The sequence below is a fragment of the Thalassotalea psychrophila genome (genome assembly GCF_031583595.1).
Taxonomy (GTDB): domain Bacteria; phylum Pseudomonadota; class Gammaproteobacteria; order Enterobacterales; family Alteromonadaceae; genus Thalassotalea_A; species Thalassotalea_A psychrophila.
Genome location: NZ_CP134145.1, coordinates 115,343 through 173,013 on the forward strand (window position 1 = coordinate 115,343; position 57,671 = coordinate 173,013).

A 57,671-nucleotide genomic window follows, 5' to 3' on the forward strand; every position below is an offset into this window, starting at 1 on the left:
TGCGCATTATTTTTCATTCTATTTACACTGGATTTATTGATTGTATCCAATTTTGAACGAACATTCAAAAATAATTCTTGAATGTTTATTCAAGAAAGGTTATCTTGAACGCATATTCAATAAAGAGATACCGTAATGACTGATAATTTACTTACGCCTTATGCCCTAAATAATACAATTAATTTAAATAACCGTATATTAATGGCACCATTAACACGATGTATGGCCGACGATGAATTAGTGCCAACTCAAGCAATGGCAAAATATTATGCCCGTAGAGCTGAAGCGGGGTTGATCATTTCTGAAGCTGTGATTATTCGTCCTGACGGTCAAGGTTACCCTAATACTCCAGGATTATTTAGTCAGCCACAAATCGAAGGGTGGAAAAGAGTTACTTCGGCAGTGCACAGCAGTGGCGGCAAAATATTTGCACAGCTTTGGCATACTGGCCGTGTTGCTCATCCTTATTTTTATGGCGATGATAATGCCGAAGTAATGGCACCATCAGCCATTGCTGTTGAAGGTAGCGTACCAAGAATGCGAGAATTGACTTATAAAACACCAAAAGCAGTAACTCTTGATGATATCCATTTATTAGTATCTGATTATGCCCAAGCAGCTGAAAATGCGATTGCTGCTGGCTTTGATGGGGTCGAGATTCACGGTGCTAATGGCTATCTTATTGATCAGTTTTTGCATCATGACAGCAACCGCCGTACCGATGATTATGGTGGTAGTAATGAAAACATGGGGCGTTTTGCTTTGCAGGTAGTTGATGCCATTATTGATCAAATTGGTAACGATAGAACTGCTTTAAGAGTTTCTCCTGGGGCTTATTTTAATATCGCTGGTGATAGTCGAGATCGTGACGTGTTTGATTATTTATTACCAGAGTTAGAAAAACGTAATTTGGCATTTCTACATATTGGCATATTTGACGATAGTATGGAGTTTGATTATTTAGGTGGTCGTGCTTCAAGCTATGTGAGAGCAAATTACAATAAAACTTTAGTGGGTGTCGGTAGTTACAGCGCAGAAACCGCAAGTAGTGCAATAGATAGTAACAAGTTTGATCTTATCGCAATTGGCAGACCTTTTATTGCCAACCCTGATTATGTCGCTAAAATTCGAAATAATCAGCCATTAGTAAGCTATTCTGATGAAATGCTAACAAGCTTAGTCTAACATTTAAGTAATAAGCAAGAGGTTGAATAACTAGTTGCCTCTTGTTTTATTTTTATCTTAACTTTGATTTGGATGTAAATCAGTTTTATATCTGCGATACAAACGATAACTTAGTAAACAAGCCACAACACTTAACACCGCACTTGCGCCTATTTGCCAGTAAGACATCATTTGAATACCACTTCCGGCCAAGGCGAATATCGCCATTTGTGGAAAAAAGCCTAAATACGATGCGCTGATAAACTTCTTCGCATCGATAGCACCAACCCCTGAGCATAGATTTAACAAAAAGTTATTACCGGCTGGGAGAAGGCGAATAATAAAGGTTTTTTGAAAGGTGTCTTGTTGCAAAAAATTGTTAAAGATATCAACTTTGTCACTAAAGCGTTTTAACACTAAAGGCCGGGCAATAAATCGCGCCGTATAAAAGGTAATAGCGCATCCAAGTGCGGCGGCGAATGTAGCAATGAGAGTACCTTGCCATACACCAAACGCATAACCAGCAGCAAAGGCGGCCACTTGTCTTGGCAGCCCTAAACTCGACAGGAGCAGTCAAAAGTGGTGTTGAAAATTCACTAAATGAATTATCTAACTCTTTCTTTTTTAATGAATAAACAATAATATAAAAACAGACAAGGATTGTTGGTCATCTGAGTATTCACTCCAATTACGACGCAATTTTTCGAAAATAGAATCTAATAACAATAAACAGAGAAATACATCATGGCAAAATATAATGAATATAAAGTAATCCAAGTCGCAGAAGGTGGTTGTGGAACACTATTGTTGGGTTCAAGTGGGATGCCGCTCAAAAAACTTGAGTCTACATTAAATAAAGAGGCTGCTGACGGCTGGGAATTGGTATTTCAAGTATTAGAGAATAAAAGGTTTTTGTTATTTTGGTCAAGGGAATCCGTTATTGTGACTTTTGGTCGATAAAAGTGTTAAAAAACTTAATCCTCAAAGCCATTAGAGGCTACCAGTCTAATGGCGGCTCTAAAAGATACTTTAATACAGAGTGTAATTTTGAGCCAACTTGTTCTGAATATACACACCAAGCAATAAGTAGCTACGGAACAATTAAAGGGATAAAGCTGGGCTTGAGTAGAATCAAGAAATGCTCTGACCCTGATTGTATTGAGCGTATAAAGGACCCGTTAATTTAATTATGAATATTTCTGAACTTGAAAAAGAAGAAGATAACCTCAGAAAAGAGGTTACTGCCCTATCACCAGAACAAAGACGCAAATATTATGAAATTGAAGGCAGCAAACTTAAAGACCCCGATACATATGCTGCCTTAAACTGGTTTTTCATTGCTGGTCTTCATCACTTTTATCTAAAAAAACATGTAAAAGGCAGCATAGTAATTATCTTATCTATCTATGCTATTTTCACACTTTTTGATTACGGATGGATATTGCTACTGGTTTTATCATTGATAGAGTTACCTCAGTTGTTTTTCAGTCAGAGAATCGTTAAAAAATACAATAACAAAGTTATAAAACAAACGTTAATTGATGTTATTAAAGAAAATTCAGTTAGGCAAAATTAACTACCTCAAACCATATAAGTAAGGAAGCTTTTTGTGAGAACCAACTACATACTTGTTGATTTAGAAAACATTCAACCGCAAAACTTAGGGTTATTAAAAGGGCAAAACTTTAGAGGCTTCTTTGAATAAACTAGATAACAACAAAGGTTAGAGTTGCAGGCTTAAAACAATTTTATTTGAAATAAATGGATTAGGTCGACCTTGCAATTCGATAATTCGCTTGTTTCGAATGATTTCTATTTCAGTTACAGGGTGTTCAGCACTCCACTTTATCATCAAGGGTGAAATACCTTTCTTTGGTAACCCGTAAGTCAAAATCATATACAAATATGACCGGGCAATAATGCCCTTGACTTCATCTCGTGGTTCAACTGAGTTTGCGTGCCTTTCAAAATCACAATTATCTTCTGGGAAGCGTTGTGTTTCACCATCAATTTCAGCATAAATTAAGTTCGAGCGGCTAGAGTTGTATCTTTGAAGGGCCGGCCACAAATTATGTAAATCAGAAGACGCTCTTTTATATATTTCTAAATCGCAATTATCTCTATCTTCGCAACCTAAAGATGAAGCTATCCAATCAGCTGGGTATACATGCTCCAAACTAACTTTTTCGCCAGCTCGTTTTTCAACTTTACAATATAAGGTTTCATAATTCGAAGTATAAAACTCAGGCCAAAACACTTCATCTCTGACCTTGTGATATTCGGCGTCATTAGCACTCGATATAGTCGAAAAAAACAATAACATCAGACAATAGTTTTTCATAATCGACCACCAAACACCCTTACAAACACATTGTAGATGTATCTAAGCTTAAAATCGCCAAATACCCTTACAAAGACATAGTAGATATATCTAAGCTTAAAATCCCCCAGCATAACTAAAAACAAATCATCAACCTGTTTTTTCGTTACAGGAATTGTATCTAAGTATTGATAAAGAGCATCATGAACAAGAGATGCGTCTTGTGTGAATTTTTTATCCGTTCTGTGGTCGTAATGACCATCAGGGACTCCAAACACAAACAAGTTAAAAAAACTCCATTTAGGAGTGCATCCATCCCAAGAATACCCATCATTGCTGGCTTTAACTATAACTAAGCCATCTTTGGATATTTTTAACCACTTACTGTCAAAATCATTCTCTAAGCACCAACCTGAGTCTATTGAAAAGTCCTTTTTTATCTTAAAAATATAAGGGTAATTTCCCTTCTTCTGCTTATGCTTTGGCTCTGGATAGGTCGACACTTTAATCCTTAATAGTCATTTAAGAGCTGAATATGTTTTTAGCGCAATCTTTAAGGGTGGATAATGCTTGTCCTCTCATCTCGCCAAGTATGGCCTCATTAGTGATAACCTCATTCACCACTTCAATATTCTCTTCGAATAACGCGAGTGCCTTTTTCAAACTCTTAATTTTTTCATCTTTAGTCATTGTTTTTCCTTAATATATGATGACCTATAAAACATAGACAAAAAATTAGGATTTGTGAAATAAATCTAAGTTAATAAAAACATTCCTTCTTGCCTCAAACCATAAGCGCCTTGCTCACCAATTATGATGTGGACGAGCAGCTTTATACTCAGAGCCTTACAGGCACTCAAAACACGCAATGTAAACACTTTATCTTCCTTCTAAGGCTCTGAGCTACCGGGCGGGTGGTTATATATTAAATTACAGCAAACATAACTCCTGCCTTGGTAAGCTTAAAATACATTGATGCAGCCAAAAGCTTGTAATTTACTACGCCGCTCTAATAACCTCATTCAGAGATGTGCTGGGCGAATGGAATATCAATCTAAACTAAGTTACCTCAATTGACTGTTTAATATTTAACCACTACCCTTTAGTCTTTAGATAAGGTTACATTTAGGCAGGGACGTGATATGCACCTATTTACTTTGACGGCACACTCCAATTTATTCGGCCATTTAGAAGATGATGAAAAAGAAGCGGCTGCAGTATATTTTTGTGATGAATTACATGACTTATTTGTAAAACACAAAATAAAAGATGTAGAAATTAATGCGCATTGGAAGTCAGGTAGTTTAGTTGAATTTTTTGAAATACTTACGACGAACCCTGAGCTGATAGAAATGCTTCGGGGTGTCGCTTTTACAAAGATAGGATTGGATGCATTAAAATCATTAAAAGATTATAAGGATTATAAGGAAAGTTTTATTGAGATATTTTCGGACCTCAAGAAGCTGCGCTACCATGTAAAAAATAAAACTATTTATCTTCGAGAGCTGTTTTTTTCAAAAGATAAGGCCCCTAAAAGTAGCAAGGAGTTAAAAAATAAAATTAAGAATAAAAAGAAGCCTAAAAAAAAGACTAATGACAAAAAGAAGTAGCCTTTAATTACTTTGATTAAATCAGCAGCCCTCTTTCAAACTATAAAATCCCTGCTCGCCAATTATAATGTGGTCGAGCAGCGTTATATTCAGCGCCTTACAAGCGTTCAAAACACGCAATGTAAAGCGTTTATCCTCTTTCGAAGGCTCTGAGCTGCCGGACGGGTGGTTATGTATTAAAATGACGGCATTAGCATTTACAAGCACTGCCGTTTTTAATACTTCCGCAGCCCGAGCATTTACACCATTCACCTTGCCCGTTGCTACAACTTCGTAATTCATAATCGCATTTTTATTATTTAGATTTACAACGATAAGTTTTTCTTTGGGTTCGTATTTCAGAAAATGAAATATCTGATGTATCTTCTCCGGTGAATTTAATACTGAGCCTGTCACTTCACAATCAACTTCAACAAAACGATAGCGGACTTCAAGCTCACGTAAAATTGGCATATTAAGCCTTAACTCCAACACGCTTAATTTTACTAAGATGCGTATCGAATTCACCAGCACGCACAGCGTCAATAATGAGTTCGATGGTCGGTATTAGCTTATCTTGTTCACCGATGGTAATAACATATTTGTCTTTGGCTAACTCTAACGACTTACTGCCGTATTTAACTTCCATAAAGTAATTGCCTTTAACTTGATAGAACCAAGCCTTAACTCGCTTTTGAACACGTACTTTTGATTTTACTTTGGTTAGCGGGTCTGTAATCCATTGCTCTTTGTATGCCGTAAACACTTCATTTTCAATGTGGCACTTTGCCATCTCGAGTTGTGTTTCAAGGCGGCCGATTAGTTTGTTTTGGCGTTGAATAATTGGGTCGTTGCTTTGGGTGACAGGTCTTTCGGTGATGCTCAAGGTGCTTAAAAGTGATTTGGTCATAATTGACTCCTTTTATTTACTTTCAAGCACACTTTAATGTCGAGTTCGGCGAAAGGTCGACCGAAATAGCTCTGAAAATGTTGATTCGGAACCATAGAGTGATAGAATTTAGCCATGAACCTACAATGGAATGAATTAAATGGCCAAATTATCAGTAAACGAAAAAGTTAAAGAGTGGATATCCTCAGGCGAACTTCAACTACAAGTAGCTCCACAAGGAGTTACTAAAGAAAGAGTTGCTCAAGTATTGGCTAAAATATCAAGACATACAGTAGATATACAAGATGCTGTCTTTGCTCTACTAGATGATAGTCCAAATTGGTATCCATCTGCCCGTGACACTCTTAGTTTCAGTGATGGAGCATGTACCGCATTCATTGGAGCTCACGTAGCCATTTTACAAAGAGGATCTGACGCTAAATTAGACCGAGAAGGAAGAGATTACTGGATTAAACCTTTGAGAGAAGTCGGAGCTATTGAACCTTGTTATTTACCAGCAAAAAAAGATAAGGTTCTTTTGGAAAAAGGGCTTAAGTTTTATGATGGTCACCCAAAGGCTAAATCTCCAAACAACGCATATAGACTTTCAGCATCTTTTATAGGAGTTCTGAAAGCCGAAGAAAGTGAATGGGAAGAAAAATTATCTAATTGGATAAACGAAGATGACATGCGAATTCGCCTTGAAAAACAAGCTCAAGCGGCAGAAATTATTCGTAAATTAACTGATAGTGAACACTCCTTAGTTATTGAAGCTGGGAGCACCCATTATGCGCCTAATTTCCTTAAAGGTTTTGAAGTAATCTATATTGATGATGGAGATGGAGAGAGAATTACAGATAGTGAAAAAAGTCGATTGATGGAATTTGGGTTAGAAATAACAAACCATGATGCCATGCCTGATATACTTTTGTGGAATAGAAGTACTGACGAATTGTGGGTATATGAAGCCGTAACAAGTGATGGAGAAGTAGACCAACATAAATTCGTTCAACTTCAAAAGTTTTGTGAGAGAAACAATAAATCAAGTATAGGGTTTACCACGGCATACCCCACTTGGAAAAAAGCAGCTGAAAGACAAAAACTAACGAATAACAATCTTGCTATAAATACTTATATGTGGATTGTGGAAGATGGCTCTAAACAGTTCAAAATTGAAGGTTAAATGAATTGTTCGACAACTTTGTTGATTTTGTCAAAGTTGCTCAAGTCATGTTCTGTTAGCAATGTACCGATTTTCATTAGAGATTGCTTCGATGGGTATCTAATAAAGCGCAAATCAGTTGCGTTTACTTGAGTGTGCCCATTGAACGTTCTAAAATATTTATCTACAACATTAGAGCTAATAAACGCATATAGACCAATAGCAAGATTAGCATCTAACCCCTCTCCGTTAGCATGGAAATAATTAGTTTTATTATCAAACGCAACTAAATTACTTGATACTTCATTCGGTCTATAAATAGCAGCAACAACTCTCCTATCTTCTTCTTTAGAACTTAATCTACGAGTTAGTACGTAGTGCCCATTAGGCACTAACAGCTTTTCAGTTTTGTCAGTAACCTCTATTGCGTTAGGCTTTTTAATATCTTCTAAAGGCCATTCTATTAAGCCTTTATCAAAATGGACCGGAAAGATATAAGGAACTCGATTTTTAGCCGTCGCCTCATAAGTGAAATCTCGCACTCTAAAATCTACAGACTTCCCAGTTGAAACATTCACACTTAAATCATTTAACGTACATGGAAGTGAGCTCATTTTAGCTGATAGTTTCGCCTCTGCTTGTGAAGTGAGGATATGAATAAACTGATTAGAATCATTCTCGTAAACAACTTTTTCAAATGGCACAATCATTTCAGATACCTCACCACAATCACTTGAATCGCTTTGAGTTATTAGCACATCCTTTTGAACTTCAGATTTTACTAAGTGAAAAACTACATTCTCCTGTAAGACTTCATCACCTTTGAAAGCGCTTGTACGTGACTTGAATACTCTGATTTGTTTTATTGCTGTCTCTTGGAGAATAAACTTCCTAAACGCAGTAAAATAAGGACCATTACAAAAACTTCGAGGTGTGATAGCAACTAACTCACCTTTGGGCTTTAATAACTTAATAGCTAAAGCTACAAATAGCGAGTATAGGTTACCTGAATCTATACCAATGCTTTTACAATCTTTTCGTTCTTTTGATTGAGCCGCTACTTTCAAATAAGGGGGGTTTAAGATAGCTTTATCATAAATTTCGGGACTGCTATTTTCTTTGATTATTTCAACTGAATCAAAAATGAAATTAGAGCTGTTAACTTCAGCCTTGAACTCAACACTATGATCATGTGACATTTTACGGCAGAATTCATAGGTTGAATTTAGATACGTTGTAAGTACCTCATCTATTTCGAATGCTGTAACATCAATTTTTTTACTATCAAAATCATTTAATGCTCTTTGAACGAGCGCAGCACTGAGAGAACCAACACCTGCCCCAGCATCTAAAACTTTAATGTCACCTGATAAGTCAGTAAAAAACGAAGCCAATAAATTAGAAACCTTAGCCGAACTCATAAACTGCCCTAATTGGCCTCTGGTTTCGTTGTTAAGCTTAGAGTTTGCCTCTAAACGGTTACTGTCGGCGTTTACTGTTATTCCAGTAGAGTTTGGAAGGCGATTTGCTAACTGAGGCATAGGGTAATAGATAATAATTATTATTGTATAAGCGTATATTACTTGAATTAGATATTGCCGCAAGATAAAGAATGTTATTTAATCATTACAACTTGCTTGAGAGTGTTTATTTACACCTGTCTTCAACCGCACCCATCACCGAAGCCGACAGCACATTTAATTCTCGCTGAATACGATTAATCACAGGACTGTTCGGGTCATAAACTGCATCAGCTTGCTTGTTTAAGTTAAAATATAAGTTCATTAGCACAATGACACTTGGCTCAGTTTTCGTAGCTTTAATAACGCTGTAGTAACTCCTATCTTTACCTAAATACCGCACTGAAAAATCACGCCCATTGCGACAAAGGCGATTTCGTCTTAACTCTTTGTAAACATCATTCAATTCCATAAACACTCCGGTGGGTATCGTAACCCTAATTAGCACAAGTATTTATCACTTTAGTTGTTTTCATATTTCATTAAACGAAACATGTGAGACAGAATTTTACCCACTAATCAATCTCAAAATAATTGTGAATAATTAGTGTTTACCGCTAACTTTTTAGTGTTAAAAGGATAAATAAAGGAGTAGCAGTAATAACAAATAGCAAGGAGGCTATATGAAGCATACAGAATGGCTTATTCGATGCAGTAAAAAAATCAAACACAAGTTCCGCAAAAACAGAACGCCATTATCGCAAGCATTAGTGTATTTCTTTTTGGATAATGATATTGAGTGGACTCATGCCTTTACTGGCACATTCAAATACAGCAAGAAAAATAAAGATGCTGTAACAAAGGAGTTAGACAGGTTTACAAATGAACTGCATAGTCGGTGTCGCATGTCAAAATGGAAGCGGCGAAGTAAGAGGTTTCCTAAAGAAAGATTACCGATGGTGAGTGTTGTCGAAGGCGATGGTGACTTAATTCATATTCATTGCCACTTTTTACTGGCTAAGCCAGAAAATATAATAATCTCAAATGATAGTTTTGCAAAACTTATTGTTGATGCATGGAATAAAGTGCCAACAACTTCCTGTCTTTTTAACGATGTGAAGCCGTTACACAACACCCTAGGTTGGGCTGACTATATAAGCAAAGAAGTGACAACTGATGATGCAAGTGCCATTAACTGGCAGTTCACGCATCTTTTTCGAAAAACTACAAAAAAGTAGTTGAGTGTAGACGATGCTCACTGGCTGTATTGGTGGGAATAAACGCTGGCGATGTTAAAGGTGAACAACAAGAAATTATGACGATTCTCTTGTTGTCTTTACTTGATTATAATTTAGACAAAGGCCGCCCTATGTCTATTAGCGATAGCGACTTGGCACAAGGGATTGATAACGGAGCCTGCGAAGTTAAGCAATCGCGTAGTGACATCCGGCTTGCGCAGCAAGGCGAGCAATACAATAGAATACCTAAAGCTAAATCGATAGCTTATATGATTCGATTAAAGCAATTGGCAAATATAAATAAATCAGCCATATTTAATACAGGAACACCAACAAGGAATGTTGATATGAATAACGCCAGTGCGAAATCCCAAGCCAATACATCCAGTGAAAACAATATAGACAACTTAACAGGTGCCGAGTTACTTGCGCTAACGAATACCCATTCGAATAGACCCACTAATAAGCCGCGCAATAGTATAAACACGCAATTTCATTTATTGCTTCAGCAGCTATATAAAACAACTAATGCCTTAGAAAAATTGATACCTAACAAGAAGTTTAATCCTGATGGCAAACAAGTAGGTGAAATCGGAGAATGCCTTGTTGCAGAGCATTATGGGTTAGAGCTATTACTACCAAACACACCGAAACATGATGCCAGAACCAAAGACGGAAAATTAGTCGAAATCAAAACAACCCACGCCCATAAAGTGAGTTTCAATAGCAAGCCGGACTACGCGATTATTATTAAACTCGATGGGAAAGGCGGTTTTACTGAGTGCTACAATGGCCCCGGCGATATATTATGGGATTACTTCAGAACTCGACTTGCGTATGGCTGTGGACATTACCCGTTGCCAATATTAAAAGCGAGAGAGTTAAATAAGAAAGTGAGCGCCAATCAGCGCATTTATTAACTACTCATACTTAACTTAGTTAAGTATTGTTAAAATAAATTAGACTTTTCTTGTTGATTATTATACTAATGTAAAGGTACTGGATTTCTAGTGCTTGTTGCCCGAGCAGCGGTCAAGGTGTAAGCCTTCCATAATTCTCTCGTTCAACTCTAAATTGTCGGACTCATGGAGAGGCTTTTTGGAATTGACGGGATAATTGCGCTTGCTTTATGGCACTACTCCTTTTGCGATACCTACCACCGAGTTCGTCACCTATTTATTAAAAACAAAGGTGTCGAAATGAAAGATAAAAAAATACCCAAAACGCTTGATATTAGTAAGCAAATTGCAAGCTTACTAGCAAGTAAGGTTAGTGCTATCGACAGCAATGAATCGATAGAGCAAATGACCATATTCGATAACAAGCACAAGTCTTGCGACAGAATTGTATTAGATGCATTAAGAGATAAATCCCTTAAAGAATGTGAGAATGCACGCACAGCAAAATATAAAGCAGTTGCGTTAACGTACGGTTGGCTTAAACTCGCAATGGCAAACGAGGCTTATATAAGCCAAGTGTTTAAGCCGTATGCAAATCAGGAAAACTCATGTGATTTTGCGAATGCAGCAAAATATTGCATGGGGCTATGCCAAACTAATCAAGCCGAAATAATCAACTACACCAAAGATTGTTTGTTATTCATTGATAGCAAACACTCCGACACGCCAATTAACTCCCCTACAGACATTCCGGTTATCGATATAGTTAGCACCATAAAAAGCAATAACGGTATCCGCGGTTGCCAAAGAAAATATCAAGAATATTTATTGCAAAACGAGTTGCTCAACAAAGATGATTCAACGCCCACTGAAACAACAACAACGACAGTAAACAAAGGTATTTCTAATAGCAGAGTTAAAGTCATTTTGCGCAATTACACAAAACTTAAGGCTGGATTTTTAGGTGAGTTCAAGACTACCAAAGAGATAGAGGTAAATGACGTGGCCATTGGAAGCTGTATTTATATTAAGCAAGGCGACTCCTATAAAGTCATCACCAGCACCAGTGATAAAAAGGCGATAGAAGCTTTAGTTAAAATTATCCACATTCCAGATTAAGTGTTAGTGATGGGACAATACATATGAATAACTTTCTAGAATTTACTAGCTCTCATTATGCACCTGCGCTGCAAATTCAATACACTCAAAGTGTAGTGAAAGTAATGTTGGATAAATTACCTAAAGGGCTAAATCTACAAGATTTAGTGCTCTTTAATCAATCATCAAACCTTATCAAGTTAGAGGTAGCTTTATATTCAGCTGGATTAATAGGTAACTTAACCAATCCTAAAAACTGCATGGTTACACAGCGATTAAAAATCAAATCGCAGGCTGATAATGCCATTTTGATAGGGGATAGTAGCGGTTTTCAAGAAGCTAAAGCACCAACACCACCTAAACCAAAAAAAATTGTCGATATTTTTAATTGGCTAATCACATATTGTAATTTAGCGATGACCTTAGACGTGCCTTTAGGGGCCGCGCGAGAGGATAAAAGCCCACACTACAGAACATTTCGAGATTGCTTAGGGCAAACATTGGCTAATTTAGATACGTTTACTAACTTAGGAGCACAAGATTATAGCTTCTTAAATGTTGTACAAGGTCAAAGTATTGAGGAGATTAATTTCTGGTATCAGCACGTTAAAAAGTACAAATTATATGGTTGGGCGTTACCTTTTAAGTGCTTTGGCTTAACAGGATTTATCTGGTTTTTGTTAAAACTTATCGAAGATGGTGAGTTTGACAAGGACAACACTTGGATTCACTGCTTAGGTGTTTCAGATTTAAGCTCTGCCGCCATGTTTAATGTAATTATTGGGCACTTAAGGCGCAAAGTCGCTCCTTGCAAAGTAAATATCACGTTTGACTCATCGAGTCCGTTTTTGGCAGGTGGTAAATTACTAAGTGCTTACGGTGCTCCAGTCATTAGTTCAAGTAAACTATCGATACCTCAGATTCGTGTTGATAAACCTAAGTGGTGCGGCAGTAGTGAGTTGTTCCCAAGTCAATATACTCAAATATCTCGTTATTTAACTAAAGGAGATATTATAAATCGCGACTGGGACAATGAAGCCATTGCAAGCAACCTTGGGTATCTTCTGCTGCAAAATCACAACACCGAAACAGCTTTACGCGCCATAGGCACTGTTAACAATTTGCTTGCGGTGGATTCTAACCAAATACCGATATGTTTAGTAAAAGCTAAGCGCGCTATAGAGCACATATTCTCAAGTGAAACTATCAACCAAGCGTTAGTTCGACTCAGTTGCACTGATAATGTCATGTCACTAGAGTCATATAAGTAATGCAGGTTTTCGTTAAGTAAATTGGATAATAAAAATGAACAGTATTGAAATAAAAAAGGTAAGCGACGAATTAAAAGTATCATTCTCAAGTCGCTACAGAGAATTGTGCCAAGATGAGTCTTTTACAACAATAGCTGCCTTAAAAGGCGGTTTAGCTAAATTACTGGCAAGTGAAGTGACAGAGCTTATTGAAAAAGACTTTACTTTACTAAAGCCAGTGAAGCATTTCACATTAAATGATATAGAAACAAATAAGCCTATAACAATAGATTTGTACTGCTCAGCCTATTTATTTCAGACTAAGTTCGATATTAATTTCATCGTGAGCGAAGGTAACTTACTTTGCTTCTATAAGAGCGAACCAAACTTACTAAAAGACAGGCTAACCAATACCTTTGTAAGAATAAAAAATAATGGGCAGTCAGTTTATGCGGTGTCTTGATGCATTTATTACGATAAAAACAATACAACGATTACCCCTTAAATTAGGAACATAAAATATGAAAAACACTATATTTAGAGATATATTAAATATAAATAAGGAAACTGTAGCAATTATTAAGGATGAAGTGTTACCAGGGGTTGGAGCTGAAATAGATTCCAAGTTAAATGAAATTGATAAGGGGCATACTGAAGAAGACCTTACAATAGCAACCCTTAAAGGTGACACTCTTTTATCTCTCTTTTGTAAAAATGGTTTATACAATATTTTGGTTAACGGACTTAACAATAATGAAACGATAGCTACTCACTATTGCCGTGAGCCACTATTTGAAATCAAAGACAACGAAAACATGATTGAGGTAGAGCTTCAAATTTTCACACTTTATACAGAAGTTTCAATTGAACTTACTTTTGTAAAGAATAAGAAAAGCTTATTAGGATATTTATTTGAAATTGAAGTAGATACCTAATTTATCTATCAGATGTAAGAATAGGCAGGTCAATTTTCAAGACCTGCCTCACACCAACTAAGAAAGCCACATTCAGACAAGCTAATTCATACGCCGCCATTTTTGAACCGTCAAGGTCGCGATGCATAGCCCACTTCCATCGCTTATTTTTAAGCAACCGAGCAAATACAAACGACATTTTATACTTTAGCGGCAATATTTGCTCAGGCGTTAAAAGATCTTGCGAGATCTTTTCGTAGTCCATCGTAACCAGTTTTTTAGTATCTACATAGATGATGTCTTTGTATCGCTTGTAATCAATCACATCAACTCCACCGCTTCTTTAAGCATGTTGTCATTTACATCAATGTAGCGTTGCGTGGTCGAAAGATTGCTATGGCCTACCAACGACATTAGCACTTTAGCCGACACGCCTTTGTGTGCCAGGTTAGTTATAAATGTTCGTCTGCCGCTGTGACTACTTGCGCCATCGATACTTGCATCTTTATATAAAGCAATTATAAGCTGGCATAGCGAGTTAGCACTAAATGCCTTACCTTTCTGGCTCCGTATTAAAGGCAACGATGGGTTTCGATTTTTCATATTATGAAAATTCAACTTGAGCAACGCACGCAGCTTTTTATTAAACACGATAGTTCTGCCTTGTTTGCCTTTGGTTTGCTCAGAGTCTAGATAAACAAAGTCACTTACTGTTCCATCGTTACTATAAACATCGCCAATTGTTAAAGCAGCAATTTCTTTAACACGCAATCCTGCGTAATAGCTCAAGTTTAATGCCAAGCAATTACGCTCTGAATGACGACTTAATGTTGCTACTGCCAACACTCGCTTAAATTCACGTTCCGTTAAAGTTTTAGCCTGTTTCATATAATCACCTAAATAATATAACTTTTTGTAAGCTATATTGTATTTTCTTATATTATTTCGGACGACCTAAACAGCGTTGAAATAAAGGCGTAATTAAAACAACAGATTAGCGCATAATGTAATGTTTTCTACATTTCATTATATTATTAGACATCACAAATATTTTTCAAAAAGAACATGTTTAATTCATAAACCACTTGATTAACGTTGCACAAAGATGTAGATTTACGCCATAACGTGCACGTTACTTGTTTTGCGTGCACGGAGTAGTATTTGATAAGGATGATTTATGAATCAAAAAATTGAAGTTTCAACTGAGATATTTAACCGATTAGCCAAACATGCTTCTGGCTTTGATACTCCAGCCAATGTAATTGTTAAACTATTAGATTTTTATGAAGATGAGCCTAAGTTTACACAGAAGACTAAAGCAAACTTAATCGAGCAAGCATTTAAGTTGAATTTCAAAACCGATGCTAGACCATTTGGTCAAAAGGCGTCTGTGTTAAGTGGCTTTAGCGATGACAGTAAAGGCGTTCAATGGAATGTTGTTGTAAATAGCGAAACAGGTATTGTTAGTTTAGGGGTTAACTTAGAAGGAATGAAATATAAAAATTGGCCTATAACAAACCTATTAATAAGAGAAAGTAAGCAAAGTAAGTTACTCAATTTAGTTAATACAGAAAGTTCTAATGAAATTCGTGTGAACATGACTCGCGACGCATGGCAGGCAGCTTCTCGACCTCTAATTGCAGAGCGCAATATATCACCGCAAGGGTTAATGCTATCAGAACTAACTTCGACAATATGGTCAGATATTCTTAATGAATCCTTAGGCTGCTTAAATAAAAGGGAAGGCTATAAAGGCAGAGGAAAGCAGGTTGTAACAAGAATTAAATCTGGTGATACAAAAGAAATGGAAGTCTCACCTCACTTAGGTTTTCGAGTAACTATTTGCGAAACCAAACCTACAGACTTAAATAAACTCCTAAACGAATTTAAGAAAGCACAGGCTATTTTAATGCCCATTTACAACTTTGTTGCTGAGCAAAGCAAATAGGTTACAGTGTAAAGTCACCTCAATTTCGACCCTGAGGTGGCTGTAGTTTGAAATGGTTTACTTGTGTGGTGGTGCTGAAAACCGCGCAGGGTGATTTTTTCATTAACAATGAGATTTCCAATGTAAGTATTCTTTTTTCATACACCGAGCACACGGCCTATATCCCGCCAGAATAGCAGTGTTTTCATCCTTAAAGAACACTCTGTATTTTACATAATGACCTTTGCTTATGTGCCCAAGCGCAGAGGGGCAATCAAGTTTTCCGTATATTTTAAGTTTGCTATGACCACCAAAAATCCCTTTGTTTTGATTAATATATAAAGCACCTTTTTCATCTAAAAGCTTATACATATTGAATATCCTTTTATTGGAAGTTCACATTATTATGGACATTATTAGCCAAACATAACAACATAAAGCATTCTTCATTATTTTGCCTGCACACATGGAATTTTACGAAGTCGAACCAACATTAGATAATTATTGGAGAGCAATAATACTCTTTGGGCGTAATGTAGCCTCGTATAAGTTTGCTTTAGCAAAATCACTTTACGAGCTTAATGCGGTATCTAATGATTTAGTTAAAATGGAGAAACTAGCAGAGCCTTTTAGTCGTCATCTTTGTGAGCACTTAAAGCTTGAGTCAAAGCAAATCACATCAAAATCAAGCAAGTTCTTATCTGCCTGTAATAACTTTAACGCTGATAAGTTAAGCCATGACGAACTCATCAAGCAAACGGTGAAACTAGGGTTTGCTAATGTAATAGATGCGTTTCATGTAGTTAATAATGGGGAGATTAAGCATCGTTTTTTTATTGACGAACGTAAGCAGAATGGTGGCATTAGAATAACTGACAATTTTTTCAAACTTGCAGAGCATGAGCAATTCACTAATTTTGAACATGAAACAGAAGCGCGCTGGAAGTTAGTTGAGCAAGGCTGGAAAATGGGGGTTGCTCGAAATTTAATCACTGTTGAATACGACCAAGAATTAAAAACACTATTTACTGGCACTAAAGAGCGCAGAGTTGATATTACGAGCTGTAGAGATAGCTTAAACGGTTATCAAAAAGGTCGTTGTTTTTATTGTTACTCATCAATAAGTGTTAGCAGAAAAACTGATAACCTAGCTGATGTTGACCACTTCCTACCCTGGACACTAAAAAATCATGTACCTAATATCAATGCTGTTTGGAATCTTGTTTTAGCTTGTAAAGATTGTAACCGTGGTGAAAATGGCAAGTTTGCTAGAGTGCCAACAATTAAGTTACTAGGTAGATTACACAAGAGGAACGAGTATTTTATCAGCAGTCATTTACCATTGCGCGAAACACTTATACAGCAAACTGGCAATAATGAGACAAGACGAAAGCAATTTTTACAGCAAAGCTATAGTATTGCTAAGGCCACTCTAATACATGAATGGCAACCGGAAATAAAAGGCATAATTACGTTTTAATATGAGTATTCAATTTTACCAAGACAACGCTGATGATTTTTTTGAAGGCACGGTAAATGTCGATATGAGTAATATCTATCAGCATTTTACTAAGAGCTTAAATGATAGTGCGTTAATTCTAGATGCTGGCTGCGGCTCTGGTCGTGACACTAAAGCATTTCTTGATATGGGCTATTACGTAGAGGCGTTTGATGCCAGCACTGAGCTTGTTTCCCGCGCTAGCCTATACGCTGGTATAGAAGTTAAGCACGCTGTATTTAATGACGTTGATTGCACTGCAAAATACGATGCTATTTGGTGCTGCGCCTCTTTGCTGCATGTGCCTGAAATAGACTTACCTGATACGCTTAGCAAATTAGCCAATGCACTTAAACCTAGTGGCATCTGGTATGTATCGTTTAAGTATGGAGATAGCCAACGAGAAAAAGATGGCCGCTCCTTTACTGACATTAATGAACAACGACTTGCTGAGCTTGTTTCAAACTTAAGCAATATTGAAATTAGCTCTACTTGGATAACAGAAGATAATCGTCCTGACAGAGATGAAAAATGGCTCAATGCTATTTTAGTGAAGCGTTAATAATGAACTTCTCTCAACGCTTTAAGTTTTCAGACTGGCCTAATCGAGATATACCGTTAGTTGCTGCTGGTGTATACGCTATTTGGCATGGTAATGAATTAATTTATTGTGGTATGTCTGGTAGAGAAATTGAAAAAGCAGTTAAAGCAAACAAAAAGAAATACGGCTTAATCACTAGATTAAACAGTCACGCCCAAGGAAGGCTTAGCGGCAATCAGTTTTGTGTTTATGTTGCCAATCGCCTTGTAATACCAACTTTAACAACAAATGATTTATCTAAATTTGCTACAGGTGAATATAAGCTTGATTATATGACCAAAAGCTATATTCATAACAACTTTGAGTACCAATACCTAATAGTAAATACTAGTTCTGAAGCATATGCTATTGAGGATAAAGCTAGAGCTGGTGAGTTATTCAATCACAAGCCACTGCTAAACCCTATTTAATCGGTTACCTTCGCTATTTACTTGGCTAAAGATGCGAGGAAATACCAAGGCAAGGCGGACAAGTTCTGCCAAGAAAACCCTTTGCATGATAAGGAGATGATAGTACGTGCCGACTAGTCGTACCAATCATCCTCTTTGTAGTCACCTGAAGCTAAATCTTCATCCTTAGTGGTGTCGCCAGGATTTCCAAATACACTTGTGAACAAGCTATCTTGGTCGTCTTGGTCGTCTGCATCGTTGCTAGAGCCAAATAATAAATTTAACAATCCCATATCAATTCTCCTGCTAAGCCTAATGTTTAAGTTAAGAGTGTAGCAGGCAATATTGCTAGCACAAGAAAGCTAACTTAATTTAGTCTTACGAAAAATTACAGCTCTAGGCAGCAATCTCAGTTTCGACCCTGAGGTCGCTGTAGTTTGAATGGTTGACAATTGCGATGGTACTGAAAACCGCGCATGGTGATTTTTATCATAAAAAACAAACCTCTATTGCATTCATTTAATAATTGAATCAATATATCTAAAGGTCAATCGTTTCAAAAAAAAGGATAAGAAATGGAACAAACCAAATTTGAAAGTGAATATTCAGAAGATAGCTTTTGGGAAAAAACAAAAGGGATTGTGAAAGCAGCAGGGGAAACTGTTTTAGAGCCAGCATTAAAGCTATATTACACTGCGCAAGATAAGGCGACTCCGGCTTGGGCTAAAACTACAGCTTATGGAGCATTGGGTTATTTAATTTCACCTATTGATGCCATTCCTGATATAACGCCTGTTATAGGGTATACAGACGACCTAGGTGTGCTTGTTGCTGCAACAGCTACAATTGCAGCTCACATTAAGAAGAAGCATTCTGAAATGGCTCGAAGCACGCTAAAAGAATGGTTTAACTAAACCTCTCTTGAGTCAATAAGTTAATTAGAGCGAGTAATATAATTCGCTCTTTTACAAGTCAAATATAATAAACCTCAGCCACCGGCTTAATCACCACTCGCCGTTTATCCGTATGCCTATAGACGCGATGTTGGTCTTCGATAATCACCGGAGCACCTTTAACGCCGTTAGCCCACTGCGCCAAATGATTAACACGTAGTAAGTCAGCTTCTATAGCGTCGCTATTGCCTTCGTTTACCCCAAACAAGCCTTTATATTTGTAATGCTTGTTGATGCCACTGACCTCACTTGGGTCGATTAACTTGTCACTCAAGTGACGAATACGGTCATCATCGAATAGTTCATTTACCGAAAAATCATCACCGACTGCTTGCTCTAAAACTTCCTGTTCCGCCCAGAAACTTTCATAGTTTCTCACTATGGATTCTTCAATTTCGACAGGTCTATCGTAATGGTCACTTAACTTAACCCACGCATCACCATCGAATGCTAATGCTTTTTGTGTGCGACTGGCTGTAATCGATTTGCCGTTGATAAAGGTAATTTTGAAACTCACATGACCTTCGCTTATTCGCTCACAAACAATAGCGGTAATTGATGCGGATACCTTATGTCTGAAGTAATTGCGCAACTCAACTTCGTTAGCATCCAACACTTTGCTATCGATAACTTCCCATTCAACAACTTCTGTTTTTGTACTGTTTCGTTTTGCTTTAACCGATTCTAACTTACGCTCGCCTTCATCAATCTCCAGCTCTAAGCTGTTTATGTGCTTCATTATTGTGTTGGACTTATTACCATTGGCGATGGCTTTGACAAGGTTATTTAATTCGTTTTTCTTGTATTTAAGCTGCTCTTCAACACCTGCAATTGTTGCATCAATATCTTTGGCATCCATATCAACAATTGGATTAAATACATGATTCGACGCAAGCCTAATAACGGTGTCCTCCAAATACTTATTTGAAAAAGACCACGCTTTACAGTTTTGATTTAGATTCCCTGCTTTACAGCGATACCTTAAGTGACCTTTTGTGCTTGCGCCAACCATTGTGCTGCCGCAATGCCCACAATAAAGAATGCCTAAGCCTGAAAATACATGAGGATGTTTCGCTTTGTTGCTATGAAGTTGTCGTGCTTTTAATAGGTGCTGCAATTCGTAAAACTTATCTTCATCAATCAGCTTGGGGTAATAATCATAAAGCGTATAAGATGCGCCATTTAAGTTTGTTATTGCCTTTTCACCTATTAAAGTTCGCTTAGTGAAAAACTTATTTATTAAATCTCGCCCCCAAGTTCCGGTAGTGCTTTTAGTCGGTGGCTTGTAGTTATTATCTAAATGCTTTGCGATTGCCATTTTAGTCCAACTATTAAACATCAGCTCAATCATTTCTTGCGCGATAGGGAAGTAAACTTCATGTGGTTTAACTGTGCCGTCAGAGCAGTCTGCCCACCACATATTATTACCGATTGAGCGTATGGCAATAGCGAAACCGTCAAATGAACGTGTGCCGCTAATATGGTTATCGATTATCTTCTTAGCATTGCCGATAGTTCGATTGGATTTAGTTTTTGATTCTTCATGCGCACGTGAAAATAGCATGATTGAATACATCAGCTCCATCGGGTTGGCAGTGATGGATTTAATGCTATAAATCTTTTTATCCATACCAGTGACAATCGTAATGCCAAGCTCTACCAACTCCATAAACAGGCGCTGAGCCTTTAATATGTCTTCGCGTGACAATCGGTCTAAGTTCTCAACAACCAGCCAACTATCGTTTGGTATTTGTTTATTCTTAACAGCTTCAATGAATGTGCTCAATGCACCTTCTTTACTGTTCTTTCCCTTAAACGCACTAATACCTCTGTCGTATATCTCGATTAAGTCCAAGTCGTTTTCAGCGGCAATATCTTGCGCTGTTTTAAGTTGCCTATCTAAGCTACTGCCTTTGCCTTGTTGTTCGCTTGACCAGCGAATGTACGAATAGCAATTTGGTTTATTTGGCATTAACCAGTCCTCCAATCTAATAATCAATCCTCCTTTATATCGAACTTTCAAAAACCTTGCTAATTTATTTTTGAGTTAACAAAAAACAGCAGTAGGTTAAATAAATTGTAAGTTCGAAAGGAGGTAAGGGCGACCGTTAAAGGTGGTATTGATATTTCATTTAATGAGATATTAAGTTAAAACTAAAACAGGCATAATTGAATTATTGATATAATAGGTGATAGCAATAAGCTTGATGCAGCGCTTTGATTTTGTTTAATGTCTATATAGAGCGAGCTATAGTCATTAACTTGCTGTCTACGAAATTTGAGCGACAATCATTTAATGATTCCAGCTTTTCTCTCGATACCTTTAGAGGGTCAGTTTACCTAACAATATGAGTTGATAAAAAGGTTCTAAAATGTCATTGCATTAACTAAGGGGAAATATACTCTATCTCAACGACCTCAATTAAATCAACGAGTAAATAATGAAAATAATGAAAATAATGAAAATAAAGCCTTCTCCAGTGCGTGGTGGAGATTGGCACCGATGTCAGAAATGTGGTAGTGACTATTTTGGGTATTCTTGCCCTTGTCGCAATTAACCTATGCTTACTTATTGCGAACAATATTATACAGTTGTATCTCTGTGGTAAGTATGTTTTGCCACAGAGATACAGGCATGTATAGTGGTATAATTAATTACGCGCTTACAAGCAATATAGGAGATAAGGTAGAATGAAGACATTAATAGCTTTAGCACTTTTAGTGGCGACTATGGGAGCAGGCGCAGAAGAAGAAAGGGGTTGCTACTTTGAACCTTGGACAAATATAGAGATAATGAATTTCGACTACAATGAGGCTGCAGTTAATCTATGTATAGCACGTCACTCTATCAAGTCGGTTAGAAGTGAGGGAGTTTACGCCTCTGATAAGATAGACCGTTGCAATGTTGAGATAGGGAGAATTAGTCTGCTTCTAGCAGCCAAGCATAAGGCAGACTGGAGTGAATCAATGCAAGTAACTGTTTGTGAAGGAATGGATAATAAGTAACATCTGTCCACTTTGCATGTATCCATAAACTTTAAGCTATCAAACAAGCACATACAGCGGTGAACTATAACTTCGAATATAATTAGCAATGATATAAAACACCGCAACAACAAAATGCTGTTAGCAATTTGCGCAACAGCGTTTCAATTCTATTGGCCTATAAGTCTTCGCTCGTCAAAAAATACATTTTTGTTATTTAGGTTGATATTTCATTTAATGAAATATCAACTTTGAAGTTCAGCTTTATACTTCCTATATAACCGATAACTCAGCAAACAAGCAACCACACTTAACACCGCACTTGCCCCTATTTGCCAATAAGACATCATTTGAATGCCACTGCCTGCCAAGGCAAATATTGCCATTTGTGGAAAAAAACCTAAATACGATGCGAATATAAACTTCCTAGCATCAATAGCTCCAACACCAGAACATAAATTTAATAAAAAGTTATTACCAGCAGGAATTAAACGAATGATAAAGGTTTTTTGAAAGGTATCTTGTTGCAAAAATTTGTTAAAAATATCAACTTTGTCACTAAAGTGTTTTATTACTAGAGGGCGGGCGATGAATCTTGCCGTGTAAAACGTAATAGAACAGCCAAGTGCAGCTGCGAAGGTAGCAACAAGAGTGCCTTGCCACACTCCAAATGCATAACCTGCGGCAAAGGCGGCCACTTGCCTTGGCAGGCTTATACTTGTCGATAAGGCAATTACAGCAATAAAATATAATATACCATCACTACCTTGCTGTTTAATCTTGTTATCAACCCAAGCTTGGTCAAAATGAGATAGCAGGCCGGAATAATTAAAGATAAGAGCTATCCCTGCGCTGATAGCTAGAAAGAAGCCTAAAAATGTAATAGCGGCTTTATATTTTAACCAAAATGATTTCATCATTTGTCAGGGTAGATTAGCTGGCAGGGCAAATAATGACTTTCTTTGCCTCAATCAAATGCTGTTTTTTATTAGTACTTAGGTAACTTACCGTACCTTCAATGAGTATTTGCTCATTAAGGCTAGCCTTGTTTGCAAAAAATTCCGCACTCTTGCCCCAAAGATGAACAAGACGGGTAATCTTTTGGCCTTTAAAGTGATGGTCAGATTCAACAAAGCCAGGTTCATTAATGGTAACGGAAAATTCAGCTAGGCTGATGTTGTTTTCAGTGGTGACTAACTTGATCTCAGAAACCAATGTGGCATTGCATATCAATTGATTAATGCCTTGATGAATTCCTTTACCCATAACAGATAAAGACTCAACTTGGATAAAATCCTTTTTACGCTTATTGCTAGTGGCTAAAGCACCATGAATAAGCAGCAGTTGCCCTTTGTCCGCATATAAAAAATGCTTCTCAACATCGTGACCTTCAAAATGACAACTATGGTAGCTAGTCCAATCTTTGAACGAATTAGTTTTTTTATCAAACCACGACTGGTTAGTGGCAACAACAAATTCAGCAACTGGCACAACCGGATTAGCACGATAACGTATTTCTGGTTTAGCCACTAAATTACCTGCCAAGATCACATGGCACTGCTGTTGTTTTTCTACTGGTTTTTCAATAGGTCTGATTTTGTCTGTCATAGCTTAAATTGGGTAAATAGGGTTAATCAGTATCATAAGAAAAAATTACGGTGATGAATACTAAAATACAAATTTTTTATTTTTCTAAGAAAAATATAAAAGGCACATTAATCCTGTGCCTAATTATAAATAATATTTTAAATAACTTTAACGGCTTGCATAATAATTGGCAATATCAGTATTGCTGCTAATAAGCTTCAGATGTTGATTTAATTGTGGAGCAATTTGAGCCACCAAATCAGTTGGTAAATGATCCAAACCTCCTGAGTTTAACCAGCCAATAATCGACATTACTTTTAGGTCGGCGATACTAAGTTTATTTTCAGCAAAATATTGACCACCTTGTTGAACCAATTTACTTTCTATATAGCTTAAGTATTTTGGTAAACCGGTTTGAGCTAATTCCTCTCTAGCTGCTTTTTGAGCATCACCTTCTAAAAACATTGTAGGTACAATTTTATTGATAATGTCTTCAGCTACGTCGATGACTTCATCACAAATTAGCGCTTGATATAAATCAGTAGGATATAAATGAGTAAGCTTACCCGCGTAACGTAAAATTGCACTCGACTGTGTGATTAGTACATCATCTACATATAAAACAGGTACCTGACCAAGCGGGGTTTTTGCTGCCTCTTGTGGAAAATCAGGATAAGGAAAACGATGATCCTCAAAAGCTACACCACCAAGATGAAATGCAAGTCTTATTGGCTCTGCACGGCCGCCATCTACATCGAAATAGCTTATTTTAAGCTGGGTCATATTTGTTTCCTTTTAGTTATGTCTGTAAATAGTATTGGGCAATATCAGCAGAAAACAAGGGGATACTCTATAACCATTAATTGATGTGAAAATTATGGTGCTAAAATTGAAATGGTCTAGCCGACAAGAGTCAAACCCAGGGCCTGCACTCCTAAAGGCAAGCTCTATCCAACTGAGCATCGGATGCCATGAACAATTTCACTTTACGAGATCGTTAGTTAAAAGGATTACTTTATTAAAAAGTGTTAATTATCGAGGCAAGTGGTTCACATTTTATATATTTATTGTTTTAATATCTTTATCTGAAATATCAAAACAAAAATAATGATAAAAATATTAGTTGTTGAAGATGAAAGCCAAATTGCAAAGTACATATATAAATATCTAACTTTAGAAGGCTTTGAGGTTACTCTGCTTAATTCTGGTGAGTTTTTTATTCAAACTGTACAACAAGATCCACCATCTCTGGTTGTACTAGATCTTATGTTGCCAGTAAAAGACGGTGTTGCTTGTTGTAAGGAGTTACGAGAGTTTTCCGATATTCCCGTTATAATGTTAACAGCAAAAAGTACAGAGGTAGACCGGATTATTGGTTTGGAAGCTGGCGCGGATGATTATGTCTGTAAACCATTTAGTGCTAAAGAATTAGTGCTAAGAGTTAAAGCAATATTAAGACGATTTAAAATTGCTGAAACTCAGTCAGGATTAATACTGAACAAAGGTTCGCTAAAACTTGAATATCAAGATGATAGTATTAAATTAACCAAACTAGAGTTCTCCTTAATGGAGTTACTGTATCGAAAACCCAGTCGCATTTTTTCACGTCAGCAAATAATGAGCATAGCGTATATGGAAGAAAAAGATATTACTGACCGAGCAGTGGATAGCCATGTGAAAAACCTAAGAAAGAAGATCCGTTCTCTAAATATCGAATCTATCGTGATTGATTGTGTTTATGGAGCAGGCTATCAATACTTGCCGTTAAGTGATTAGTAATTTAACGACAAGTTGCTTAATTATTTGCAGTATCTATTTAACATGACAGAATTATAAAATAGGCAGTTCCATATTGATTTTCAGGCCTCCTAAGGCCGAATGGTTGGCATATATTTTTCCATTATGTTCTTCAATTAAACTTTTACAAATTGCTAATCCCAAGCCAGAGCCACCAGTATCTCTACTTCTTGATGTTTCAACACGATATAATCGTTCAAAAATATTGGTTAAGTCTATTGTCGATACGCCAGGGCCACTGTCTTCAATAGATAATAGTAAAGTATTCTTTTTTGTTGAAGCTGAAAGTATAACTTGCCCAGGTTTATCGGTGTATTTGATGCTATTTGTCAGTAGGTTAGTAAATATTTGTTTGATTCTGTCACGATCAAATTCAACCATTAAATGAGGTGGAAGCTGTCTGTTGATATCGAAAGATAACTTATTATTATTCACAAACTGTGTTAATTCTCTTTGCCAGAGATCGAGAGTTTCGTTGAACTCGAAGGTCTCTTTATTGAGTTGTAAGGCACCAATGTCAGATTGAGCTAATTGATGAATATCGTTAATTAGGTGTTGAATGTCATCGAGCTTGTTATCAAGAGCATCATAAGTAACTTGTACGTCGTCTTCCAGCTCGTCTTTTAGTGATTCAACCTGTAATTTAAGAACAGTAAGAGGTGTACCAAGCTCATGTGATACATCGGCAAGCAATTGATTTTTTTTCTCGATGAGTTCTTCCATCATTTTAGCGCGTTCAAGAGCTAACTTATGGGTGTTTAGTTCAGTCTCTCGGAGCATTGCTTTTTGCAAAAATAACTTGTGAATAAACCAAAGTAGCCAAGCGGTCAGTGTCAGGATACAAGTAATAAACCACCAAGTTTGGTAGAACTTTGGTAATACAGTGACGGGAATAGAAAGCGTTTTATGACTAAGGTTAGCACTTTGATGTTGTGCTTTTATTTCCAAGGTAAAGTCACCTGGAGGCAATGATGTGTATGTTGCTCGCCGCTCATTTGTTGGCGTTGTACGCCAATAGTCATCATAGCCCTTTAGCCTGTATTCGTACTGGGTATTATCAGCGTTTACCAAGTCTAAGGCTGAAAATTTGGCTGATAGCTCTTGTCTATCAGCGGCCACATTAACCTTTGAGCCATTAGCTGCATTAATGCTTCTTCCGGATTTAAATTCTATGAGTTTTATCGGAGCTTGATAAGAAAGAGGTGTTAATTGTTCAGTATTAATTAAAATAATGCTGCTATCTGAGACGGCATAAATTGTATCACCAAGAACTTCTAAACTATTAGGTGTTTTATTATTAAGTACGTCATAGTGCCCTAAGCTATGATATTGTTGTTGGTACGGGTCATAATAAGCATATGGTCCAAACCATAAGTTACCCTTGTTATCGATATTAAGTGACATAAAGTTAAGCGATAAACTGTCGGGTGGTGCTGGGAGTTCATTAAGTATTAATTTGTCGCCTTTCACCTCAAGGTAGTAGACTGTTTGGTTGGTGAATAAAAAAATCTCTCCTTTTTTACCCTGTAAAATTCTTTCAACAGATGACCCTCTTAAGTTATTTTTATTAAGCGGCAAGAAGCTAAAGTCTTGTTGATTTGATAGCTGATAATATAGGCCTATATTGGTAGCAATATAGTAATCACCTTGCTCAGATTTATAAGTGTGCCAAGTGCGTTCAGTGATATCTTCTTTATTTGTTGTTTGCAGTGTTTCAAACTCTTCTATTTGTGGATTAAAAACAATAGGACCTCCGCTAGTAGATAACATGATCTCTTGCTCAGAAATATAATTAATATCGTAGGGGTTATTGCCTTTAAAGCCCATGCTAGCATAAGAGTAGTAAGTTTTTTGCTGACTGATTAAGTCAAATTTGATCAGTGTGGAGTTAGTTGTAGTTAGCCAAATACTGTTGTTAACTCCTCGTGCTAAGGCAGAGACTTCCCAAGTTTGTTTGCCCTGTTCAGAGTCCCCAGGGAAGTCTAGTAATTTTTGCTCTCCATTTTTTTTGTTAAACAATATTAATTTTTTATTAACTGATAGTAGCGAGTTGTCAGTTGATAAAGGTAATAAGTAAACCATCTCTTCACTCGTTAATTCTTCGTCAAGATGGATATACTGAAATGCCGACAATGATTGATTATAGTATTGCAGCTTACTGCCATTAAAACTTAGCCAAACTGTACCTGCTGCATCGGTAAAAATAGCATCAACCTTTTTACTTTTTAGTGTAAGAGTCGAATTTGTGGTTGGATCGATATGATTAATTTTTCGTGTCGTTCTAGCATCGAATATTTCAATACCATTGGTTAAATTACTGACCCAAATTTCCTTTTCATTTACTTGTTCGATAGCCATGTGGTTATATTTTCCACTTTTTGAGTCACCCTTTACTTGAGATAGGGCATTGGCGTTTGGATCAAGTAAATGAATATTAGCTTGATATCCGGCAAGCCATAGGCGCCCATCTTTTGCGGTAATGATTTTTCGAAATAAAGTCAGTTGTTGCTGCTCAGATATTGGCTGCTTAGTAGGAGTAAGTAGCTTGGGTACTACTAATTGTTTTTTATTTTCGTCGAAGAACTTCAGACCTCGAGCTGTTGCTAACCAAAGTTTGCCAGAGTTATCGATAGTCATATCTATGGTATAACTGTCATTTTTAACATCACTACCACTGTTATAGTGAGTAAAGGTTTTATCTTTAAGGGAGTAATAGGACAACCCTGCTCTACCGCCAATCCATAGATCCCCATTATCTAATACAATAATGTCTCTAATCGTATTACTTGATGGAGTATTGACGTTATTCTTGTCGTGCGGAAAGTGAGAAAAATTTCCAGTTTTTGCATCATAATGAGCTAAACCTAAATTATATAGGGATATCCATAGGCCACCTTGCTTATCTGCAGTAATAGTTCTGATAGCATTTTCAGCAATAGAGTTAGCATTGTCTGGGTCATGAATAAATTCTTTTATTTCATATCCATCAAAACGAAGTAGTCCGTTAAAACCTGCGTACCACAAAAAACCATTACTATCTTGGCTCAACTCATACCCTACATGGTCAAATACTTGGCTGGATTGCTTTATCGTTTGAAAATATGGGTAGGGTTTAAGTGATAAATGAGTTTGAGCTGTTGAGGTACTCGAAGAAGCATGACAAAAAACGGAAAAAAATGATAATAGATAGATCTTAAAAATAATTAACTTTAAATGCATAATTCAATTCTGAAAGCAAAGAGGCTTACACAAAATATATAATTCAACCTTTCTCGTCAATAATAGAAAATCAAAATTTTTATTAATTCAAATTCTCCACACATTCTCCATATTGTTTTAATACCTTAATAGTTATAGCTAGTAATTGCCTGTTTTGAAGGGTAGCTAAAAGCATAGTTAAATTACAGGTTAGCCCCATGCTTTCACTGTCTGGTTTTATTAACACGAGAATGTACTGATTATGAAAACAATTTACTTTGTTGCGGGATTGCCCCGTAGTGGCTCAACTTTATTGATGAATATTCTAGGTCAGAATCCTGATTTTTATGTCACTCCAACCTCTGGCATTTTAGACATGCTTGGCCAAGTTAAAAATAACTGGGATAAAAATGAAGCTAATAGAGCCAGAGAGCGTAATGAAAATGAGCTGATTAAAAAGAATGTCCTTACCGGTATGTTACAAGGCTATTTTTCTCATATAGAGCAGAACATTTGTATAGACAAAAACCGCTATTGGTTGGAATCCGCCGAAATGGCTGCAGCCATTTTAGGGGGAAAAGAAAAAGTGAAAATATTGGTGACAGTAAGGGATTTACGTGATGTTTTAGCGTCTTTTGAGCACCTTTATAGAAAAACTTCAGCACTCTCGCAAGTACCACTTGATGCCAATAACCCGATCAAATGTAAAACGGCGTTAGGCCGTTTTGAAATGTTTATTGATGACGCTCAACCTGTTGGTAGGGCGTTTAATGCCATTAGAGATGCCATTACTCGTGGTTGGGGACCAAATATGCACATTGTAGACTTTGATAAATTAACCACAAACCCGAAAGCGACTATGCAGTCTATCTATCAATTTTTACAGCAAGATAATTTTCAACATGATTTTAATCATGTTGAACAGATCACCTGGGAAGATGATACCGCTTATGGCTTTAAAGATTTGCATGTTATTCGCAACCAAGTTGAGCCACAAAACCCTCGTTGGCCAAGCACTTTTGATGTCACGGTAACAGAAAGTAGCGCATGGAAAAACATTGAACGGTTTGCCCGCTTTTGGGAGCGTTAAGATGGTTTTTAACTCTATAACAATATATTTAAACAGAATTTTTGGATTGATAACGCATGACTAATAACTCTAATAACGTTAAGCAATTAACAGCCTTCGAACCTAGCCGATCTTTGGTAAGCAAAGCGGTTAATAAAGCCCTGCCGCTTGTGTTAATTTCGCCATTATTACTGAGCCCTTCAATGAGCTTTGCAGCGCAGGTTACCCCAAACCCTAATGATGCAGGTAATACGATAACCATTAACACTACCGATGTTAGTAATGACGTCGCGTTTGAAAACTCTGGCACTATACAAGTTAACACTTCCGGCTTATTAACCAACAATGCCACACTGAAAAACCATGTTGGCGGCACCCTTAGTCTCAGCGGAGGTGGACGATACATACAGGGGAAACACAATGCTTTAACTAATGTAGGCACCCTTGAGAATAGTGGCAATATTGAGCTTACTGCATACCAAAACTTTTTATCAAACCAAGGGGTTATCAATAATGAAGCAGGTGGGGTAATAAGGCTATTTGATAGTGATAGTCAATATAATAATAACCTTAGAATAAATAATGAAAGTAACGGGGTGTTAAATAACAAAGCTGGCGCAACTATTACTTTAGAAAGCTTGGGGGCTAACAAATACCTCATCAATGAGGGGGTGGTTAATAATGATGGCACTATCAGCATAGGGGACTTTGCTAACTTTTATAACTCAGGACAGTTTTATAACAATGCTGGCGCAAGCTTAACGGTAAACGGCGTGAGAGATGATAACAAGGTAGGCGTGCTGACTAATAACGGTGATGCCTCGCTATCAAAATGGCGAAACTCTTACAAACTTGCACAAACCATCCAAAATAGCGGTACCCTTACTTTAGAGAAATTATCACTAACTCGGCCACTTACAAATCTCAATGGCGGCACATTAACCACTCAAGGAAACGGCAGCACTTCGGTTATTCTTACTGATGATAACCCTAATGCAGGACGCCTATATAATAGCGGCACTTGGAATCACCTATCGGCTCAGTCGCTTAAAAATGAGGTAGCGATCCAAAATAACATTGATGGCATTATCAATTTATCTGGCTATTTAAATAATGTTGGCACTTTTAGCAATGCAGGTACTTTAACACTCGCTTCGGGCAGTGATTTTTATGGCTCAGGGACATTCGAACAAACCAGTGGTAGTACGATGTTAAATAGTCAGTTGGCTGCGGATGGTGGCATTACTTTTACTGGCGGTACATTAACTGGCGATGGTAGGGTAATTCTAGCGGAAAATATTTTACACATAAAAGAGCAGGCCGAAGTTAATCCTGGAATTAGTGTCGGCACTCTTTCTGTTACAGGTGATGTCTCTTTCAACGGGCAATTAACCATAGAACTGGACTCAAAGGAGCAAGGAAGTTTTGATGAGTTTGCTGTCACTGGTGATATTGCCTTCGGCGTTGCAAGTGATGTGATTTTTGACTTTAATTTTATAGTAGCTAGTGAGTTTGCTATTGATTTTGTCACTGCTAGCGGCTTTATTGACGTCCCAAATCTAAACTATACCGTTCAAGGCTTATCAAGTGGTTACGCTGTAATCGTTAATGATTTTGGGACCCGTTTACAACTTCAAGTTGCTATTGATAGTGATGGTGATCAAATCGCAGATCTAATTGACGACGATGATGATAATGATGGTTACAGCGATGTTGATGAAATAGCCAATGGCACCTCAATAACTGATGCTAACAGTGTTCCTAGTGATAATGATGGTGATTTCATCTCAGATTTAATGGATGACGATGACGATAATGATGGTTATTCTGACATTGAAGAAGCTGGTAACACAGCACCAGTTATTACAGAGCAATCTCCTATCGATTTTACTATTGATGAAGATAACTCTCCAACTGCATTCGCGCTTACTTTAAATGCAACAGATGTCGATGTAGATACCTTATCTTGGTCAGTATTATCTCAAGCAACTAATGGTATAGCGTCAGCATCTGGTAACGGTAATAGCACAGCAATAAACTACCAGCCAAATGACAATTTTTTTGGTAATGACAGCTTTGTTGTGCAGGTTAGTGATAGCACAGGTGGCTTTGAACAAATAACGGTAGATGTAACCATCAATCCTATTAATGACTTACCAACGGGGAGCTTACGCTTAAATATAGGCGGCCCACATGGTGATGATGTTTACGAAGGAAGGACTCTTGATACAAACGCACGCTGGTTAGCTGATGCCGATGGTTTGGGTGACGTTACTTTGATATGGCGTCGCAACGGAACAACAGAAGTTGGTCAAGGTGAAGAATACCTTGTGAAAATGGCGGATATAGGTGCAACCTTGACGGTTGAAGCACAATATACTGACGGCGCAGGTTTTAATGAAGTGGTGGTTTCGAGTGCTACGCCGAATGTTACTAATAGCCCTACTGGTGACTATGATAACGATGGTTTGTGGAACCAAGAAGAAACGGATTTAGGCACAGATATCAATACCCCTGACTCTGATGATGATGGTATAAATGATAGTAATGATACTTATCCGCTAATTCCCCTTGAAGGCTTAACAGATACCGACGGTGATGGTATTCCTGATAACTGCGATCAAGCTTGCCTTGACTTAGGCATGGCTCAAGATATTTATCCACTAGGTGTTATCTATGTAAACGATGACTCAAGTTGTGATGCAGTACATGAAACTTGTGGTGATTCTTGGGTTAATCCTTTCCCTTATTTACAAGATGCCTTAGCGGCTGCGACCACTAATACACAAGTATGGGTGGCAGAGGGTATTTATTATCCTGATGAAAACCAAGCGGGTAATTTGCAAGATGATGTAGCAGCAGCTTTTGTTGTTAAGCAAAATATTCAGCTACTTGGTGGCTTTGCTGACGATGGCAGCGCCACCCAAAAAGCAGATGCCAACCCAGAGCAATTTACTACCGTATTAAGTGCAGATATTGATGGTAACGATATTGTTAATGGCAATGGTGTTACGGTGAGCTATCAAGATCTCAAAGGAAGCAACGCCAATATCTTGGTCAAAGATAATAGCCATATGAATCACTTTGTCTTATCCGGTTTCACTGTGACTGGTGTGAGCGGTAATGATGTTGACGATTACCAAGCAGATTCAGCAATATCCATGACACATAGTGGTGCAGAAATTAGCTTTATTAAAGCCTTTGGTAATGTCAGTCAATATGGCTCGGTGCTTTCGGCAAACTATAATCGCAACTGTACCCTTGATGTTCGCAATGTTTATGCAGCAAATAACTCTACGACAAGTGAAGCCATTATTGGCAGCTATGATAGTTTCTGCCAGCAGACAAGCTTTACCAACATTACACTTGAGCATAATCATGGTTATAACGGCGCATTTTATATTTACAGCCACCGTAATGATCTTGTTTTCGATAGCGTATCTGTTTTAAATGAGGATACAGATCAAAGTGATTATGGCTGGGCAATTTATTCTGCCGTTGAATATGGCTCTGGTGAAGCGCTTATTAAAAATTCGACCTTCTTCCGCGTGGGCGGTGTAGAACATGAATACAGTAATGTAACTCTTGAAAACTCTACCTTTATTGAAACGCAATCACCATTTTATGCATCAGTAGACCAAGGAAAAAACGTATCAGTTAGTGGTTCAACCTTTGTAAATAATACGTCTAAAACGTGGAGTGGTGGTGTTCATGTTGGTGGTGGTGATGTAACGCTGTTTGGTAATTTATTTATTGGCAATAGTACAGTATCACAAACAGGTGCTGATAACGTTTATGTGAGATCTGGGCGTCAAGTTATTGATGCGGGCTTTAACTTATTGTCAGAATTAAACTCAACTAATGGCGGTTTTTCTAACCCTGATGGAGATAATGTATTTGATTACTTTAATTCTGGTACTAGTTTTGTAAATTCAGACCCTATTGCTTCAGTTATTAGCACGACTTTAGCTGACAACGGTGGTGCAACGTTAACATTACTGCCTGCCTATGGCGGTGCTGCAGTAGATGTAATGCCTGAAGCTGAATGTCAATCTGGGCAAGACCAACGTGGTATCGTTCGCGTTGTTAATGGCTCATGTGATATTGGTGCGGTTGAACTAATAGAAAGTGATTACTTAGATACCGACGGTGACGGAATTATTAATAAAACCGACTTAGATGATGATAACGACGGTTACCCTGATTTAAGCGATGATTTTCCACTTGAGAGTACTGAATGGTTAGATACAGATTCAGATGGAACCGGTAACAATACGGATACTGATGATGATAATGATGGTGTTTTGGATATTTCGGATCTCTTCCCATTGGATAGTACAGAATCAGTAGATACCGATGATGATGGATTTGGTAACAATGCTGATACCGATGATGATAATGACGGTATTGTTGACGGAGATGATTCTGCGCCTTTAGATGACGCAGTTGGTGATAACCAAGCACCATTGATTGCTGATGTAGCGTCTTTAACTATAGAAGCGACAGGGGAGTTAACTGTTGTTGAATTGGTTGCTCCTGAAGTAACAGATAATAATCTCAATACCCCAAGTATAGTGTCTGATTTAGTTGACGAGTTACCGCTTGGCGAGCATGTTATCACTTGGATCGCAACTGATTATATCGGGAATCAAAGCACTGCTGAGCAGTTAGTAAGCATTGTTGATACCACCGCTCCTGTGTTTAATGCTTTTGATATATTAACCCTTGATGCTCAAGGGCGTTTAACAGACATCTTAGGGGTCATTAATGTTATTGCCTTTGATGTAGTGGATGGTGAGTTGTCAGCTGAGCTTGTTGGTGAAGCCAAGATTGTTTCAGGACGTCATGAGGTAGAATTGAGTGCTGCTGATTTATCAGGAAATGGCGTGACTACAATGTTAATCGTTGATGTTTTACCGCAGGCGAGTGTAATAGGTAAAAGCAATATTGAAGCGGGCAGCTCATATAATATTGAGGTTACCTTAAGTGGTGAAGCGCCAAGTTATCCAGTGGACGTGCTTTATAATATCTCCCTTAATGACGAGGTATATGACGAGGGTTGGGTAACTATCTCGTCAGGTACAAGAGGAGGGATAGCGATAGATCTCGCCGTTGATTTATCATTGACAGATAATGTATTCATAAATCTAGAAGCAGCCAATAACGCCTTTATCGCAGAGGCCAGTCAAACCCAGTTAGTTGTTATTGAAGATAACGTTGCGCCAATGCTCGATGTAGTGCTTAGGCAAAATAATGAGCGTGTTAGCGTTATCGATCCAGACAATGGTGTTGTGACGTTAACGGCAAGAGTAGGTGATGTTAATCAAGGTGATATTCATGATATTACTTGGTTGGTAATGGATGATGCATTTACTGACCAAGCTCTTGATGGAGATATTTTAACTTTTGACATCGAGCCAAGTACACTTGAGGAGGGGGTGTACTCAATTGAGGTCACAGCAATAGAAAATAATACCCTAGATGCACTTTCGGTAAGTCAATCTATTCAATTTGTTGTAGAGCAGTTATCTCAACTAAGCTCCGAAAGTGATAGCGATAGTGATGGCATTGCTGATAGCGAAGAAGGCTATAGCGACACCGACGGAGATGGCATTGCTGATTACCTAGATGATGACAGCAATACCACACGCTTACCGAGTAGCGACAACACTGAACCACTACAAACGACGCTAGGGCTTACTATTTCGCTTGGCTCAATTACATCATCACAAGGGGCAATCGCACAAAATGCCAGCCTAACTGTAGAGCAACTTATCGACTTGGTTGATGAGTATGCGGCAGATGTCATTGATAAGAATTTTGTACTGACAACGCCATTATATAACTTCAACATTGCTGGGCTAGCTGAACCAGGTGATTCGATAGCTGTGGTAATTCCACTTGAAAAGGAGACGACGCTTCCTGCTGGCGCGGTGTATCGTAAATACAATACACAGCAAGGTTGGTACACCTTTGTTGAAGATGAAAGTAACCAAGTGAGCTCAGCATTAGCAGATGAAAATGGTAATTGCCCTGCAGCAAACGATGCAAGCTTTACCCTAGGCTTAGCGCAAGGTGATAACTGTATTCAATTAGTGATTGAAGATGGTGGTCCTAATGATGCTGACTTTACGGTTAATGGCTCTGTTGAAGACCCAGGTGCGGTAATGGTTGATAAAGTAAATACTGCTCCTGTAGTTAACATTGATAGCCATGAAGCCAGTTTTGATGAAGGCAGTCAAATAACAATTACAGCGCAAGGAAGTGATCCTGAAAATGATTTGCTGAGCTACCAATGGCTCCAGTTGTCTGGACCTACAGTTGTGTTTGATGATGCGACAGCAGCGCAGGTGAATATTACCTTACCGTCAGTAGATAATAATGAACTTATTGAGTTACAGGTAATAGTTTCTGATGGAGACTTAACCTCAAAGTCTACCAGTGAGATAACCATAACTAATGTGGAGGACGTTACACCTGCACCATTACCAGTAGTTGCAGAAAGCGAAAGTAGTGGAGGTGGTAGCTTTAACTACTTCATTCTAATTATTATGCTAATGGTAAGGGGGCAACGCAGAAGGTTGCCTTAAGTAACACTTAATACTAACAATCATTAACATACCCATCATGATTTTATGCTGGGTATTTTTTTGTAAATTCAATTTCGCCATTAAACCTCTTACTAATAACGTAGTTGCCATATTTTATATGGATAGCAGGCGCTTATTGAAAGTAAAACGTTAAATAGAGTTGCTGTTATGAAATGGCCCACCCGACAGGAGTCGATTATGGCTCTGCGTGGTAGAGTGAGTAGGGGTTTGGTCGTTTCCTTGAGTATCTTGGGGTGCAATAAGGGGTGTAAATAAGAGAAGTATCCTTCGTAATTTTAGCGGTTGTTTAGTGTAAGATAAAAAAGTTTTTTAGGCCTCAAAACATGCCTTTTTAGTGCGATTTTGTGCGAAATGGAACAAAACTAGTTTTTTGATGCATTCAACTGCTAAAGCTAAAGCTAAAGCTAAGTATAAGAAGTTTTATTTTTCGAAAAGTTTTTTATGTGACCACCCCGTTCACTGACACCTTATACTTCTAGGACTTTTGTATTTCATTCTTAAGGGGCCTCAGTTTGGTGAAATGGCACATAAACATTAGCGCTTCTTTGTTAGCAAACTGATTTGTCGTAGTGCATCCCGTTAGGTAAGTGTCTAACTACAACGCCGTTGTTGATAATCAATCCGTCTGTTATGTAACCTGTGTACGCACCGTATGCGTTTTTACCGTTGAGCGTAGCGCATACTAGAAAGCCATGCACGGTTGGCTTAAACAGCTGCGGAATTGATCTTCTGCCTATAAGTCTAATACTTACCCATTTAGCTGAGTCCGGATCTCTCAACGTTGCGTGATAGTAATCTTTAACCACGCTCTCGTAATTGTTCGGATAAGTGCCGAAATCGCGTTTGCTTGAAGTGGTAGCACAGCCTGATAAGGTAGCTGTCAGAGCAAGTCCGATTATGATTTTTTTCATTTTAGTTCCTATGAATTATTGTTATTGTTTAGATAACCTTAATATTATTTCCTTTAAGATCAAATACATTGCTAATGCATGAAATCTTTATTGCCCATAATGATAAGTTTTGATTTTCTCGCTCCTCTATTAGCTATCAATGTACTTAGCTTCCCACTCTTCGAATGTTTTTGGCTTTGAACGCATTCGTCGTTCTTCGTGGACCTGTATGGCTTTCTGATAGGCTTTATCATTATCGATGAGAAATGCCTTGTTTTCTTTGATAAAGGCCCTGTAATCGCGTTCTTGAACTTTGGCTAATTTGTTTAACGCCGGCGTTGAAAAGAAAGATTTACTACCGAAGTGTTTCTGGTTGATGTCTTTTGCATAATAACTTGCAGCGATGATGTCTATGGGGTGAACAGTATCAGCAACCGTCATGTAGTTTTGAAATTTTACGTTGGTAAACTCATGTAGTGCTTTTGTGAGTTTCTCTTTGAGGTGTGCATCTAAGGCCGCTACGATATGTATGTGATACCGCGAATTCTTAGATCCTTTTTCAAGTACAGACCATAATAGTATGTCGTTCGGTAATCGGGTAATAGCTTTTCTTAGCAGTTCCTTAATGACTGTTGATTTGTTAGTTGCTGATTCACAAGCTCGTGAGAGTAATTTCTCAGGTATTTTTGCAGTTAGTTGTACTAATTGTTTATTGTTGTCGCTACACGATTTAATGAGAGCTCCTTGTGTCCATAGCAAGCTGAAATTTAAGTGAAACGATGGGTAAATTTCGATGCTTTTGTATATTTCTCTTCGTGGGATCGAAACATATTTCTTTAATACTTTTTCGACGGTTAATGCAGGGGTGTTTATGGTCTTATTTGTGTTGAAATCTTGTATATATTGATAGGTAAAGGGAGCAACACAAAACCGAGCAAAATCTACCTTTGCTGTATGTTTTGCTATACGTGGGTTTAAGGGCATTTTATGGGTCTTTTGTTTTAGCTATTTTTGTCCGCAAATGTCACTTTTGAATTTGCACTTATCTGTTCTAAAATACGGGTAGGGCTAGAGGTGTTTTCTAGCCCATTTTTTCAAAGGAGAATTAGTGAAATAACTTTACAAACGGTTGTGCCGCAATATGGTTTAATTTCACCGCTTCAGCGACTTGCTTTATGTCTTCCGCATTGTAGAAAACTTTGCCCCCCCTTGTTTGTGTTGGAATGATACCGATTGCCTTAAAGGACTTCCCTCTTCTGTTGTCCTGCAACTTATAAGTCCAGTTCTCCATCTTCCCGTGAGTAGCGAGAAAATGTGCGGCGTGCGTTGTTGATACAGTAAATGTTTTTGTCATTATCGCGTGCCTCCTATGATGTCTAATTCGTCACATGGGAAGTATTGAAAGCCTATCTTTGCAGCCTCTTTAAAACTTCCCATTTGGTCGATTTCTCTTAAGTACTTACTTATAGTTGGAATTGACTCCAGCTCTTTACTTACTTCTTCACCAATCGCACCTCGCATTGCAAATAACAACCAAGCGAGACCCCTCATATATAGGTTCACAAAGGAATTACCGTCGTTCGCTTGAACAAGCAGCTCGACTTGCTTTTCAAAAGTGCTTTTGATTTGTTGTGAAGAAAAACAATCTAATCCCCAGAAAACAGATAAAACTGGTTCAGCTAGGACTGCGTCCATATCCTCTTGAGAAAATATATAAACATTTTTAGTGTTTTTCATGACTGAACCTCCTTACAACCTTCGAGCCAGTTGTTCAGGTCGGATTGCAAAAACCGAGTTGAATTGCCGATGCGAATTTTACGGGCGAAGTCACCCTTCTCGATTAGTCTGTATAGCTTGCTTTTACTCACCAAAAGGTAAGTGCACGCTTCTTGTACAGTTAGTAATGGACTTGATATGTCTTGCTGTTCTGTGCATTTTGACACTTGACGCTCCTCATTGAATTTAATTGCTACCCTGTGTAGCTAATTGGGATAGTAAGCAATGTTTCAATAGGAAAGCAAGAGTTTAAATCGTTGATTTACAAGCTTTATTTCCATGTTCTAGTTTATAGTGAACTAGTTTATAGTGCACTATAAACTAGTAAGTGGGATTGTTTTCTTATTAATGTGAAGTGAGGCGATAAGAGTAAAGAGATGTATTTACTTTTTACCCATTTACTACACTTAATTTATTACCCGAAGTTGCTAAGCTCATATTACCTGTTGCAGCTTGTGTGATGTGTTGTGACCAGTAAGCCATTAGAATGCGTCTGCGCTCTAAATAGGTTGTCCTGTTGTATGTAGCTCTAACTCCTTGAGCTATATGCGCTAATGCCATTTCTATAACGTCAAAATCGTGCCCTTGTTCATTTAATGTGGTGCTGGCGATTGTACGTAAACCGTGCGCGCATAAGCGACCTTTAAAGCCCATTCTAATTAGCCCTTTGTTCGCTGTTTCGTTGCTAACATGACCGCTCTTACTTACCTTTGATGGGAACAAAAACTCTGACTTGCTGCTTGTCTTTTTGATCACTTCAAGTAGTGCTATAGTTTCGTCGGATAGCGGTACAATGTGAGTATGTTTTTTCTTCATACGCCAATCTGGAATTGTCCAAGTCTTATTGTCTAAGTCGATTTCTTCCCATCTAGCTCCAGCTGCTTCTCGTGGCCTAACCATTGTGTGTAGTTGCCATTCAATTAAGCAGCGTGTTTGATATGTTACTTGTGACTTAGTTAATGCCTTCATCAATTCTGGTAGCTCGTGGGGTTTTAATGCTGGCACACTGGTAACTGTAGGGGCTTCGAACGCTTTACTGATACCTGCAAGCCTATTGCTTTCTATAACGCCGGTATTAACCGCGAATGTCAGTATGTTGTTGATACGTTGGCAAAGCTTTTTAACTGATTCTAAGCGCCCTGCATTCGCCAGCGGTTTAAGAACGTCAATAGTTGCGGATGCAGTTAACTTGTTGATCGGTGTGTTGCCTAATTCAGGGAAGATGTAATTCTCTAAGCCGTTCCAAGCGTCTCTTGCTGTCTTTTGAGATATTTTAGTCTTGTAAACATTAAACCAGTTCTGAGCGATTAGACGGAAAGTATTGTTAAGTGCTTCTAAGCTATCTCGCTTTTGTTCTTCTCTATGGTCTTTGGGGTCAATCTCTTGTGCTATCAGTTCGCGAGCATCTTGACGTAGGATTCTTGCAGCGGCAAGGCTAACTTCCGGATAAGTACCAAAGCTGACATTAGAGCGTTTCTTTGTGAATGGTTTGGTATATGTGAATCTCCAAGACTTAGATCCATTTGGTCTTACCCTTAACACTAAGCCTCCGCCATCGAACAGTGCATATTCTTTTTCTTGCGGTTTTGTGGTTTTAACTTTGATGTCCGATAAAGGAGTTGTTGTGTTAGCCATTGCTACCCTTAATTGTTGTTATTTGTTCGTGGGGTGCAATAAGGGTACTAATAAATCTGGGTTCGTTCAATACTAAAACAATAAAATATATACTGAATGATACAGGAGGGTCTTATACTTAGAGGGCTGCAGAGTGTCAGGCTGTGTCATTGTGAATCGTTTCTTTAAGGAAATGGCCCACCCGACAGGAGTCGAACCTGTGACCTCGCCCTCCGGAGGGGCGCGCTCTATCCAGCTGAGCTACGGGTGGTTTAGCTAACAAACTTCAATGAAAAATTAGTAAAGCATGTTATTAACGCCATTCTATAGAGCCTCTGGCTTGTGTCAACCAATCATCTTTATAGCCAATACCAATTGCTCGATAATCACACAAAAAGTCCTTTTTACTTGTTCTAAGTTGCTCTTACTTAATGCAAATAAGGTTAATTGAACTATTATTAAACTCAGTGTTTAATATTTGAACAGATTTTGATTCAATAATAATAATTGAGTATCAAATGGAATTTCTCGGACTGATTGGTTATGGCATTGCAGCTATAGCTTATCTAGTGTTTTTCTTATTGTTAATGGTAGCAAGGCAAAAAACCTTTGCTAGCCAGTTAGTGATCTATGCCTGCTTAACTACTTTATTATCTGTTGCTGTTTGTGCGCTGCAAGTTTATCAATCATTCTCCCTACAACTTACCTTTATTTTTGAGGCGATTAAAATTGCCTTTTGGTCTTTACTATTTATAAGCGTTAATACCGGCTTACAATCATTTGGCCAGTTTATTGCCAACCAGCAAGTTAAAAAATACCTACTGATCTGGCTTGGATTATCAGTGTTTGGTGCTTTTAGTGTTTGGGTATTGCAGAAGTATGAATGGCTGTTTATTGTTTTATTAGCATTGAATTTATTCGCTTTAGTGAATTTAGAACAAGTATTTAGAAACCATCAACAACAGTTAAGGTGGGCACTTTGGCCCTTAACGATTGGTTTAGGCTGCTTATTTATTTTTGATTTTGTTATGTACTCGCAAGCATCAATGATTAACCGTTTAGATTTTGATTTTTGGTATGCCCGCGGCTTTATCGCTGCCGCGGTTATGCCGTTATTGCTGCTAAGCTCCAAGCGCTTAAAAGACTGTAGCCCTGATTTATTTATTTCCAGAGACGTAGTTTTTTACAGCAGCATGATCGTTTTTAGTGGTATTTACTTATTAATTCTGGCTTTTTCAGGCTATTTAATTAGATACATCGGCGGCCAATGGAGTGATATGCTCAGTACTGTATTTATGGTGTTAGGGCTATTAGCGTTGGTTGGATTGCTTATTGCTAATAGCTTACGGGCAAAAATTAAAGTATTCATTGGTAAGCATTTTTTTGCTAACAAATATGATTATCGAGTTGAGTGGCTAAAATTAATTGCCGCGATTGAAAAGGATGACTCAAACAATTTATGTGTCAGTGCGTGTAAAGCGATGGGGGAATGCTTACAGGTAAATTATTGTGCCTTTATCAAAGTTAATGGCAGTGAGCTAAATATAATTTATCAGGGTGAGTTAAACCTGAGCGAGCAAGTGCTAAGCCAATTAAAAGCAATTCATAAATATAGTGAAAAACAGCAATGGATTATCGATGTTCGAGAATATGAACGTTACCCACAGCGCTATCCAAATTTAATTATTGAATCTGCTTTACTGTTAAACAGTCATATTGATTTGATTGTACCCACTTATAGCCAACAACAACTTACAGGATACTTTGTACTGCCTGGACCACAAGAAAAACCTATGCTCAATTGGGAAGATCGTGATTTTTTGTTTGCAGTGTCTAAGCAATTGGGTAATTACCTGTCATTGCAAAATGCCCAAGTTAAACTTGCTGAAAGTCAGCAGTTTTCGGTGTTTCATCGTATGTCAGCATTTGTACTGCATGACTTAAAAAATATTCAAGCACAACTGTCACTTATTACAAAAAATGCTAATCAACATCAGCACAATCCAGAATTTGTTGCCGATGTTTTTAGCACCGTAGAGTCTGCCAGTGAACGATTAAACAAAGTAGTAGTACAGCTAAGAAAAAAAGGTAAAGAAGCTCCTAAAGATAATAAAACAGAAATAAATGTAGGTGAACTAATTAGCAAATCCGTAGATATTTGCAATCAAGACAACCCTCAGGTTATCTGTAGTTGTGACGAAAAAGTACTGATTTTGGTAGAGCAAGAGCGATTATTAAATGTCTTTATTCACTTAATTCAAAATGCTCAACAAGCTTGCAAACACGATGGGTGGGTTAAAGTTAATGGCAATATTGGTATTAATGGTCTAATCATTACTATTGAGGATAATGGTCAAGGTATGAGTAGCGAATTTATTAACGAACAATTATTCAAACCATTTAGTACGACCAAAGGCAATGCCGGTATGGGCATAGGGGTTTTTGAGGCAAAGCAATTTATAGAAGAGATGCATGGTCAAATAAGTGTAGAAAGTACTGTTGGCAAAGGCAGCTTGTTTACCATTAAATTGCCGTTGGGCGAAGTTAGCAAGGAAAGTGAGTAAAGCGATGGAAAAATTACTTATTGTTGATGATGATTTAGGCATTCAAAAACAATTAAAATGGAGTTTATCTCAGTATGCTGTGTTGTTAGCTGGTGATAGAGAGCAGGCGGTATCAAATTTACGTATGCATGAACCTAAAGTCGTATTGTTAGACTTAGGTTTACCCCCAGATGCTGCTAATGCAACCGAGGGTTTAAAAGCTTTAGAGCAAATTTTAGCATTGTCACCTTTTACCAAGATAATCGTGATAACCGGAAATGATGAGCATCAAGTGGCGTTGGATGCGATCGCAAAAGGTGCTTACGATTTTTATCAAAAGCCGTTAGATGGTGATGTGATAAACGTGATTGTCGAACGTGCATTCAGCTTAGCGAAGATTGAATCTGAAAACCGAGAGATTCGAGAATTAGGCGGAGTTGATAGTGGTATTATTGGTAATAGCGTAGTAATGGATAAGTTACGTAATATGGTAAAACGTATTGCGCCAACTGAGATTAGTGCATTACTGTTAGGTGAAAGTGGTACCGGTAAAGAGGTTGTTGCTAATGCCATACATCAGCAAAGTAACCGTAGTAAAAAGCCGTTTATTGCCATTAATTGTGCGTCTATTCCTGAAACATTGCTTGAAAGTGAATTATTTGGTTTTGAGAAAGGCGCATTTACCGGCGCCCATAAAATGACCAAGGGCAAGATTGAAATGGCCGAATCGGGCACCTTATTTCTTGATGAAATAGGTGATATGCCAATTAATTTACAAGCTAAATTGTTACGTTTTTTACAAGAACGAGTGATAGAGCGAATTGGTGGTAGGCAAGAGTTACCAGTAGATGTACGGGTAATATGTGCGACTAATCAAAATTTACAACAAATGGTCGAAGAAAAAAGCTTTAGAGAAGATTTATTTTATCGAATAAGTGAAATGGTGATCCCGATTGCCCCACTAAAAGACAGAGACTTTGACGTACTCATTTTAGCGCAATATTTCCTATTACAATATGGCAAAGACTATAACGTTAAAGTAAAAGGCTTTAGCGACAACGCCGTTGCTGCTTTAAAATCACATCCTTGGCCTGGCAACATTCGTGAATTGCAAAACAAAATAAAATCGGCAGTGATTATGGCAGCTACCGCACAAATTACCTGTGACGATTTAGGTTTTGTTGAAGATTCAGATAATGTATCGCTTGCCGAGTTTAATTTACGCAGCGTGCGAGAAAAGGCTGAATCAAAAGCCGTTGAACAAGCCTTTGCATTAGCTGAAGGCAATATGAGTAAAACCGCAGAATTGTTAGGTATCACTAGACCTACTTTATATGGACTGGTTGATAAATATGGTTTGCAATTAAAAACACTGGAAGGTGATTGATTTTATTCAGTTATTAATTGTCGTCTTTTGAGCTATCAAACTGAGATAATGTGAGATTTTTTTGTTTTAACAACTTGTCTAAATATCGGTTCATTTTTATTTTTTGATCTATATTTTCTTGTAAATAATCATCCACTTTTTGCAATGAGCTATACAAGGCATCGTGATTATTGGTCGGATTTAAATTATGACTAACTTGTGTTTTAACCGATTCATGTTGTTGATTATGTTCCGATAGTGAGGCGCTTAATTCATCCGCCATTTCATCAATCACTATTTGTACTTCGTTGCTGGTGAAATGAGTTAAGTCATTTAAAAAACCGTACAATAAAATCCTGTCGACAAGTAAGTTTATTTTTCTAGGTACACCTTTAGTAATCTGTTGAATTTGTATAAAACACTCTTGATCGAAGATCTCGGCATTTTCTATCTCCGCCGATGTAAGCCTATGGACTACGTATTGCTCAATTTCTTTAACCGTTAATGGTTGCAAATGACATGAAGCAATTATACGTTGACGAAATTGCTCTAACTCTGGACTTAAAATAATTCCCTTAAGCTCTTCTTGGCCTAATAAAAAGCTTTGCAGTAACGGTTTACTGTCACTTTGAAAGTTAGACAGCATACGTAACTCTTCAACGCTATCCAAGGGTAAATTCTGAGCTTCATCAACCAGCAATAGTGCTCTCATACCTTGTAACTTTAAGGTCATTAAATGCTCTTCAATGGCTTGCAATAAATGTGCTTTTGCTGGCGAAATAGGTGTTAAACCAAATTCTTTAGTAATGACTAAGAGCAAATCTTCAGGTGATAGTTTACTGGTCACTATTTGAACAGCATGAATTTTTGATGCATCTAAATTGCTTAACAAGCTTTGTGCAAGAGTGGTTTTGCCAGTTCCAACAGGGCCGGTAATAACAATAAAGCCTTCACCTTGCTCTAAGCCGTATTCAAGGTAAGAAAGCGCTTGTTTATGTTTGTTTGATGCATAGAAAAATCTAGGATCAGGACTTAACTGAAAAGGTTTTAAGGTTAGGCCATAATGTTGTTCGTACATATTAAAATTCTTTTATTACCTGCATTGACGCACGATTTTCTTTATAACTATAGCCAAAACGGTTGGAATTGCGATTTAAGTGTTGTGTAGAAAAGGTGACGCTGAGGGTGCGATTTAATTGTTTTTGCCAATTAATGTTGTAAACACGGTAATAGTCCAATTGCTCAAACGTAAACGGGTTATTTTGATCAAGACTGTTCTTATTGAATGAGAATCGAAGGTTTAATTCTGAGGTTCTACTCATTAATCGAGTAATTGAGAAGCTAGCAAAATCGTAGGTGTCATAATCTTCAATCTCTAGGTTTTCTCTTTTCGTCTTTCGTAAGCTTAACTGATAGGTCATGCGACTTAGAGCTAACGTTGAAGTGAAATTGAATGTTTGATTGAGGTTAAATGAGTTGGATTCTTGCAATTCAAGGTCGGAATAAAAGCCGGCAAAGGTGAAATTAGTTAAGTCTATATTTTCATTCGGGGAAAAAATACAGTTACCAATTTCTACGGCAGCTCCAGTAATACACCAAACATCTTGCACATTAACCGGTACTAATTCTTGGCGATCAAATAAATCTAAGGTTTCACTGTAGGAAAGTGTAGTGGTTAATCGTTTAGTTCTATGACTATAATTAAATTGATAAGCATCGCCAAAAAATCGTTGATAATACTTTGCAAAAAAGCTTGTACGAGCCGATGGTTGCCAATTAATTGAACCGCTAACATAGTCATCTTGTTCATCAGATACTTTACCTACAGCATCACTTTTATCATCAACAGAGTTATATGCTACATCTAAAATCAAATGCTCAGATGCTAGCCAACGAATACCTGCACCAATGGAAGATGTTCCTTGTATTTTGCTATCTCTAAGGTTACCACTTGTATCCTCTTCATAAAGTCGAATAAATGGATTTAATTTCCAATTAGTAATGTAACCCATGGTTGCATCAACCGTGTAAAATCGGCCTTTGCGTTTGTTATTTTCATAATCGGTATACTGACTATCTAAATTCCAAAACACATACCGAGAATTACTGCCACTTTCACTTTTGATAAATGCATTATAACCATCTCTGTCGCCAACTTCATCTTCGGCTTCATCAATAATAAAAGATATTTCAGCATCAATCTTGAAACTTGAAGACTCAGTTAGGTATGAAAATCCAGCTTGGTAGTTTTTGTATTCAACGGTATCTGCAGATACTAAATCGGCTAGTGAATTACGAGCAGTATTTTGACTTACATTACTAATAGAGGCTGAAAAATTAAAAGCTAAACCATCTGGCCATAAGCTCATTGAACCTGACGAAGTGAGAGTGTTGTAATTATCGTCTAAATCGTGATCATGGGTATATAATGTTTGAGTAAATGTATAATCAAGTTCCCAGTTAGCTTTGCCAGATTGGTATTGAACATTAATGCCAGGGGATAATAATGAGACAAAACTGTTATCTGCATTACCAGGAACAAGCTCAACATTGTCAGTAAATATTTCTTTAAAATCTAAGCGAGATTGAACCCGCCAATCACTTGCATAGCTTGGAAGAATGAACAGCGTACAAACAATAAAAAAACAACTTTTATTCAGCTGCTCTTTTACCATATCCGTAACCGTAGTAGCCATACATTTCCTTTTGTGAATAATATGCTTTGTTTAATACTATGCCCTTAGCTATTTTATCGTTTAATAACCCGCTTGCTTGGTTTACATCATTAATACTAGTTTTGCCTTCCTCAACCGTGATCAGTGCTTGCCCCATTAAATGTGCCAACACCGGTGTTTCGTTAACCCCTAGCAGTGGTGGAGAGTCGAAAATTACAATTCTGTCAGGGTATCTTGTAGATAATTCGGTGGCTAATGTTGTCATTCTTTCACTGGCGAGCAATTCATTAGATAGATGATGCGGAGTTCCTGCCGGAATTATTTTTAAATTATCTATATTGGAGTGATAGATAATGCTTGAGACATCTTCGATGTCACCTAACAAATACTCAATTAAGCCTCTATGAGGTTGGAGTCCAAATTCTTTTAAGATACTTGGTTTTAATACATCAGCATCTACTAGTAACACTGTTTTGTCTTGTTCTGAAGCGATGCTTAATGCCAAATTTATAGAAACAAATGTTTTGCCTTCGTTTGCTTTAGCACTGGTGATCATAACCAAATTTGGGTGTTCTAAGGTTTTAGATACAGCACCAAAGGCATTATTGATTAGTTTGCGTTTAATTTGTCTGAACTCTTCCCTTAACACGTTGTGCGGACTGTTTTTCTGAATATCAATAAAGTCATTTTTTGTTAGTCTATCTTGATTAATAGTGAGAAAATTCTCATCTTTATTGTGTGTTGGTTCAACAGCTTGTGGGATCTCTATGGCAACTTGGTCAACTGTGTTTTCTTCTTCTGTGGCGTGAGTAATATCAGGCTCTTGCAACAGTTTTTTACTGGCTTTTTCTGCCGCTAATTTTTTTGCTAATGCTTGTTCAATTGTCGACATAATTAAAAAATCCTTTTTAATTGTGGTTGCATAAGTTCTGGCATTAAGAAATAACCAATTAACATTAGTAATATGACCAGTAAAATGAAATTTGAGGTAATGAAAAGGCGGGTTCGTTTCTTATTGATATGCGCTAAATGCAATTTTTCAGCTGCGCCAACTACCCCAAATATCGGTAATGAGGTTTCTCTACTCAGTTGCGAAGCTGATACTACGATAGGGTTAATTTTTAAATTTAAATAGGCAAGGCCGCCACCAACGAGAATGCTAATAATAAAAACAGCGAAGAAAAATAAAATTCGATATGGCCCTGAAGGATGTAAAGGGGCCCTAGGGGGATCTATTACTCTAAATTGTATTTTGTCGGATGTTGCATTGGCTTGTCTGGCCAATGAAGCGGTTTCTCGTCTTTCCAGTAATTCTTCAAAGTTATTTTTGTTTATTTCATAATCTCGATTAAGCGCGACCATTTCAGCTTCTACTTCTGGTAGCACATGAATTTTTGCATTTAAACCATTTACTTGTTGTTGATAATCATTTGATCTTACTGTCAGAGACGCAACTTCATTTTCTAGCTGATTTATTTGTATTTTCATTGCTTGATATACTGGGCTTTTATTGGCGGAATTTGTACTTTGACCCGAGTCTGAGTTAGAACCACTATAGTAATTTTCTATTTCTTTGCGTCTTAACTTTTTTAGTTCGATTAAACGGCGGTTTACTTCTCTAACATCAGGGTGTTTTTCGGTATAACTTATGAGTAAGTTATCGAGGTTTGCTTGCAAAGTGAGTATACTTTCATCGAAAGTAGTGGTGATCTCATCGTTTTCTATAACATTGTCTGAATAGTTACTCGACATGCTATTTTCTTTATTTAGTTGCGCTCTGGCAGAATTTAGCCGGGTTTGAGTTTCAAGCTTTTGCAAATTCGTTGCTTTTAATAAGCGTTTGGCGTTATCTAAAGCGGCGTAGAAACTATTGGAATCACTCGGCATGATACCACTGTATTTTTGTTTGAATTCAGTGAGTTTCTTCTCCGCAATTAGTAATCGTTGTTCATAGTCATCAATTTGTTGCTGTAAAAATTGTTGAGCAGTATCAGTATCGCTTCGAGTTTCGCCAAGGGTATTTTCGATAAAAACTGTTAATGCGGCTTGAACAATATTTTTAGCTAAAATAGGGCTTTTTTCTTCAGTGGATAGGGTATATATATTCTCTCTGCCGACACTTTCAATTACTATATTCTCTTTTAATTTTTCTATCAGTTGATCAAATTCGTTATTGTCTTTTGCTTGTAAATCTAAATCAGTCATTCGGGCAATGCGTTCTAGATTAGGTCTACTTAATAGGGTTTTTATCATTAAACGAATTTGTATATTTGGATCTGTTTCAACCATCAAGCCTTTCATTAATGGTCGAAGTAGTGACTGGGTATCTACATATACCCGAGCTGATGCTTCATATTGATCTGGCAGTTGTACTACACCGAACCAGCCAGCAGGACAAATAAGCCAAGTAGAAATAATGATGAAGTGTTTCTTTGCCCACACTCCAAGCACTGCTTCTTTTAACTTTTCTAATTGCTCATACATTGTGATGATTCTTTTTTATTGTTAGAAAATAGGAGAAAAAAATTAGAACCATGCTTCAGGGATTACAATAATATCACCCGGCAATACGTCAATATTCGCTTTGATATTTCCTGACTTGATTAAATCTTCAATAAAGAGCTGATATTGCTTTTGTTTGCCATTTTCAATACGAACTAAAACTGCATCATTGCCATCTGCAAATTCTGTTAGACCGCCCACAGCTATCATCACATCCAGCAGTGTCATATTTTTGCCATAGCTTACTGCTCGTGGTTGCGCAGCTTCGCCGATAACTCGAATTTGTTCACTATAAGGACCAATAAAGTTGCTAATCGTAACAGTAACAATTGGCTCTCTAAGGTAGGTGGCTAAACGTTCTTCAATGGCTCTGGCTAATTGAGTCGGTGTTTTACCTGAGGCAGGGATATCTTCAACTAAAGATGTTGTTATTTTGCCATCGGGTCTTACCACAAAACTGCCAGATACTTCTGGATTTCGCCATACAAAAATATTTAACTGATCGCCAGGACCAATAAGATAGTTATATGAAGCTGCGGTATCCGTTTTTGCTGGATATATAGTTGCTGTAGGCAAGGCTTGTTGAGAACTACATCCATTTAAAAAGACAATACAAACAAGAGTCAATATAAGAGATTTTAGGGACAGATATCCTTTCGTCATAGTTAAATACCTATATAGATGAATTTTTGTTTCTATATAAATAGATTAGTCGAAGACAGAATTTTTGCACAAAAAACAACCAAAATAACGTGCTATTTATAGGTGTAGTCTATTATTAAACAATACCATGGTTTATTCGTGGTGGTTTTTGGATGTTTAAAACAGCAAACGGATAAAATATATTGCAAAATAATAACTCTAACTATACTTCTCTCATGCAAAAATTTCTCTTTCTAGGGGATTTTTGCCTTATTTTTGTAGCATTTGTTTTGGCGACTGAACAAACATTTAAACAAGCTCAGAACCTAGACAATATAAGTGTTGGCATAATGTTTGCCGTTGTGATGCAAGTCACATTTTTGGGGCTAGGCTTATATAAATCAAAACTTAGAGAAAAATTACTTGGTTTAACTCGCCGCCTATTTATTGCTACCGCCATTAGTTATTTATTACTATCGATCATGGTGCAATTTATTGAAAATCATGTGGTTAACAGCGAATCTATTTTTTATGCCTGCGTTTATTCCTTATTAGCTAGTGCTATTTTTCGGTTTTTACTGATCCGGAATAATGTTTTAGGCTTTGCTCGTCGTAACGTAGTTGTTTTAGGTTGTGGGCAAAGGGCATTAATCATAGAAGAAAGAATGCGCCGAGATGTGGATAAAGAGGGCTTCAATTTACTTGGTTTTGTGCATATGGAAGGTGATATTCCGGCAGACATTAAAGAAAATCACATTGTTGTGTTAAAAAATGGCTTAGTCGAGTTTGTCATAAAAAATCATGTACACGAGATAGTTGTTGCTACTGATGAACGACGGGAAAACTTACCAGTGGATGATCTTTTCTCATGTAAATTAAGAGGTGTAGTGGTTACTGAAATTCTTGATTTTATTGAAAAAGAAACGGGGCAAATAGCGGTTAATTTAATTTATCCAAGTTGGGTCATATATTCAGATGGATTCGTACCAAGTAACGATATAAGAAATACCTTTGATTGGCTGTTTAACGCAGCGTTATCAACAATTTTGTTTTTAGTAGCTTGGCCGTTTATGTTACTTACCGTTATTGCGATTAAGCTTGAAGATGGCCTAGATAAACCGTGTTTTTATAAGCAAGAACGCGTTGGCTTAAGAGGTAATATATTTCAAATTATAAAGTTTCGCTCTATGAAGCTAGATGCTGAAAACAATGGTGCGCAATGGGCAAAAACAAGCGATTCACGTATTACTAAAGTTGGCAGTATAATTAGAAAATATCGAATTGATGAATTACCACAGATATATAATGTGTTGGCAGGCGATATGGGTTTTGTTGGACCCAGACCAGAACGCCCTGAGTTTGTCGAACAGTTGCGAACAAAAATTCCATATTATAATGAACGTCATAATGTGAAGTCGGGTTTAACTGGTTGGGCACAATTAAAATATCCCTATGGCGCTACGGTGATGGACGCGGAAGAAAAACTCAAATTCGATCTCTACTATATTAAGCATCGCAGCTTTTTTTTAGATCTTTCGATTATAATACAAACCTTTGAGGTGATCTTATTTGGTAAAGGCAGGTAGTTAAATTGCAAAGCCATCCAAATCAAGCGCATATTCTTACTGTAGATGTTGAAGATTATTTTCAAGTATCAGCATTTGAAAATGTAATTGCCAGAAGTGAGTGGGATTCTTTAGAGCATCGGGTAGAGAAAAATACTCATAGAATATTGGATTTGTTCGATAAGCAAAATGCCAAGGCGACATTTTTTGTATTAGGTTGGGTTGCCGAGCGTTATCCAAACGTAGTCAAAAGAATCGTCAATGACGGGCATGAATTAGCTTCTCATGGCTACGGCCATCAAAGGCTTACCAAGCTGAATCAAAAAGAAGCTCAGCAAGATATAGAAAAAAGTAAACATATTTTAGAAGATATCTCTTCGACTGAAGTTATAGGTTATCGGGCGCCAAGCTTTTCAATAAACAACAGCAATACCTGGGTTTATCAAATTCTAAAAGAGTTAGGTTTTCAATATAGCTCTAGCACTTACCCCATCAACCATGACTTGTACGGTGAACCAAGCTGGCCAAGACAAGCTTATTTAACCAAAGAAAACATTCTAGAGATCCCTGCCTCTACATTGAACGTTGCGAACAGGAATTTTCCAATTGCTGGTGGTGGATATTACCGGTTACTACCTTATTGGTTAAATAAACAAGCAATTAGCCGTTATGTTAAGGCAGAATCTGTACCTTACATGTTTTATTTCCATCCCTGGGAGATAGACCCGGAACAGCCTAAATTTAGTCAAGCATCGTTAAAATCAAAATTCAGACACTATACAAACCTGAGCAATATGGAGAGCAAAATAGAAAAACTTTTATCAAGCTATCATTGGCAAACTGTAAAAGCATATTATGCGTCTGACTCAGTGAGCACAAACTCCGTCGCTGGTTGTTATTGTGATTAATTCAGAAACTAATAGCAAAGCGGAAACTCATCGTGATAATAAATTTAATTTAATGATTTTTAGTGTTTTTCTACTTTGGTTTATTACGTTTTTTAGTGGCTTAAAAGCGGCTGCTTCAGTTTGGTGGGTGTCTGAAATATTTCATCATTGTGCCTTTGTATTACCGATAAGTACTTGGTTAATTTATCAAAAGAGACATGAGATATTAGCTGAGGCACCAAGGCCAAATTACGGTGCTTTACCCTTTATTATTTTATTAATGCTTATTCATATTTTTGGAGTGGCTGGCGATATTCAGGTATTCCAATATATTGGTACTTTCGGTATTTTACCCTTTATTGCTTGGTTATTTATTGGCACTAAAGCATGTTCAAAAATTATTTTTCCGTTGTTTTTTATTGGCTTTGCTATCCCCGTTGGTGATGAACTTATTCCCGTGCTGCAAGAAGTCACGGCAGATTTATCGGTATTTTTATTAAAGTTTATTGGTACGCCAGTATTACGAGAAAATCTATATATTGAAATACCCAACGGTCGCTTTTTTATCGCAGAGGCATGCTCTGGCATCAGCTTTTTAATTGTCTCATTTGTGTTTGGTAATCTGTACGCGTATTTGTCTTTTCAAAAATATAACAAGAAGATTTTATTCTTAGTACTGTCTTTTTCCGTACCAATTATCGCGAATGCGTTAAGGGTATTTGGCATAGTTCTTATAGGTCATTACTTTGGAATGGAGTATGCAACCGGTACCGATCATTTAGTTTATGGTTGGGTGTTTTATTGTTTTGTGTTGTTTTTACTCATTATTATTGGTGAAAAATTAAAAGACACTAAAAATAATGAAGTTATTTCAAGCCTACAACCTATACAGCTGTTAGTAAACTTAAGGTTAATTACTATCATTTGTTTTTTGTTTGCATCCGCAACTATGTGGCAATTATTGATTTATCAGAGTAAACATTACATTTACCAGAGCCAAAAACAACCAGATGTTTTGAGATTTTTTATTGCAAAATCAGACAATAGTTGGTTACCAAAATTTATTGGTTTTAGCCAAGAATTTAGAGGACGTTTGAATTTAGAGTCGGGTGATTTTATCGATGTTTATTGGGCAAGTTATCAACAAGGTGCAGATTATGAATTGATTTCTAATCTAAATTATTTGTACAGGAAAAAATACTGGCGACCTACTGAATCCCAAGTCGTTGTTGGTAACGTTTTAGAAAATAATGTTTTATTCAACGAAATAACTTTAACTGGTGCACATAGACAAAGAAAAATTTTTTATGTTTATCTGCTTAATGGTGAAGTGATAACGAATAAATTTAATGCAAAATTGTCGCACACATTAAATAAAGCACTGTTCAAGCAATCAAGCATTTCAATTGTAGCTTTCAGCTTTCCGATTAAAAATTTAGAAAGTGAGGCTGAAGCGCAGTTTAAGTTGTGGTTTAGCCAAGTCACTTTGCAACCTAAAGTAGTTTATAGCAATGCAAAAATATAAATCCAATGTCATTATATTAACCACAGGTTTAAGCGGTAGTTCACTGATCACGAGCTTAATTGCAAGTGCAGGCTACTGGATTGGGAAAAAAACACGGGTTAAAGATAATTATTCTGGTCATTACGATACTTTTGAAAATGAGAAATTGATTCATCTTAATGAAAATTTATTTAAACAATTGAATTTAACCTTTAATGCGAATACTCCATACGCTAAAGAAACCTTTGAACTGATCACGAATAGTTATTCCGTTTTAGATAAGAATGAACATCAAAAATTTATTGCTCATTGCGATAGCAATAGCCCTTGGATATGGAAAGATCCTAGATTAAGGGTAACTCTAGGATTTTGGTTGGAATTGATTCAAACTCATGATTTAAAATTTATTCTTGTAACTAGGGAGCCATGGAGCTTATGGGTTTCTTTGTTAAACAAACGCCAGATTGTAGTACTTGAAACAGTTAAACGATTTGAACTAGAGACTAGGGAGTTATTACGTTCATACGCAAAAGGTAAAAATATTCCTTTATGTACAATAAATTTTGATAAATTAATTTCAAAGCCGGAGCCACAAATAGAAAAAATAAATCAATTTTTAGGGGTTGATTTAAGTAGAGAAGATTATAACAATGTGGCTAATCTAGCATTAGTTAAGGAAAGTAGAAGTTACATAAGGCAAGTTAAGGCGCTGCTTATTTTTATCAAAAATTACTTTTAGGTTTCTGAATAAAGAGAGTTATTTTATTGCTCATTATTAGATATCCTGGTTTTTACCACTTTAGCAGGGTTGCCCAGTGCAATGGAATTGTCAGGAATATCATCAAACAAAACAGAGCCGGCGGCGATTATGCAGTTTTTACCTACATTTGCCATAATTATCGAGCCATTTCCTAACCATGAATTTTCGCCAATTCGTATTTGTGTGTATTCACCACCTTGCTCTTTGATCGGCATCGTTAGCTCATTAAAATAGTGTTGTTTTTTGCCGCTTAAAATGTGCACTGCGGAGCCTAATAAACAGTTTTTCTCAATTATAGCTGAGCCTATATTTGATTGAGGACCGATATAAACGCCTTGATGAATTTCAGTTTTTGTTTGCGACAATAATACTCCAAAACAGACCATAGCATCCTGATCACAATGCGTGATAGAGAATCGGTAAAATGCGGTACGTAAGTAACTACCGAACTTTCCAGGAAGTAAACTAAGCAACTGGGAAAATGCTGTTAACGTGGCGTCTTTCGCAAAAACATAAGCTAATAGTTTATATGCTAGGATCACTACTAGCATTATTAGTAATGAGATAATTTGAATAAATTTTTTAATGCTTTTATTCTTCATCTTACTTATGACCATTTTCATTATTTATTAAAGAATCCAACTTTTTCAGCTGATTGCTCCATGAGTAATTATCTATTACTAATGCTAAGGCATTAGCAGAAATTGCTTTTCTTAAACTGGGTTGTTCAATTAGGCGTTTAATTTGAAGAAAAAACTCTTCTTCGGACTCAGCTACTAATAAATCCCTTTCTTGTTCACATTTAATACCCTGAATAGCATTTGGAGTAGAAATAACGGGAATGTTGCAGGCAAATCCTTGAAGTATCTTATTTTGCACTCCTCGAGCTATTCTTAAGGGGGCAACAAAGAAATCGGCTTGTTGATAATATTCTCTAATATCACTTACAAAACCCGTCACTTCGACTCCTTTTGTGTCGTTTAAAGCGCAAACTTTTTCTGTAGGCTTCATACCTGCAATGATAAATCTAGCCTTAGGCCAATGAGTAAGGATATTGGGCCATACTTTTTTAGTAAACCATTCAACAGCATCTACATTTGGTAAGTAATCCATAACTCCTGTAAAAATAAATGTTGGCTTATTTTCATTGAATGCTTTTTGTACCGGTTGAAAATACGCTGTATCTAGACCGTTCCCCATTGATTCTACGTTATGAAATTTTGTATTTGATTTTTTAAATAAATCTACTTCTTTTTCAGAGGTAAAAAGACAATGATCGACATTTTGTTGAACTTGGTATTCATAATTTTGCAATAATTTAGCTTCTCTAGAGTATATTAGTTTAATTAAACCAGTTGATTTTTTTACATATTGTAGCCATTTATCCGAGTCTAAATCCATAAAGTCAACGATGATTTTGGGCTGGTTTGAATGATTTAATTGATTAGTTTTAAAAATATATTCCATTACACTTGAGCTCGAACAAATAACAATGTCTATCTCTTCGGATAGTAATTTATTAATTTTTTCTTGCAGTTTGTTGTCATAAAAATAGCTAGTACTGATAGGTTTTTGGAAGATCAATGCTCGCAAATAGCGAAACAGTTTAGGCATCAACTTAGAGCTGGTAGTTTTAGTGAGTAATCGTTCATCTAGTTCTCTGATATTGATTGTATCTATATTTTTCTCAACAGGGCAGGCTACTCGAATTTCGTGTCCTTGTTCAGCTAAAAACTGAATTTGATGAAACGTTCTTATTTTTTCCCCTTTATTAGGAGGAAATGGAACTCGCTGAGTTATAAATAATATCTTCAATTTCAACCTTAAAATATTTTATTGTTAATTTTTATCTAAGGTCTGTTGAAAGATCTACAGACCTTAATTCATTGACCGAAATTTTTTTCAAATTAGAGTTTTAATACTTCTTTTTTTGATTTGGAAAGTTTGTTATTTACAACTTTTGCGTTACCACCGTCACGGCTAGTGATTGTTTTGTTAGTGATGTTGTTTTCGATAAGTACCTCTACCGTTGATTTATATCTATATTCAATAGCTCTAGGGTAATCGTGTTCGAGCCAAACACGATTGCCAACAATTTTAGTTAATGGACTGTCCTCAATCACTATGCCTGTGTCAGCAAATGGATCGCCGTTATCATGATGTATTATTATATTGTTTTTGATCAGGCCGCCTTTATTCGAATAGGTAATATTTTTATGTACCCTGGTCTTTAACATCCCTAAACCAATTGCACGGTCGCAATCTTCGAAAGTGTTGTTGATTATGATTGGATTGTAACTATTATTCCAAATATGTATGGCATGCTCTGCGATCCTTTTATCAGGACTG

General features: G+C 37.1%; 60 protein-coding genes and 1 tRNA gene (2 of these 61 running past the window's edge). 27 read left to right on the forward strand and 34 right to left on the reverse strand.

Going from position 1 to position 57,671, the window contains the following annotated elements; all coding sequences use genetic code 11:
* Positions 1-7 carry the 5' portion of a TetR/AcrR family transcriptional regulator gene (locus RGQ13_RS00480; protein ID WP_348391598.1) on the reverse strand. Its footprint begins 575 nt before the window's first position, so the window shows 7 of its 582 coding nt (coding positions 1-7); it begins with the start codon at positions 5-7; its stop codon lies off the left edge, out of view.
* A gap of 128 nt (positions 8-135) precedes the next feature.
* On the opposite strand from RGQ13_RS00480, the gene RGQ13_RS00485 reads away from it, so the two are divergent.
* Entirely contained in the window at positions 136-1,185 is a 1,050-nt protein-coding gene (locus RGQ13_RS00485) for an alkene reductase (RefSeq protein ID WP_348391599.1), read from the forward strand.
* Positions 1,186-1,242: 57 nt separating this feature from the next.
* Here the strand turns inward: RGQ13_RS00485 and RGQ13_RS00490 are convergent, their stop codons facing one another.
* Positions 1,243-1,704, reverse strand: coding sequence for a TVP38/TMEM64 family protein (locus RGQ13_RS00490; RefSeq protein WP_348391600.1), 462 nt, complete (start codon positions 1,702-1,704; stop codon positions 1,243-1,245).
* Positions 1,705-1,908: 204 nt separating this feature from the next.
* Here RGQ13_RS00490 and RGQ13_RS00495 point away from each other — a divergent pair, with 204 nt between their 5' ends.
* Genes RGQ13_RS00495 through RGQ13_RS00505 form a run of 3 tightly spaced genes read left to right on the forward strand, consistent with a single transcriptional unit; the run spans position 1,909 to position 2,740 of the window.
* Entirely contained in the window at positions 1,909-2,124 is a 216-nt protein-coding gene (locus RGQ13_RS00495; protein ID WP_348391601.1) for a DUF4177 domain-containing protein, read from the forward strand.
* A gap of 2 nt (positions 2,125-2,126) precedes the next feature.
* On the forward strand, positions 2,127-2,351 hold the full coding sequence (gene yidD / locus RGQ13_RS00500) for a membrane protein insertion efficiency factor YidD (protein WP_348391602.1): 225 nt from the start codon (positions 2,127-2,129) through the stop codon (positions 2,349-2,351).
* Positions 2,352-2,353: 2 nt separating this feature from the next.
* A complete protein-coding gene (locus RGQ13_RS00505; protein WP_348391603.1) occupies positions 2,354-2,740 on the forward strand; it encodes a TM2 domain-containing protein in 387 nt (128 codons plus the stop codon).
* A 147-nt stretch (positions 2,741-2,887) separates the two neighbouring features.
* Here RGQ13_RS00505 and RGQ13_RS00510 read toward each other — a convergent pair whose 3' ends face one another.
* The 4 genes from RGQ13_RS00510 to RGQ13_RS20125 form a co-directional block, all read right to left on the reverse strand.
* A complete protein-coding gene (locus RGQ13_RS00510; RefSeq protein ID WP_348391604.1) occupies positions 2,888-3,505 on the reverse strand; it encodes an endonuclease in 618 nt (205 codons plus the stop codon).
* Complete coding sequence (locus tag RGQ13_RS00515; protein WP_348391605.1) at positions 3,502-3,987, reverse strand: hypothetical protein; 486 nt, start codon at positions 3,985-3,987, stop codon at positions 3,502-3,504. The genes RGQ13_RS00510 and RGQ13_RS00515 overlap by 4 nt, the downstream gene beginning before the upstream one ends.
* 19 nt (positions 3,988-4,006) lie before the next feature.
* Positions 4,007-4,174 carry a hypothetical protein gene (locus tag RGQ13_RS00520; RefSeq protein ID WP_348391606.1) on the reverse strand — a complete coding sequence of 56 codons (168 nt, stop codon included), beginning with the start codon at positions 4,172-4,174 and terminating at the stop codon, positions 4,007-4,009.
* Positions 4,175-4,239: 65 nt separating this feature from the next.
* Entirely contained in the window at positions 4,240-4,362 is a 123-nt protein-coding gene (locus RGQ13_RS20125) for a hypothetical protein (protein ID WP_405054146.1), read from the reverse strand.
* Between the two features lie 264 nt (positions 4,363-4,626).
* Between RGQ13_RS20125 and RGQ13_RS00525 the strand changes: the two genes are divergently transcribed.
* Positions 4,627-5,094, forward strand: a complete 468-nt coding sequence (locus tag RGQ13_RS00525) for a hypothetical protein (protein WP_348391607.1) — start codon at positions 4,627-4,629, stop codon at positions 5,092-5,094.
* A gap of 21 nt (positions 5,095-5,115) precedes the next feature.
* Here RGQ13_RS00525 and RGQ13_RS00530 read toward each other — a convergent pair whose 3' ends face one another.
* The gene (locus RGQ13_RS00530) at positions 5,116-5,547 is read right to left on the reverse strand and encodes a JAB domain-containing protein (protein ID WP_348391608.1); all 432 of its coding nucleotides are present in this window, start codon (positions 5,545-5,547) and stop codon (positions 5,116-5,118) included.
* Position 5,548: 1 nt separating this feature from the next.
* Entirely contained in the window at positions 5,549-5,983 is a 435-nt protein-coding gene (locus RGQ13_RS00535) for a DUF6641 family protein (RefSeq protein ID WP_348391609.1), read from the reverse strand.
* 139 nt (positions 5,984-6,122) lie between these two features.
* On the opposite strand from RGQ13_RS00535, the gene RGQ13_RS00540 reads away from it, so the two are divergent.
* Positions 6,123-7,145 carry a BsuBI/PstI family type II restriction endonuclease gene (locus RGQ13_RS00540; protein WP_348391610.1) on the forward strand — a complete coding sequence of 341 codons (1,023 nt, stop codon included), beginning with the start codon at positions 6,123-6,125 and terminating at the stop codon, positions 7,143-7,145.
* On the opposite strand, the gene RGQ13_RS00545 is transcribed toward RGQ13_RS00540, so the two are convergent.
* Both RGQ13_RS00545 and RGQ13_RS00550 read right to left on the reverse strand, forming a co-directional pair.
* Positions 7,142-8,545 carry an Eco57I restriction-modification methylase domain-containing protein gene (locus tag RGQ13_RS00545; RefSeq protein ID WP_348391611.1) on the reverse strand — a complete coding sequence of 468 codons (1,404 nt, stop codon included), beginning with the start codon at positions 8,543-8,545 and terminating at the stop codon, positions 7,142-7,144. The genes RGQ13_RS00540 and RGQ13_RS00545 overlap by 4 nt on opposite strands.
* A gap of 226 nt (positions 8,546-8,771) precedes the next feature.
* Positions 8,772-9,056, reverse strand: a complete 285-nt coding sequence (locus RGQ13_RS00550; RefSeq protein WP_348391612.1) for a DUF6626 family protein — start codon at positions 9,054-9,056, stop codon at positions 8,772-8,774.
* 211 nt (positions 9,057-9,267) lie between these two features.
* On the opposite strand from RGQ13_RS00550, the gene RGQ13_RS00555 reads away from it, so the two are divergent.
* The 6 genes from RGQ13_RS00555 to RGQ13_RS00580 all read left to right on the forward strand — a co-directional run bounded on the left by RGQ13_RS00555 (position 9,268) and on the right by RGQ13_RS00580 (position 14,004).
* Positions 9,268-9,822, forward strand: coding sequence for a hypothetical protein (locus RGQ13_RS00555; protein WP_348391613.1), 555 nt, complete (start codon positions 9,268-9,270; stop codon positions 9,820-9,822).
* A gap of 32 nt (positions 9,823-9,854) precedes the next feature.
* Complete coding sequence (locus RGQ13_RS00560) at positions 9,855-10,742, forward strand: DUF6998 domain-containing protein (protein ID WP_348391614.1); 888 nt, start codon at positions 9,855-9,857, stop codon at positions 10,740-10,742.
* Positions 10,743-11,021: 279 nt separating this feature from the next.
* Entirely contained in the window at positions 11,022-11,840 is an 819-nt protein-coding gene (locus RGQ13_RS00565; protein ID WP_348391615.1) for a hypothetical protein, read from the forward strand.
* Between the two features lie 23 nt (positions 11,841-11,863).
* Positions 11,864-13,090, forward strand: coding sequence for a hypothetical protein (locus RGQ13_RS00570; protein WP_348391616.1), 1,227 nt, complete (start codon positions 11,864-11,866; stop codon positions 13,088-13,090).
* 34 nt (positions 13,091-13,124) lie between these two features.
* Entirely contained in the window at positions 13,125-13,532 is a 408-nt protein-coding gene (locus tag RGQ13_RS00575) for a hypothetical protein (protein ID WP_348391617.1), read from the forward strand.
* 58 nt (positions 13,533-13,590) lie between these two features.
* Positions 13,591-14,004: a hypothetical protein gene (locus tag RGQ13_RS00580; RefSeq protein WP_348391618.1), complete on the forward strand. Its 414-nt coding sequence runs from the start codon at positions 13,591-13,593 to the stop codon at positions 14,002-14,004.
* Position 14,005: 1 nt separating this feature from the next.
* On the opposite strand, the gene RGQ13_RS00585 is transcribed toward RGQ13_RS00580, so the two are convergent.
* Together RGQ13_RS00585 and RGQ13_RS00590 are read right to left on the reverse strand one after the other, a co-directional pair.
* Positions 14,006-14,308, reverse strand: a complete 303-nt coding sequence (locus RGQ13_RS00585) for a hypothetical protein (protein WP_348391619.1) — start codon at positions 14,306-14,308, stop codon at positions 14,006-14,008.
* Positions 14,305-14,871, reverse strand: a complete 567-nt coding sequence (locus RGQ13_RS00590) for a tyrosine-type recombinase/integrase (protein WP_348391620.1) — start codon at positions 14,869-14,871, stop codon at positions 14,305-14,307. Before RGQ13_RS00590 ends, RGQ13_RS00585 begins: the two co-directional genes overlap by 4 nt.
* A gap of 289 nt (positions 14,872-15,160) precedes the next feature.
* Here RGQ13_RS00590 and RGQ13_RS00595 point away from each other — a divergent pair, with 289 nt between their 5' ends.
* On the forward strand, positions 15,161-15,931 hold the full coding sequence (locus RGQ13_RS00595; RefSeq protein WP_348391621.1) for a hypothetical protein: 771 nt from the start codon (positions 15,161-15,163) through the stop codon (positions 15,929-15,931).
* A 102-nt stretch (positions 15,932-16,033) separates the two neighbouring features.
* On the opposite strand, the gene RGQ13_RS00600 is transcribed toward RGQ13_RS00595, so the two are convergent.
* A complete protein-coding gene (locus RGQ13_RS00600; protein WP_348391622.1) occupies positions 16,034-16,282 on the reverse strand; it encodes an Ada metal-binding domain-containing protein in 249 nt (82 codons plus the stop codon).
* Between the two features lie 94 nt (positions 16,283-16,376).
* Between RGQ13_RS00600 and RGQ13_RS00605 the strand changes: the two genes are divergently transcribed.
* From RGQ13_RS00605 to RGQ13_RS00615, 3 genes are read left to right on the forward strand one after another with little or no spacing between them, the layout of a single operon-like run.
* Positions 16,377-17,390 carry an HNH endonuclease domain-containing protein gene (locus RGQ13_RS00605; RefSeq protein ID WP_348391623.1) on the forward strand — a complete coding sequence of 338 codons (1,014 nt, stop codon included), beginning with the start codon at positions 16,377-16,379 and terminating at the stop codon, positions 17,388-17,390.
* 1 nt (position 17,391) lies between these two features.
* Positions 17,392-17,970 carry a class I SAM-dependent methyltransferase gene (locus RGQ13_RS00610; RefSeq protein ID WP_348391624.1) on the forward strand — a complete coding sequence of 193 codons (579 nt, stop codon included), beginning with the start codon at positions 17,392-17,394 and terminating at the stop codon, positions 17,968-17,970.
* Between the two features lie 2 nt (positions 17,971-17,972).
* Positions 17,973-18,419 carry a hypothetical protein gene (locus RGQ13_RS00615; RefSeq protein ID WP_348391625.1) on the forward strand — a complete coding sequence of 149 codons (447 nt, stop codon included), beginning with the start codon at positions 17,973-17,975 and terminating at the stop codon, positions 18,417-18,419.
* Between the two features lie 113 nt (positions 18,420-18,532).
* Here the strand turns inward: RGQ13_RS00615 and RGQ13_RS00620 are convergent, their stop codons facing one another.
* Positions 18,533-18,691: a hypothetical protein gene (locus tag RGQ13_RS00620; RefSeq protein WP_348391626.1), complete on the reverse strand. Its 159-nt coding sequence runs from the start codon at positions 18,689-18,691 to the stop codon at positions 18,533-18,535.
* 282 nt (positions 18,692-18,973) lie between these two features.
* Between RGQ13_RS00620 and RGQ13_RS00625 the strand changes: the two genes are divergently transcribed.
* Positions 18,974-19,312, forward strand: coding sequence for a YkvA family protein (locus RGQ13_RS00625; RefSeq protein ID WP_348391627.1), 339 nt, complete (start codon positions 18,974-18,976; stop codon positions 19,310-19,312).
* A gap of 58 nt (positions 19,313-19,370) precedes the next feature.
* Here RGQ13_RS00625 and RGQ13_RS00630 read toward each other — a convergent pair whose 3' ends face one another.
* Complete coding sequence (locus RGQ13_RS00630; RefSeq protein WP_348391628.1) at positions 19,371-21,323, reverse strand: recombinase family protein; 1,953 nt, start codon at positions 21,321-21,323, stop codon at positions 19,371-19,373.
* 719 nt (positions 21,324-22,042) lie between these two features.
* Between RGQ13_RS00630 and RGQ13_RS00635 the strand changes: the two genes are divergently transcribed.
* On the forward strand, positions 22,043-22,357 hold the full coding sequence (locus RGQ13_RS00635; protein ID WP_348391629.1) for a hypothetical protein: 315 nt from the start codon (positions 22,043-22,045) through the stop codon (positions 22,355-22,357).
* A 224-nt stretch (positions 22,358-22,581) separates the two neighbouring features.
* Here the strand turns inward: RGQ13_RS00635 and RGQ13_RS00640 are convergent, their stop codons facing one another.
* The 3 genes from RGQ13_RS00640 to RGQ13_RS00650 all read right to left on the reverse strand — a co-directional run bounded on the left by RGQ13_RS00640 (position 22,582) and on the right by RGQ13_RS00650 (position 24,706).
* On the reverse strand, positions 22,582-23,256 hold the full coding sequence (locus RGQ13_RS00640) for a TVP38/TMEM64 family protein (protein ID WP_348391630.1): 675 nt from the start codon (positions 23,254-23,256) through the stop codon (positions 22,582-22,584).
* A gap of 13 nt (positions 23,257-23,269) precedes the next feature.
* On the reverse strand, positions 23,270-23,944 hold the full coding sequence (locus RGQ13_RS00645) for a single-stranded DNA-binding protein (RefSeq protein ID WP_348391631.1): 675 nt from the start codon (positions 23,942-23,944) through the stop codon (positions 23,270-23,272).
* 147 nt (positions 23,945-24,091) lie between these two features.
* The gene (locus RGQ13_RS00650; RefSeq protein ID WP_348391632.1) at positions 24,092-24,706 is read right to left on the reverse strand and encodes a glutathione S-transferase; all 615 of its coding nucleotides are present in this window, start codon (positions 24,704-24,706) and stop codon (positions 24,092-24,094) included.
* Between the two features lie 324 nt (positions 24,707-25,030).
* On the opposite strand from RGQ13_RS00650, the gene RGQ13_RS00655 reads away from it, so the two are divergent.
* A complete protein-coding gene (locus RGQ13_RS00655) occupies positions 25,031-25,699 on the forward strand; it encodes a response regulator (protein ID WP_348391633.1) in 669 nt (222 codons plus the stop codon).
* 54 nt (positions 25,700-25,753) lie between these two features.
* Here RGQ13_RS00655 and RGQ13_RS00660 read toward each other — a convergent pair whose 3' ends face one another.
* Complete coding sequence (locus RGQ13_RS00660) at positions 25,754-28,768, reverse strand: ATP-binding protein (RefSeq protein ID WP_348391634.1); 3,015 nt, start codon at positions 28,766-28,768, stop codon at positions 25,754-25,756.
* Positions 28,769-29,180: 412 nt separating this feature from the next.
* On the opposite strand from RGQ13_RS00660, the gene RGQ13_RS00665 reads away from it, so the two are divergent.
* A complete protein-coding gene (locus tag RGQ13_RS00665; protein WP_348391635.1) occupies positions 29,181-30,008 on the forward strand; it encodes a sulfotransferase family protein in 828 nt (275 codons plus the stop codon).
* 56 nt (positions 30,009-30,064) lie between these two features.
* The gene (locus RGQ13_RS00670) at positions 30,065-36,577 is read left to right on the forward strand and encodes an Ig-like domain-containing protein (protein WP_348391636.1); all 6,513 of its coding nucleotides are present in this window, start codon (positions 30,065-30,067) and stop codon (positions 36,575-36,577) included.
* Between the two features lie 569 nt (positions 36,578-37,146).
* Here the strand turns inward: RGQ13_RS00670 and RGQ13_RS00675 are convergent.
* The 7 genes from RGQ13_RS00675 to RGQ13_RS00700 form a co-directional block, all read right to left on the reverse strand.
* A complete protein-coding gene (locus tag RGQ13_RS00675; protein ID WP_348391637.1) occupies positions 37,147-37,509 on the reverse strand; it encodes a lipoprotein in 363 nt (120 codons plus the stop codon).
* A gap of 129 nt (positions 37,510-37,638) precedes the next feature.
* Complete coding sequence (locus tag RGQ13_RS00680) at positions 37,639-38,472, reverse strand: hypothetical protein (RefSeq protein ID WP_348391638.1); 834 nt, start codon at positions 38,470-38,472, stop codon at positions 37,639-37,641.
* 121 nt (positions 38,473-38,593) lie between these two features.
* On the reverse strand, positions 38,594-38,842 hold the full coding sequence (locus RGQ13_RS00685; protein WP_348391639.1) for a hypothetical protein: 249 nt from the start codon (positions 38,840-38,842) through the stop codon (positions 38,594-38,596).
* Positions 38,842-39,225 carry a hypothetical protein gene (locus tag RGQ13_RS00690; RefSeq protein WP_348391640.1) on the reverse strand — a complete coding sequence of 128 codons (384 nt, stop codon included), beginning with the start codon at positions 39,223-39,225 and terminating at the stop codon, positions 38,842-38,844. The genes RGQ13_RS00685 and RGQ13_RS00690 overlap by 1 nt, the downstream gene beginning before the upstream one ends.
* A complete protein-coding gene (locus tag RGQ13_RS20130) occupies positions 39,222-39,431 on the reverse strand; it encodes a helix-turn-helix transcriptional regulator (protein ID WP_405054147.1) in 210 nt (69 codons plus the stop codon). Before RGQ13_RS20130 ends, RGQ13_RS00690 begins: the two co-directional genes overlap by 4 nt.
* Positions 39,432-39,654: 223 nt before the next feature.
* Positions 39,655-40,899 carry an integrase domain-containing protein gene (locus RGQ13_RS00695; protein ID WP_348391641.1) on the reverse strand — a complete coding sequence of 415 codons (1,245 nt, stop codon included), beginning with the start codon at positions 40,897-40,899 and terminating at the stop codon, positions 39,655-39,657.
* 173 nt (positions 40,900-41,072) lie between these two features.
* Positions 41,073-41,149: transfer RNA gene (locus RGQ13_RS00700), tRNA-Arg, on the reverse strand.
* A gap of 247 nt (positions 41,150-41,396) precedes the next feature.
* Here RGQ13_RS00700 and prsK point away from each other — a divergent pair.
* Complete coding sequence (gene prsK, locus RGQ13_RS00705; protein ID WP_348391642.1) at positions 41,397-43,442, forward strand: XrtA/PEP-CTERM system histidine kinase PrsK; 2,046 nt, start codon at positions 41,397-41,399, stop codon at positions 43,440-43,442.
* A gap of 4 nt (positions 43,443-43,446) precedes the next feature.
* Positions 43,447-44,808 carry a PEP-CTERM-box response regulator transcription factor gene (gene prsR, locus RGQ13_RS00710; RefSeq protein WP_348391643.1) on the forward strand — a complete coding sequence of 454 codons (1,362 nt, stop codon included), beginning with the start codon at positions 43,447-43,449 and terminating at the stop codon, positions 44,806-44,808.
* Between the two features lie 13 nt (positions 44,809-44,821).
* Here the strand turns inward: prsR and RGQ13_RS00715 are convergent, their stop codons facing one another.
* From RGQ13_RS00715 to RGQ13_RS00735, 5 genes are read right to left on the reverse strand one after another with little or no spacing between them, the layout of a single operon-like run.
* Positions 44,822-45,865 carry an XrtA/PEP-CTERM system-associated ATPase gene (locus tag RGQ13_RS00715; RefSeq protein ID WP_348391644.1) on the reverse strand — a complete coding sequence of 348 codons (1,044 nt, stop codon included), beginning with the start codon at positions 45,863-45,865 and terminating at the stop codon, positions 44,822-44,824.
* Between the two features lies 1 nt (position 45,866).
* Positions 45,867-47,483 carry a TIGR03016 family PEP-CTERM system-associated outer membrane protein gene (locus RGQ13_RS00720; RefSeq protein ID WP_348391645.1) on the reverse strand — a complete coding sequence of 539 codons (1,617 nt, stop codon included), beginning with the start codon at positions 47,481-47,483 and terminating at the stop codon, positions 45,867-45,869.
* Positions 47,440-48,354 (reverse strand): XrtA-associated tyrosine autokinase, encoded by a 915-nt coding sequence (locus RGQ13_RS00725; RefSeq protein WP_348391646.1) that lies wholly within the window; start codon positions 48,352-48,354, stop codon positions 47,440-47,442. The genes RGQ13_RS00720 and RGQ13_RS00725 overlap by 44 nt, the downstream gene beginning before the upstream one ends.
* Before the next feature lie 2 nt (positions 48,355-48,356).
* Positions 48,357-49,946 carry an XrtA system polysaccharide chain length determinant gene (locus RGQ13_RS00730; RefSeq protein WP_348391647.1) on the reverse strand — a complete coding sequence of 530 codons (1,590 nt, stop codon included), beginning with the start codon at positions 49,944-49,946 and terminating at the stop codon, positions 48,357-48,359.
* 42 nt (positions 49,947-49,988) lie between these two features.
* Positions 49,989-50,627 (reverse strand): XrtA/PEP-CTERM system exopolysaccharide export protein, encoded by a 639-nt coding sequence (locus RGQ13_RS00735; RefSeq protein WP_348391648.1) that lies wholly within the window; start codon positions 50,625-50,627, stop codon positions 49,989-49,991.
* A 269-nt stretch (positions 50,628-50,896) separates the two neighbouring features.
* On the opposite strand from RGQ13_RS00735, the gene RGQ13_RS00740 reads away from it, so the two are divergent.
* The 4 genes from RGQ13_RS00740 to RGQ13_RS00755 are packed head-to-tail and all read left to right on the forward strand — an operon-like array spanning position 50,897 to position 55,301.
* Positions 50,897-52,192 carry a TIGR03013 family XrtA/PEP-CTERM system glycosyltransferase gene (locus RGQ13_RS00740; RefSeq protein WP_405054148.1) on the forward strand — a complete coding sequence of 432 codons (1,296 nt, stop codon included), beginning with the start codon at positions 50,897-50,899 and terminating at the stop codon, positions 52,190-52,192.
* A 5-nt stretch (positions 52,193-52,197) separates the two neighbouring features.
* The gene (locus RGQ13_RS00745; protein WP_348391650.1) at positions 52,198-53,079 is read left to right on the forward strand and encodes an XrtA system polysaccharide deacetylase; all 882 of its coding nucleotides are present in this window, start codon (positions 52,198-52,200) and stop codon (positions 53,077-53,079) included.
* Entirely contained in the window at positions 53,072-54,583 is a 1,512-nt protein-coding gene (gene xrtA, locus RGQ13_RS00750; RefSeq protein WP_348391651.1) for an exosortase A, read from the forward strand. Before RGQ13_RS00745 ends, xrtA begins: the two co-directional genes overlap by 8 nt.
* A complete protein-coding gene (locus RGQ13_RS00755) occupies positions 54,570-55,301 on the forward strand; it encodes a sulfotransferase (RefSeq protein WP_348391652.1) in 732 nt (243 codons plus the stop codon). The genes xrtA and RGQ13_RS00755 overlap by 14 nt, the downstream gene beginning before the upstream one ends.
* Before the next feature lie 23 nt (positions 55,302-55,324).
* Here the strand turns inward: RGQ13_RS00755 and RGQ13_RS00760 are convergent, their stop codons facing one another.
* From RGQ13_RS00760 to RGQ13_RS00770, 3 genes are all read right to left on the reverse strand, one after another.
* Positions 55,325-55,924 (reverse strand): acyltransferase, encoded by a 600-nt coding sequence (locus RGQ13_RS00760; protein WP_348391653.1) that lies wholly within the window; start codon positions 55,922-55,924, stop codon positions 55,325-55,327.
* Between the two features lies 1 nt (position 55,925).
* The gene (locus RGQ13_RS00765; RefSeq protein WP_348391654.1) at positions 55,926-57,137 is read right to left on the reverse strand and encodes a TIGR03087 family PEP-CTERM/XrtA system glycosyltransferase; all 1,212 of its coding nucleotides are present in this window, start codon (positions 57,135-57,137) and stop codon (positions 55,926-55,928) included.
* A 92-nt stretch (positions 57,138-57,229) separates the two neighbouring features.
* Positions 57,230-57,671, reverse strand: partial view of a right-handed parallel beta-helix repeat-containing protein gene (locus RGQ13_RS00770; protein WP_348391655.1) — the 3' end only. It continues 809 nt past the right edge of the window; only the last 442 of its 1,251 coding nucleotides appear in the window; its start codon lies beyond the right edge, outside the window; the stop codon is at positions 57,230-57,232.

Excerpts from the sequence above, each read along its gene's own strand:
- RGQ13_RS00485 (WP_348391599.1), top strand. The coding sequence starts at position 136 with ATGACTGATAATTTACTTACGCCTTATGCCCTAAATAATACAATTAAT.
- RGQ13_RS00495 (WP_348391601.1), top strand. The coding sequence starts at position 1,909 with ATGGCAAAATATAATGAATATAAAGTAATCCAAGTCGCAGAAGGTGGT.
- RGQ13_RS00505 (WP_348391603.1), top strand. The coding sequence starts at position 2,354 with ATGAATATTTCTGAACTTGAAAAAGAAGAAGATAACCTCAGAAAAGAG.
- RGQ13_RS00510 (WP_348391604.1), bottom strand. The coding sequence starts at position 3,505 with ATGAAAAACTATTGTCTGATGTTATTGTTTTTTTCGACTATATCGAGT.
- RGQ13_RS00520 (WP_348391606.1), bottom strand. The coding sequence starts at position 4,174 with ATGACTAAAGATGAAAAAATTAAGAGTTTGAAAAAGGCACTCGCGTTA.
- RGQ13_RS00525 (WP_348391607.1), top strand. The coding sequence starts at position 4,627 with ATGCACCTATTTACTTTGACGGCACACTCCAATTTATTCGGCCATTTA.
- RGQ13_RS00530 (WP_348391608.1), bottom strand. The coding sequence starts at position 5,547 with ATGCCAATTTTACGTGAGCTTGAAGTCCGCTATCGTTTTGTTGAAGTT.
- RGQ13_RS00535 (WP_348391609.1), bottom strand. The coding sequence starts at position 5,983 with ATGACCAAATCACTTTTAAGCACCTTGAGCATCACCGAAAGACCTGTC.
- RGQ13_RS00540 (WP_348391610.1), top strand. The coding sequence starts at position 6,123 with ATGGCCAAATTATCAGTAAACGAAAAAGTTAAAGAGTGGATATCCTCA.
- RGQ13_RS00545 (WP_348391611.1), bottom strand. The coding sequence starts at position 8,545 with ATGAGTTCGGCTAAGGTTTCTAATTTATTGGCTTCGTTTTTTACTGAC.
- RGQ13_RS00550 (WP_348391612.1), bottom strand. The coding sequence starts at position 9,056 with ATGGAATTGAATGATGTTTACAAAGAGTTAAGACGAAATCGCCTTTGT.
- RGQ13_RS00555 (WP_348391613.1), top strand. The coding sequence starts at position 9,268 with ATGAAGCATACAGAATGGCTTATTCGATGCAGTAAAAAAATCAAACAC.
- RGQ13_RS00565 (WP_348391615.1), top strand. The coding sequence starts at position 11,022 with ATGAAAGATAAAAAAATACCCAAAACGCTTGATATTAGTAAGCAAATT.
- RGQ13_RS00570 (WP_348391616.1), top strand. The coding sequence starts at position 11,864 with ATGAATAACTTTCTAGAATTTACTAGCTCTCATTATGCACCTGCGCTG.
- RGQ13_RS00575 (WP_348391617.1), top strand. The coding sequence starts at position 13,125 with ATGAACAGTATTGAAATAAAAAAGGTAAGCGACGAATTAAAAGTATCA.
- RGQ13_RS00580 (WP_348391618.1), top strand. The coding sequence starts at position 13,591 with ATGAAAAACACTATATTTAGAGATATATTAAATATAAATAAGGAAACT.
- RGQ13_RS00590 (WP_348391620.1), bottom strand. The coding sequence starts at position 14,871 with ATGAAACAGGCTAAAACTTTAACGGAACGTGAATTTAAGCGAGTGTTG.
- RGQ13_RS00595 (WP_348391621.1), top strand. The coding sequence starts at position 15,161 with ATGAATCAAAAAATTGAAGTTTCAACTGAGATATTTAACCGATTAGCC.
- RGQ13_RS00600 (WP_348391622.1), bottom strand. The coding sequence starts at position 16,282 with ATGTATAAGCTTTTAGATGAAAAAGGTGCTTTATATATTAATCAAAAC.
- RGQ13_RS00605 (WP_348391623.1), top strand. The coding sequence starts at position 16,377 with ATGGAATTTTACGAAGTCGAACCAACATTAGATAATTATTGGAGAGCA.
- RGQ13_RS00610 (WP_348391624.1), top strand. The coding sequence starts at position 17,392 with ATGAGTATTCAATTTTACCAAGACAACGCTGATGATTTTTTTGAAGGC.
- RGQ13_RS00615 (WP_348391625.1), top strand. The coding sequence starts at position 17,973 with ATGAACTTCTCTCAACGCTTTAAGTTTTCAGACTGGCCTAATCGAGAT.
- RGQ13_RS00620 (WP_348391626.1), bottom strand. The coding sequence starts at position 18,691 with ATGGGATTGTTAAATTTATTATTTGGCTCTAGCAACGATGCAGACGAC.
- RGQ13_RS00625 (WP_348391627.1), top strand. The coding sequence starts at position 18,974 with ATGGAACAAACCAAATTTGAAAGTGAATATTCAGAAGATAGCTTTTGG.
- RGQ13_RS00630 (WP_348391628.1), bottom strand. The coding sequence starts at position 21,323 with ATGCCAAATAAACCAAATTGCTATTCGTACATTCGCTGGTCAAGCGAA.
- RGQ13_RS00635 (WP_348391629.1), top strand. The coding sequence starts at position 22,043 with ATGAAGACATTAATAGCTTTAGCACTTTTAGTGGCGACTATGGGAGCA.
- RGQ13_RS00640 (WP_348391630.1), bottom strand. The coding sequence starts at position 23,256 with ATGATGAAATCATTTTGGTTAAAATATAAAGCCGCTATTACATTTTTA.
- RGQ13_RS00645 (WP_348391631.1), bottom strand. The coding sequence starts at position 23,944 with ATGACAGACAAAATCAGACCTATTGAAAAACCAGTAGAAAAACAACAG.
- RGQ13_RS00650 (WP_348391632.1), bottom strand. The coding sequence starts at position 24,706 with ATGACCCAGCTTAAAATAAGCTATTTCGATGTAGATGGCGGCCGTGCA.
- RGQ13_RS00655 (WP_348391633.1), top strand. The coding sequence starts at position 25,031 with ATGATAAAAATATTAGTTGTTGAAGATGAAAGCCAAATTGCAAAGTAC.
- RGQ13_RS00665 (WP_348391635.1), top strand. The coding sequence starts at position 29,181 with ATGAAAACAATTTACTTTGTTGCGGGATTGCCCCGTAGTGGCTCAACT.
- RGQ13_RS00670 (WP_348391636.1), top strand. The coding sequence starts at position 30,065 with ATGACTAATAACTCTAATAACGTTAAGCAATTAACAGCCTTCGAACCT.
- RGQ13_RS00675 (WP_348391637.1), bottom strand. The coding sequence starts at position 37,509 with ATGAAAAAAATCATAATCGGACTTGCTCTGACAGCTACCTTATCAGGC.
- RGQ13_RS00680 (WP_348391638.1), bottom strand. The coding sequence starts at position 38,472 with ATGCCCTTAAACCCACGTATAGCAAAACATACAGCAAAGGTAGATTTT.
- RGQ13_RS00685 (WP_348391639.1), bottom strand. The coding sequence starts at position 38,842 with ATGACAAAAACATTTACTGTATCAACAACGCACGCCGCACATTTTCTC.
- RGQ13_RS00690 (WP_348391640.1), bottom strand. The coding sequence starts at position 39,225 with ATGAAAAACACTAAAAATGTTTATATATTTTCTCAAGAGGATATGGAC.
- RGQ13_RS00695 (WP_348391641.1), bottom strand. The coding sequence starts at position 40,899 with ATGGCTAACACAACAACTCCTTTATCGGACATCAAAGTTAAAACCACA.
- prsK (WP_348391642.1), top strand. The coding sequence starts at position 41,397 with ATGGAATTTCTCGGACTGATTGGTTATGGCATTGCAGCTATAGCTTAT.
- prsR (WP_348391643.1), top strand. The coding sequence starts at position 43,447 with ATGGAAAAATTACTTATTGTTGATGATGATTTAGGCATTCAAAAACAA.
- RGQ13_RS00715 (WP_348391644.1), bottom strand. The coding sequence starts at position 45,865 with ATGTACGAACAACATTATGGCCTAACCTTAAAACCTTTTCAGTTAAGT.
- RGQ13_RS00720 (WP_348391645.1), bottom strand. The coding sequence starts at position 47,483 with ATGGCTACTACGGTTACGGATATGGTAAAAGAGCAGCTGAATAAAAGT.
- RGQ13_RS00725 (WP_348391646.1), bottom strand. The coding sequence starts at position 48,354 with ATGTCGACAATTGAACAAGCATTAGCAAAAAAATTAGCGGCAGAAAAA.
- RGQ13_RS00730 (WP_348391647.1), bottom strand. The coding sequence starts at position 49,946 with ATGTATGAGCAATTAGAAAAGTTAAAAGAAGCAGTGCTTGGAGTGTGG.
- RGQ13_RS00735 (WP_348391648.1), bottom strand. The coding sequence starts at position 50,627 with ATGACGAAAGGATATCTGTCCCTAAAATCTCTTATATTGACTCTTGTT.
- RGQ13_RS00755 (WP_348391652.1), top strand. The coding sequence starts at position 54,570 with ATGCAAAAATATAAATCCAATGTCATTATATTAACCACAGGTTTAAGC.
- RGQ13_RS00760 (WP_348391653.1), bottom strand. The coding sequence starts at position 55,924 with ATGAAGAATAAAAGCATTAAAAAATTTATTCAAATTATCTCATTACTA.